Raw genomic sequence first — 57,671 nt, 5'->3', positions numbered from 1 at the left:
CAGCAAGAGGGTAAGACCGCGTAAGCCTGGTCGGACGACAGCCGATGCCAAAGTCCATCACGGGCTAAGGGAAGCAGAGCCCGGGCAGAAGAGAAAGACGTGAACCGCATCAGTAACCGGTTTACCGATCTGCTGCGCTCAGCAGGTCGCCAGGTTCTGCTTGTCAGTCGTGATGGCGCGAAGCGCGGCTAACAATCCTGGCAGGCACCGACTCATGACTCTGGATTCGCGATAATTTGCCTGCGGCATGGCATGAGGCTGCCGCAGGCGAAGAGCCCGGTTATGACACGTCTTCAGAGGCGTCGCGCATCATTTCACCGTGCGGCACGTCATCCAGAATCTGCTCAAAGCTGCGCAGACGTTTATAGATAGACATCAGCTCAACCAGCGTCGACCACGAGGTGATCAGGTACTGGAACGAGCTGCGGACCTGATCGAAAACGTTGGTTATCTGGTTAAGCAAACCCAGCGTTATCGTTCCGGCAACAATGGACGGGAACAACAGAAACAGTCCAAAGACGTTATCGACCTGAAGATAAAGAATGCGGCTGATGTTGAAGTAGAGATAGTGAAAATACAGACGGAAATAGTTAACCCGCACGTTGTTGAACAGCACTTTTACCGTGGGCGGTGTGGCGCGGTCGGCGTTGTCTTCGCCGTAAACCAGCTCTTTACGATAAGCAGCTTCAACCCGTTGATTACGAAATTCGAGACCGGGGAGCTTAATCCCGACCAGCGCCAGCAGACCGGTACCGAACAGCGACCAGAGAACCGCAGCAATCACCAGCGCGTAAGGAAGATTCCCCAGGATCGGAATGTTTTCGACATGGTGTGACAGGGCGATCAACACCGGCAGAAACGCCACCAGGGTCATGATGGCCTGGATAAAGTTCACGCCCCAGCTTTCCAACGTTGTGGCAAAACGCATGGTATCTTCCTGCACACGCTGAGCCGCGCCTTCAACGTGGCGTAAGCGCTGCCAGTGGTGCATGTAATAATTGTTCATTGCGGTACGCCAGCGGAATACCCAATGGCTAATGAAAAAAGCATTCATCACCCCAATGACGACCGCAATTAAGGCAATGCCCAAAAAGGCCATTACCTGAGCATAAAATTCGTTGATTTGAACCGAGCCGGCTTTCGTCAGCGCTTTTTGGATCAAATCATAAAAAGGGCCATACCAGGCGTTCACGGCAACACCAACCTGCACACCAAACCAGGTGACAAAAATAATCAGTGCCGAACCCCATACCGACCAGCGTTGCCACGGATGGTTGTCAGTTAGTCGCCAGGCTATCGCGAAGATGGCCACCATCAGCCAGTAATAGGCATAAAACCACACCTCACCCGGCGCAATAAACCGCATTACCGTCGTGGGCAAGGGCTGCTTGATGGCCGCCTGAAAAGCAGGCCAGAAATGGGCCGGTAAATCGCTGGCAAAGCCAAACCAGACAAAAATCGCCAGTAAACTCCAAAGGGCGGCCGAGCTGAAAAACAGTCCCGGTCGCGGGAAGAAAGACTTAAACATAGGTACTCCGCTGTTGTGTAATCGCTTTTATAACGTTTAAACGGCTATCTGTCTGTAGCCTGTTGTTTCTGAACATGACATCGACAAAATATATGTTAATGAAATTGTGCTTTTTTGTTTCCTTAAACTAAATGTTTATTGGTAATGGTGTTACACTTATAGTTACTGTTACCGGTAACAGTTCGTTGTACCCGAAATCCGCAGATAAAAACCACTACAACGCACTCACTTCTCTTTTTCGTACCGCAGTTGATGCGGTGATGAGGCAATGTCATGTCAGACCAGAAAAAGGGTCATTCACGCAGGGATTTTTTGCTGAAGACCATCACCCTGGCGCCCGCAGTGGCGGTAGGCAGTAGCGCACTTGGTGCATTTTCTGCGCCCGCTGAGGCGGCAGCGCCCGCCGCACCCCAGTCTGCCCGAGATTATCAGCCCACCTGGTTTACCGCCGAGGAATTTGCCTTTATCAAGGCGGCCGTTGCGCGCCTGATTCCTGCTGATGAACGCGGCCCCGGCGCGCTGGAAGCAGGCGTGCCTGAGTTTATCGATCGTCAGATGAATACGCCTTACGCCACCGGAGCGAACTGGTATATGCAGGGGCCTTTCCATCCCGACGTTCCTAAAGAAATGGGCTATCAGCTGCCGCTGGTGCCGCAGCAGATCTACCGTCTCGGTCTGGCTGATGCCGATCATTACAGTCAGCAGCAGCACGGTAAGGTGTTTGCCCAACTCGACGCCGGGCAGCAGGACGCATTATTACAGGCCATGGAGAGCGGCAAAGCCGGTTTCCGTCAGCTGCCCGCCAACGTGTTTTTCTCCTACTTACTGCAAAACACCCGCGAAGGCTTCTTTAGCGATCCCATCCACGGCGGCAATCAGGGCATGGTGGGCTGGAAGCTCATCAACTTCCCTGGCGCACGCGCCGACTTTATGGACTGGGTAGAGCGCGGTGAACGCTATCCGTTCCCGTCAGTGTCGATTCGTGGAGAGAGAAGCTGAGCATGGCAAATGAATTAAAGAAAGTGGATGCCGTGATTGTCGGCTTTGGCTGGGCGGGCGCCATTATGGCCAAAGAGCTGACCGAAGCAGGTCTGAACGTGCTGGCGCTGGAGCGCGGTCCACATCGTGATACCTATCCGGATGGTTCTTACCCGCAGTCGATTGATGAGCTGACCTACAACGTTCGCAAAAAGCTGTTCCAGGACCTGTCTAAGAGCACCGTCACCATTCGGCACGACGCCTCACAAACGGCCGTGCCTTACCGCCAGCTGGCGGCCTTCCTGCCCGGTACCGGTACCGGCGGCGCCGGGCTGCACTGGTCGGGTGTCCATTTCCGGGTTGATCCCGTAGAGCTGAAACTGCGTAGCCACTATGAGGCGCGCTACGGCAAAAACTTTATTCCTGAAGGCATGACCATTCAGGACTTTGGCGTGGACTACCAGGAGCTGGAGCCGTTTTTTGATAAAGCTGAAAAGGTGTTTGGCACCTCCGGTAGTGCCTGGAGTATTCAGGGCAAGGTCGTCGGCAAAGACAAAGGCGGTAACCCCTTTGCGCCCGATCGCTCTGACAACTTTCCACTGCCGGCGCAAAAGCGTACCTGGTCGGCTCAGCTGTTTGCCCAGGCCGCCGAGTCCGTAGGTTATCATCCTTACGATCTGCCGTCGGCGAACACCTCTGGCCCCTATACCAATACTTACGGCGCCCAGATGGGGCCGTGCAACTTCTGCGGCTACTGCAGCGGCTACGCCTGTTATATGTATTCCAAGGCATCGCCGAATGTGAATATTTTGCCTGCGCTGCGCCAGGAGCCAAAGTTTGAGCTGCGTAACAATTCTTACGTGCTGCGGGTCAACCTCACGGCTGATAAGCAGCGTGCGACCGGTGTCACCTATGTTGATGCGCAGGGCCGTGAGCAGGTGCAACCGGCGGATTTGGTCATTCTGTCTGCCTTTCAGTTCCATAACGTCCATTTGATGCTGTTGTCCGGCATCGGCAAACCTTACAACCCGATCACCAACGAAGGGACGGTAGGGCGCAACTTCGCCTATCAAAACCTGTCGACGTTGAAAGCGCTGTTCGATAAAAACACCACCACCAATCCTTTCATCGGTGCAGGCGGTGCAGGCGTCGCCGTGGATGATTTTAATGCCGACAATTTCGATCATGGTCCGCACGGCTTTGTTGGCGGGTCGCCGTTCTGGGTGAACCAGGCGGGCACCAAACCGATCTCGGGGCTCCCCACGCCGACCGGCACGCCAAACTGGGGCAGTCAGTGGAAAGCCGCCGTGGCGGACACCTACACGCATCATCTTTCCATGGATGCTCACGGTGCGCACCAGTCTTACCGCGCGAACTATCTGGACCTGGACCCGAACTACAAAGATGCCTACGGTCAGCCGTTGCTGCGCATGACGTTCGACTGGCAGGACAACGACATCAAGATGGCGCAGTTCATGGTGGGAAAAATGCATAAAATCGCCGAAGCCATGAATCCTAAAATGATCATTGGCGGGGCGAAGAAGCCCGGTACGCATTTTGACACGACCGTGTATCAGACGACCCACATCAGCGGCGGCGCGATTATGGGTGAAGATCCCAATACCAGTGCGGTGAACCGTTATCTGCAAAGCTGGGATGTGCCGAATGTCTTCGTTCCCGGCGCTTCAGCGTTTCCGCAGGGGCTGGGATATAACCCCACCGGCATGGTCGCCGCACTGACCTACTGGTCGGCGAAAGCGATTCGGGAACAGTACCTGAAGAACCCGGGTCCCCTGGTGCAGGCATAAGGAAGATGGTGATGAAAAACGGTATTTTAGCCCTGGTGTTGGGCAGTCTCGCCTTCGCTGCCCTGGCGGATGACAGCACGGCGGATCGGGTCAAACGCGGTGAATATCTGGCGCGCGCGGGCGACTGCGTAGCCTGCCACAGTAGTGAAGGCGGCAAGCCCTTTGCAGGGGGATTGCCGATGGCCACGCCGATTGGCACGATCTACTCCACCAATATCACGCCGGATAAATCGACCGGTATTGGTGACTACAGCTACGATGACTTTCAGAAAGCCGTGCGGCACGGTATTGCAAAAAACGGCGATACGCTCTATCCCGCTATGCCTTATCCGTCTTATGCCGTGGTCAACGATGAAGACATGCAGGCGCTGTATGCTTACTTCATGCACGGGGTTGCCCCGGTCAGTCAGGCCAACAAAGAGAGTGATATTCCCTGGCCTCTGTCAATGCGCTGGCCGCTGGCGATCTGGCGCAACCTGTTTGCACCGGATGTAAAGGCGTTTCAGCCTGCCGCGCAGGAGGATGCGACGCTGGCGCGTGGCCGTTACCTGGTAGAAGGTCTGGGCCACTGCGGTGCCTGCCATACGCCGCGTAGTTTTACCCTGCAGGAAAAGGCGTTAACCAATGCCGGGGGAACGGATTATCTGGCGGGCAGCAGTGCGCCGGTTGACGGCTGGACCGCAAGCAATCTGCGCGGAGATAACCGCGACGGACTGGGCCGCTGGAGTGAAGATGACCTGCGCCAGTTCCTGCGCTATGGGCGTAACGACCACACGGCGGCATTTGGCGGCATGGTGGACGTTGTCGACCACAGCCTGCAGCACCTGACGGATGAAGACATCACGGCCATCGCCCGCTATCTGAAGTCGCTGGGTGCCAAAGATCCGCATCAGGTGGCGTTTAGCGTGGATGACGCGACGGCCAAAGCCTTATGGAAGGGCGACGACAGTCAGACGGGCGCCGCGACCTATGTGGACAGCTGCGCAGCCTGCCATAAAACCGATGGCAGCGGCTATAAACGCTTCTATCCTGCGCTGCGGGGCAATCCTGTGGTGATGGCAGAGGATCCGACCTCGCTGATTCACATCGTGCTGGTTGGTGGCGAACTGCGTGGGGTAAAAGGCGCGCCTTCAACCATCACCATGCCGGCATTTGGCTGGCGTCTGAACGATCAGCAGGTCGCGGACGTGGTGAACTTTATTCGTCGCAGCTGGGGCAACAATGCGGCGGATAACGTGACGGCGAAGCAGGTAGCAGCCCTGCGTGAAGAGGTCAAAGCTCGTCAGGGCAATGCAGATATCAAGGTGTTAGAAGGGAAGTAGACCTCAGTGTTTCAGCCTTCCCCGCAGGGGGAAGGCTGAATGTTCAGATATGTTCCAGCCTGATACCGCGCGTCTTAGGCCCGAAAATGCCCACCGACAGCATCACCATCAGCATACTCAGCACGATAAACACGATAACGCCATGCGTACCGGCATACTGCAAAATCACACCGATCAAAAGACTGCTGAATGCGGTTGATAACCGGCTGAACGAGTAGCAGAAACCCACCGCCCGTGCGCGGATGTGCGTGGGGAAAATCTCGGTCTGATAGGCATGATAGCTGCAGGTCAGCCAGGCATTCGAGAAGGTGATCAGGAAACCGCAAATAATCAGCAATACCGGGTTGGTTTGCAGGGCAAACAGCGTACCGAATACCACCGTCATGAGCGAAGAGAGAACGATTTGCCATTTATTTTCGAGCTGGCTGGTAAAACTGCCACAAATCAGCGATCCAATCGGGTAGGCAAGCGTGATAAAGAACGCATACAGCAGGCTGTGGGTGATCGACGTGCCCTGACCGGACAGCAATGCCGGCAGCCAGTTACCAAAACCATAAAAACCAATCGCCTGAAAGAAGTTCATGACCACCAACATAAGCGTGCGCTTGCGATAGCGGGCTGACCAGATCTCCCGAAAGCGGCTCTTCTCTGGTTTCTTGTCTGAGACGGACGGCTTCGTCAACGGCAGGCCCGGGGCGATGCCGCACCGTTTTTCCATTTTCACCATCACCTGATGGGCCTCATCGACGCGCCCCTGCTGCACCAGCCAGCGAGCGGACTCTGGCAGGTTTTTGCGCACAAACCAGATCACCAGTGAACAGACCGCACCGGCAATCACCACCCAGCGCCAGCCTTCCAGCCCAAGGATATTTTGCGGCACCAGCCACCACGACATGAGCGCGACAGCAGGCACCGACAGGAACTGGATAAAAAACGAAAAGGCAAAAGCCCGGTTACGCAGGTGAGTGGGGACCCATTCACTCAAATACGTATCAATGGTGACCAACTCTACCCCCAGCCCAATCCCCACCAGAAAACGGCACAGGATCACCATCTCCGCGCTATGCTGAAAAGCCATGAGCAGTGAAAATACGCCGTACCAGGCCAGGGCACAGATAAAGGTCAGTCGACGACCAAAGCGGTCGGCAAGGGGCGTGAGCAGGCTGGCGCCAACAAACAGCCCCAGGAAGGTAGCGGAAGCAAACACAGCCTGATCGGTAATGCCCAGTATCCCGGCACTGCCCGTGTGAAAGATACCGGCCGCCAGCAAGCCAGTGCTGATATACCCGGTTTCAAACAGATCGTAAAGCTCAAAGAACCCGCCCAGCGCCAGCAGCGAGATAAAGCGCCATAAACCCACAGAAGAAGGTAGCGCATCAATGCGCTCAGCTAAGCTGGTGTTGGCCGACGCTGCCGCCGTCGGTGCTATCCCTGTGATAAAGGCTGGTGTCATGTAAGGTGAACCTCATGTCAGGATGATTGCCATTCCCGCTACAGGCCGTGAAGTGTTTTGAAAGCGTTGCCCATTCGCGAGCCGTGAAGCAGCAGAATAATCAATTACCTGATTCTTGCCGACAGGAATAGTGATGAATTTTCAGCAACGCATATTGCAGTATTGACTGGGACGGTTTTTAGGGCAGACCGGCAGGCGGCCGACGTAAAGGCACAAGAGCCGGTCAGGACACAAAGGCGCGGTCAGTCGTCACCATGACTGGCGGGCCGGTAAAGGCCGGGCAGTCACAGCCTGATGCCGCGACGCACAGCGTCTGTTTCCCGCTCTGGTCTCATCACCCGAGCGGGAATCCGTTTTAGACGCCAGACAGGCGGAAAGCAGAAACGGAATGGGTCAGGTGCTGAGCCTGCTCTTCCAGCGAAGCAGCCGCGGCGGCCGACTCCTGGACCAGTGCGGCGTTTTGCTGCGTCACACCATCCATCTCAGTGACCGCCTTTTCAATCTGGCTGATACCGTGATGCTGCTCATCGGACGCGGTAGAAATGTGGTCCATCAACTCGTTCACGCGGCTTACCGAGGTAATAATCGCATTCATCGCCTCGCCCGTGCGACTGACCTGATCAGAACCCACGCGAATCGTCGCGACCGATTCGGCAATCAGCCCTTCAATTTCTTTCGCCGCCACGGCGCTGCGTTGCGCAAGATTACGCACTTCACCGGCGACGACGGCAAAACCCCGGCCTTGCTCACCGGCGCGCGCCGCTTCGACGGCGGCGTTCAGCGCCAGAATATTGGTCTGAAAAGCAATGCTGTTAATCACGCTGGTAATATCCTCAATTTTCTTTGAACTTTCATTAATTTTGGCCATTGAAAGGATAACCTGCTGAGAAACCTTCTCGCCGGTTTCTGCGTTCTGTACCGCTTCGTTAGCCAGACGGCAGGCTTCAAACACATTGTCCGTGTTCTGTTTAACCGTTGCCCCCAATTGCTCCATACTGGCCGCCGTTTCGGTTAGCGCCGCAGCTTGCTGCTCGGTACGGGACGCCAGATCGGTATTACCGCTGGCAATGTCCTGTGAAGCACAGGACACCGCGTGGGTTGAGTGGCGCACCCGGATAATAATGTCCGTCAGAGACGTCCGCATTTGCTCCATCGAACTCATGAGTTGCTGAATTTCGCTCTTCGAGCCGATTTTGACCGGCACCGGGTGATCGAGCACGCCTGCCGCAATCTCGCTGCAGTGCGCTTTTGCGTTATTGAGCGGCGATAAGATATAGCGTCTGACAAAGATCAGTATCGCAATGGTGATGGCCAGGAATAACAAGCCAAACACGATGAGCAGCGTGATCCCGGATGAAAAGTTGCCCTGGGCGTCAGTATTCAGTTTCTTCGCATAAGCCTCGTGTTGGGCCAGCACCTGATCCAGGACGATTTCATACTGCCGGTCTAGCCGGACTACGTTGGCAATTTGATTTTTAAAGCGCTGCTGATCGCGGGCTTCGGCCGCTTCAATCAAGGGTTGAATTCCCTGATCGCGATAAGCCAGATAGGCCTGACGATAGCGGTCTGCATCGGCCTCTTCACCCGGAATGCGTGGCGCACTGAGATAAGCCTGAAAGGCAGCATCGGCTTTAGCGGCGACGCTTTTTACGCTGTCCAGAGAATAGCTGCCCTGCGGGCCGTCGTTCTCAATTTCTTTCATGTATTCCATCAGCCGTACGCGTAACGTTCGGCTATGGTTGATAGGATCGATAACTGATAACACGACGCGGATTTCTTTATTAACCGCATTTAACGACGCGTTGCTCCGGGCCAGTAACCAGATGCTGACCGATATGCTGATAAGAAAAAGAATTAACAGGAACGACAAAACCAGTAGTGAAGATTTTTTTAACGACATGACGCAGTCCTGAATAGGGGATTATGGACTGATGTATCGGCATCAGCAGGGTAAATATTTAGTGGGAACGTGCTGAAATTAATAAACAATAAGGTGGGTAAAAGATGAGCGAAATAATGAACCAGATGATTCAATGTTATTACCTGATGATCTTTTTTGCCGGTTCGGTTATTTCGCCCTTTACGTTAGATCCCCTGATTTTTAGGGCCAGACAGATTTAACAAAGCCCGATCGATCGGGGCGTGCACAGGATGACTGCTGGCGATTAACAGCACGGCGCAAGAGGTGATGTATCGTAACGCATTATAAACTTCCATTTTATTTCATCATTCAACGGTCATGCTTTGTTATTATTGCCATGACAACAATATCTGTCAGAAAATCACGCTTTATTGTTGTCAGGTCTGGTCCTGTTTTATTTGTAAAATCAACAGAAAAAAGGCTGACCTGTGTCAGGTAAATAATCTGAATGATGAATCTTTATCCGGTTATCGTCGTTAACCCTGACCTGTCGTCTACACTTATTACGTCGTTACAAGGAAATCTCTACTCACCGGTATCGAGGTAATAATGCAAGTATGTCCCTATTTGTTTCTCTATGGTCGCTGTGAAGAAGCGATAGAATTTTATTTGCAGGCAACGGGTGGAAAACTGCTGCAAAAAATGACGTTTGGCGATATGCCGGAGCAGGGTGAACAGGTGGGCGATCGGTCTGCTCCGCCGTTGCCCCCTGAGAAAATTATGCATGCGCACCTCCGTATTGGTCAGGGTGAGCTGATGATGAGTGATGGCAATCCCCATCAGCCTCCGGCCTCAGAACACGCGGGCTATGCCGTGAGTCTGGCAACTAACGATGCAGAGCAGGGTAAGGCATGGTTTGAAAAGCTGTCTACAGGCGGGAAAGTCACCACGCCGTGGCAGGAGACATTCTGGTCTGACGGCTTCGCCATGTTTATCGATAAATTCAATATTCCATGGCGCATCAACGTGGTAAAACCCGACGCGTAATACGCTGCAGTCTGTAAAGACGCGAGGCCTTCCTCATGGGAAGGCCTCAACGTTCGCCGCCACCTCTTTTTCGCGGTGCGACAGTAATCAGAAGTTATAGCCGGCGACCAGGTAGTAACCCCAGCCCGTAGACTTGATTTCAGACGCGCTTTCACCAAATCCTAACTCCTGACCCGCTCCCCACTGACCGCCGTTATGAAAATAACGGGCGACGGCCGAGAAGTGCCAGTGATCGTAGCCCAGCGACAGGATATGGCTGGAAGCGATAGAATTGCTGGTGCGAATCGGGCCACTCTTTTCGCGTAAGTCTGAACCCCAGTCGAAGTTGGTAAAGCCTACGTAGCCAAGGTTACCGCCCCACAGGGTGGTGATCGGCACAAAATATTTCACTTTGAAGCGATAGCCATCCCAGCTGTTTTCATTCGCTGCACCGTAGTTTTCCCACTGGTATTTGGCATAGACGTTAAGCGACAGGCCGATATCGCTGTGCGTATCGATGTCGGTGCCCAGGCCCATATACCAGGTATTCTGACGGTTGGCGCTGTTGCGGCCCATATCGTAGATATAGTTGTTCGCGAAGTACCACTCTTTAAACGGACCAAAGGCCAGGCTGGTGCCGGTCAGTTTATCAATGGAGAAACGCGGCTCAATTTCCATGAACAGCGGCGAACCGTGGTCGAAAATGCCGTTAGCATTGCTGTTGCCCACGCCAAAGAAGTTCGGCAGATCAACGTAGCCGTAAAAATCAAACCAGTCTTTTTTGGCAAACGCTTCGTATTCCAGATAGACGTCATTATTGAACTGCGGTCCGAAGCGAGTGTGGTAACTGCCCACCACGTTTACGCTCTGATGCCACCAGTCGGAAACATACTGGGGAGCATTGTCAGCAGCCTGCACTGCACCGTTTAAGGAACCTGCCAGCAGGACACCTGCCATTAACGTTTTAAATTTCATTATATTTTGACCACTGGTTTTTATGCGCAAGACAATCGTTTGCGCGCTGTTTGGAAATCAATCCCAAAGGTTGGGCAGTAATGTACTCAGGCCGCCTGTTTTAGTTAGCGTAGCGTGCCTGTAACAGAGAGATAGAAAATAGCTTTTGATCACATTTGTCAAAATGTGTTGCATAACAATTCATCAATATTGTGATTCTTGTCACAATATTGTTTCGGGCGAACGGAACCAGGCAACCGTTTACGTTGTCCGATTCCGAATCAAACAGCAGGGATCAGGGAAAAGTGACGCGGACCTGAAAACCACAACGCTCACCGTGCGGATTCAGGCAATTGGAGAGCGCAACGCGGATATGATGTTTGTGCGCCACGCTTCGTACAATAGACAAGCCTAACCCGCTCCCCTGGGCTTTAACATCCGGGGCGCGGGCAAAGCGATCAAACGCGCGTTCAATAAACGACTCCGGCATGCCCGGGCCGTTATCGACGATATCTACTACGGTTTGCCCGTCAACACGGTGCAGCAGGACATCCACCAGGCTGCCTTCAGGCGTATGAAGCATGGCATTGCCAATCAGGTTATCAAACAGGCTTCGCAGCTCAGACCGTCCGGCCTGCAGCTGGTAGTGCGTGGTGCCGCTAAAGCCAATGTCGATACCGCGTTTATCTGCCACCACCATGAGCTGCTCAATGCTCTCTTTCAGCACATCTTCCAGCGCGATAGTGTCGAGGCTGGCGACCACTGACTGATCTTCCCAGCGTGACATATTCAGCAATTGGGTCACCAGATGGCGGGTGCGGGTTACGCCCGATTCCAGTTGTGCAAACTGACGACTGGCCTCGCCAGGCTGAATATGCTGTCGCAGGTTCTCCAGCTGCAACGTAACCGCCGTGACCGGCGTCCGCAATTCGTGAGCGGCATCTTCCATAAACTGGCGCTGTGAAGACCAGGCCGCACGAAGTTTATCCAGCAGCGAATTATAGGCGGCGACCAGCGGCTGAATTTCATCAGGCAGGCTTTCCGGTGAAACGCTGTGTGGGTGATGGGCATCCTGCGCGGCAATTTCCCGGGAGGCAACGCGCAAATCCCGGGTGATTTTACGCACGACCAGCCAGATAACCAGTAGTGACAGCGGCATCATCAAAATCAGCGGAATAATCGCCGACAGCGCTCGCCTCACCATCATTTCTTTCATGTAGCTGAGATTGAGCATCACCTGAATGGTCTTTATCTCGCTGCCGGGCTGGCCGGAGCGGGTATAAATTCGCCATTCGCAGTCGTGGCAGCCGCCGATCTGCACATCTTTATAGCCGTTTTCCGCCTGTAACGGCGCGTGCAACTCAGGCCAGGAGCTGGAGCGTAGCCGACCTTCGGCATCCCACAGCTGAATGACGAAGGCGCTTTTTATCTTGTGTGCTGGCGCAATAAGCGGCATCAGCGGGGGGATCTCGCGATTCACTGACCAGGCATCGGCCAGCTTGGCGAGCTGCTCATCCTTGATGACGCCCACCATTTCACCGTAGCAGCTAAAGAAATACCAGGCCACGCCGCCAATCATCAGTAAATGAATGACCAGTAACGTACTGAGTAATTTATTCCGTAACGATCGCATAAAGATTTTCATATTGCCGGCACTCGCCAACCCAGTCCGCGCACGTTGCGGATCACATCATTATCCAGCTTGCGCCGCATGCCGTGGATTAATACGTCCACCGCATTGCTGCTGACTTCTTCGCCCCAGCCATAGATGCGGTTTTCTAACTGCTCGCGTGACAGGATGGCACCGGGCCGCTCCAGCAGCGCATAGAGCAGGGCATATTCCCGGGCGGTTAGCTGCTCACGTTGCCCTTTGTACAAGACTTCGCGCGTCAGCATATCCAGTTGAACATCCCCGCTGCCCAGCAGCGAATCGGCGGAACCGTGATGGCGCCGGGTAATCGCACGCATGCGGGCCATGACTTCCTGAAGATCAAAAGGCTTAAGCAGGTAGTCATCAGCACCATAATCCAGGCCCTGTACGCGCTGAGCGACCGTATCGCGGGCGGTAAGGATCAAGACCGGGGTGGCATCCCCGCGCCCGCGTGCCCGTCTCAGCACCTGCAAGCCGTCGTCCCGGGGTAAGCCAAGATCAAGCAGGACGCAGCTGTAGCCGCCTTCGCTCCAGGCGTTTTGCGCATATACGCCATCGCGTACCCAGTCAACTGACCAGCCCGCCGCTTCCAGCGCCTGCTGTAAATTCGCGCCGATCATTTCATCATCTTCGACCAACAAAACGCGCATGGATGATGCCCTCCCGAAAAATGGCAACAGTGTAGCGCTGGATTATTAGCGCAGAATTATTGGGGCGCTCAGCCTGCTAAAAGGCCGGGACGCGCCGGATACCTGTACCTAAAGAGACGATCTTACCGCTTTGCTAATTCTGCGCTAATTTTTCGCTAATTAAGGGATAAATTTAACGCGCTACAGTGTGTTCCCTGCACATCTGCTTTAACCAGGAGAACACCATGAATCAGCGCGAGTTTATTCGTAGTTTGCTGGAATGGATAGAAAGCAATTTAGGACACGATCTGCATCTGGACGAAGTTGCTCGCCGCGCAGGCTATTCCCGTTGGCACCTGCAACGTTTATTTCGCCAGCATACCGGCTTCTCACTGGCCGAGTATATCCGTCAGCGCCGTCTGACCGAGTCGGCCCTGACGCTGCTTAACAGCAACGAAGCGATTTTACAGGTGGCGATGAGCTATGGGTTTGATACCCAACAGGCCTACACCCGCACGTTTAAAAACTATTTTATGGTCACGCCGGGTCAACTGCGTCGTCAGCGCCGGGTAGAGCCAGATCGTTTATTATTCCCTTATGCCATGGCTAGTTAGTCTCTGTATGGACATTCCCATCCGCGAACTTGTGGGAATGTCCATGCATCGCCAGGGCTGCCTCGCGTCCTTTTTCCTGATCCACGCTGTCCGCTTTCCTTCCGTTGCTTTATTCTGACTGCCTGAGGCACGGCGTCGTGGCTGTGCAATAACCTTCAGCAGGCCGACTTGTCCCAGGAACCCGATGACTAACAGCGATAACCTGATCGCCATGATGTTGTTTGCGCGCGTGGTGGAACTCAAAAGCTTTACGGAAGCCGCACGCGTACTCGGCGTGTCAAAGTCCCATATCAGCCGGGAGATTGCCGGGCTGGAACAGCGGCTGGGCATTCGGCTGCTCCAGCGTACGACTCGCCGGATGACGCTGACGGAACTGGGCCAGGCTTACTATCCCTTTTGCGTGCGTATGCTGGACGAAATGCACCGGGCCGAAGATTTTGTGCAGCAGGCTCACCAAAATCCTGCCGGTAATGTCCGCTTACAGGCGCCCGTCACCTATGGCTGCCAGTGCATCGTGCCGCTGCTGAATCGGTTTCTACGCGGTCATCTGCACATCAATGTCGATCTCAGCCTAACGGATAACAATGATGAGACCCTTGGCGACGGGGTAGACATCGCGATAGTTATCCGTGCTCACGCGCCTCGCCAGGGCAACTTTCGTGTTTTGAGCGACATCCACTGGGGCCTGTACGCCGCGCCTGACTACCTGGCGCAGCATCCTGCCATTTCGCATCCGCGCCTGTTACCCCGCCATGATCTCTTGATGTTTCACGGTCCGGCGCATACTGCGGCACTGCCTTTTCGTCGCGATAAGCTGCGTCTGGCGGTAGACGTGCGTAGCCGCTTTCGGGCCAATAACAGTATGGCGCTGCTGAACGCTGCACTGGCGGGCAACGGCATCGCCTATCTGCCTTCCTATATGGTGCAGGAGGCGCTGACGCAGGGACAAATTGTCCAGGTGCTGCCGGAGTGGCAGATGGATCGCTCACAGAGCTACCTGCTCAGGCACCAGGACATCGCATCGGCCTCTCCCATCAGCCTGCTGTGCGATATGCTGATCGGTCAACTGGGCGCGCGCTGATTGTTGCAGTACAGCAACAAAAAAGGCCAGTCAGCAAATATCGCGCGCCGACTGTTGTTGTCTCGTCACCATTGTTAGCCTGAATCCCTAAACACGATGGGGATATCGCATGGAAATTACGTCTGAGGCACCTGTATTCCACCACTGGAAACGTAACTTATGGGTTTGCGTCTTTGGCTCGTTTACGACCCTGGTCGCCATGACCTTGCTGCTGCCTTTTTTACCCTTGTATGTGCAACAGCTGGGCGTACAGCATCCGGCGGCCATTGCGCGCTGGTCTGGCGTGGCCTATGGCGCAACCTTTCTCAGCGCCGCGTTAACCGCGCCGCTGTGGGGCAGGCTGGGCGATCGCTACGGCCGTAAGCTGATGCTGATCCGGGCGAGCCTGGGAATGGCCCTCGCCATGGCACTGATCGGCATGGCAACCGCTGTGTGGCAGCTGGTGGCGCTGCGTTTACTGGCGGGATTACTCGGGGGCTATTCTTCCGGCTCCACCATTCTGATTGCTGCGCAAACCCCTAAAGCGCATACCGGATGGGCGTTAGGGGTGCTGGCATCCGGCATGATGGCCGGTAATGTTGCAGGCCCCTTGCTGGGCGGTGTACTCCCGCCGCTGATCGGCATTCGGGCTACGTTCTGGCTGACGGGGGCGGTCATTTTTGTGGCATTCCTGGCGACCACCTTTTTGCTGAAGGAGCCGACCGTGGCGCGCAAGAAGGTGGAGAGCGTTTGTCCTCAGCCGGGAGAGGCTGCTCCTCCCTTTGACCGGGCGATAGTCAGGCTGATGTGGTTAACGGCCATGCTGCTGGTGTTTGCCAATATGTCGATCGAGCCTGTCATTACGCTGTATATCGGCCAGTTTTTACATCAGGAGCATGCCATTACCCTGATGTCCGGCCTGGTGATGGCCGCGGCCGCGCTGGGCAGTATTCTTTCAGCACCCTTTGTCGGCAAGCTGGCCGACCGCGTGGGGCACTGGCGGGTTCTGAGCGCGGGCCTGTTTGGCTGCGCGCTGTTACTGATCCCTCAGGCTTTTATTACCGATGCCTGGCAGCTGTTGCCGTTACGTTTCCTGATGGGCATGTCGCTGGGCGGTCTGATGCCCTGCATTACCGCCATTATCCGTCACCACGTTCCCGCCGTGCAGGTGGGGCGCATGCTCGGCTATTCGACGTCGGCGCAGTATATCGGGCAGGTCAGTGGTCCCCTTTTTGGTGGGGTGATTGGTGGTGCGTGGGGAATGCGGCCTGTATTTCTGGCTACATGCCTGGTCATGGGGCTGTGCGCCTGGTTAAGCTGGCGCTGCCCACGCGCAAATGCGAAGGGCAGATAGCAGGCATAAAAAAAGGCGGACCGGAGTCCGCCTCTGTTCAGGTGCTAATTACTTCTGGTCGGGCAGCGCATAGGCAATTACGTAATCGCCCAGCCTGGTGCCGAATGAACCATGGCCACCGGCAGCAATCACAACGTATTGCTTGCCGTTAACTTCATAGGTCATTGGCGTTGCCTGACCACCGGCTGGCAGGCGCGCCTGCCACAAGAGTTCACCGGTGTCGGTGCTGTAAGCACGCAGGTAGTTATCAGCCGTTGCGCCAATAAAGAACACTTTGCCTGCGGTGGCAACCGGTCCGCCCAGCATTGGCATACCCATTTTAAAGGGCAGCGGTACAGGTGAGCTGTCACGAACGGTACCAATACGTTGTTTCCACACCACTTCGTTGGTTTTCAGGTCAACAGCAGAAACATAACCCCATGCAGGTTGTTTACACGGCAGACCAAAAGGTGACAGGAACGGATTCAGTTCAACGCCATACGGCACGCCGTACTGCGGCTGAATACCGGTTTCAGTACCTGAACCGCCTGTTGCGCCTTTTGGTGGCTCTTCTGGATTACCCGGACCACGTGGGATCAGCTTAGACACGAATGGCAGCGCCATTGGGTTAGCAATCGCAATTTGACGATGCGGATCAACGGAAATGCCGCCCCATTCAAACATGCCCAGGTTGCCCGGGAAGACCAGGGTGCCCTGCTCAGACGGTGGCGTGAACGGACCTTCGTAGCGCAGACGTTTGAAAATCACGCGGCACACCAGCTGGTCATACATCGTTGCGCCCCACATGTCCTTATCCGTCAGGTTCTGTTTCGGACGGAAGGTCAGTTCAGAGTAAGGCTGTGTCGCTGAGACATGGTCGCCCTTAGCCGCGCCCTGCGGAACAGGGGTTTCCGGGGCCGGAACCACAGTTTTACCTGTGCGGCGATCCAGAACAAAGATGTTCCCGGTTTTGGCAGGGGCATAGATAACCGGCACGGTGTTACCGTCTTTATCGGTTATATCCGCCAGCGTCGGCTGCGAAGGCAGGTCCATATCCCACAGATCGTGATGCACAGTCTGATATGACCATACCAGCTTACCGGTCGTCGCGTTCAGCGCCAGCACGCTGCTGGCATAACGTTCCTGCTCAGGTGTGCGGTTGCCGCCCCAGATATCCGGCGTGGTCACTCCCATTGGCAGGTAAACGATATCCAGCTTCGGATCGTAAACCGCAGGTGCCCACGAGTTAGGGGAGTTCATGGTGAACGTGTGTTCATCCGCCGGAATTGCGTTAGGATCTTTCGCGCCCGGATCGAACACCCACAACAGCTTACCGGTGTTCACATCAAAGCCACGGATGGCGCCTGAAGGTTCACGGGTTGAAAAGTTATCGGTTACCGCGCCGGCCATCACAATGGTGGTATCAGTAATCACCGGTGGCGAGGTTGGCTCATACATGCCTGGCGTTGTGACCGGCTGTTTGTGCTGCAGATCCAGCTCACCGTTGTTACCAAAGGCCGGGCAGCGTTCACCGGTTTCTGCATCCAGCGCAAACAAACGCCCGTCATTGACTGGCAGGTAGATACGACGCGAGCACAGCGCAGGCTGGGTATTGGATGCATCCTTCGCTGCAGGGAATTCGTGGTATGACACACCACGACAGGTCACGTGCTGGAAGGTGGGGTTGGTTTTCAGGCCGGGATCAAACTTCCACTTTTGCTTGCCGGTGGCCGCATCCAGAGCAAATAAAATCTGATGTGGCGTGCAAAGATAAAGCGTGTCGCGAATCTTGATTGGCGTCACTTCATCGGTAATTTCGCCCGGATCGCTTGGGCGTTTCATATCACCGGTCTGGAATTGCCAGGCAACCTGCAGTTCTTTCACATTGTCGTGGTTGATCTGCTTGAGCGGCGAGAAGCGCGTCCCTTGCTGATCGCGCGCATAGGCCGGCCAGTCGCCATCAGCAATATTGCTCAACGGCTGTGCCTGAGGCGCATTATCCGCTGTTGCCGGTAATGCACCGTTAACCACTTGCGGATCATTAAAGACGGAATAGGTTAACACCGCTGCACTGGCAACCAGTGCCACGCCCATGGCACCCAAGGCGCCTTTACCCGGCTGGTAAAAGCCGCGATAGACAAAGGGCAACACCAGCCAGACGCCGAAGATCACCAGTACGTCGGTACGCGGTGCCAGTGCCCAGAAGTCGGTGCCGACTTCCCAAACGCCCCAGGCCAGCGTAGCCAGCAGCAAGAGCGCATAGACAACCAGGGCAGCGCTATTGCGTCGCAACAGCAGGAAAGCGGTAAGCAGCATGGCTGCACCGCCGATGATGTAGTACCAGGAACCCCCGATCGTGGCCAGCCAGATACCACCAATTAACATGAACGCACCCGTTAGCACGGCGAACAGCACCGTTAAAAAACGGACCACGCTAAAGGATGAGGAGTTTTTCCCCATAATGTTGACCTCATTTCGTTGCCAGAAAACTCAGGAAAACAATCAGATAGATTGTTGTCAGTCATAAAGTACAAAAGATGAAAGGCATTCTTATTTCGCTCTTCCCTGAAGCGTGATGATCCATATCTGTTAAATGTTATAGCAAAATTGGTATAAGTTTTGATTTTTTTGGCTAAAAGCTCTTAACAATGCATCTAAGGCAATACTTTAGACGGTGTTAATGGGGCTTTCCGATATGATTCAATAGTGCCAGGAGATAAGAAAGGTTAAAGCGTAAAGGGAATGAGATCGCCAGACGCGCGTTGTAATTGCCAGCCGCTAATGTTAAGTGCCGCGAGTTGCTCTGCTGATAACGTCGGTTCGTAACCGCGCACGATAATCTCGGCGCCTTTCCCTTTTAATGACTCAAGAAAAAAAGGAAATGTAAATTTCCGATAGTTGTCATTAAAGAATGAATAACTTAAGACAATGGCGGAAAAAGGAAAGGATTCGACGAAATGCCAGTCTGCGCCAGGCGGTGCGAAATCAAAAAGCCAGAAACGATAAGCGTTAATTAATTCCAGTAATTTTTCCTGATGGGCCCTGAGGTTGCGATAATTAATACCAATACGCACCCGCGCATCCTGGAGGTGTAAATAACGTTCGGGATGGTGAATCCATTCTTCTAACTGTGCATCACACAGGGGAATAATGATTAATGCTGCTTCAGTTGCAAGATGGTTGTGCAATGAAATAATGTTGTCATCGTTAAGTATCCTTTTCGTCGGTTGTGTGCAGTCCGAATTCGGGAGGTGGTAACAAATACCGGCCACCTGACTCGTGACGTGATGAATAGGCTCAGTAATATAAGGGTTATATCCGCTATTTTTCATTATCTCATCGAAACTATTTAACGTTTGCTGTGAATTATATTTTTTGCGTAACGAGAGGGAAGTCCGGCGATTAATATACGCGATTCTCCTGGCAACACACGTTTTTTATATATTAATCAGCACTTTTTTGTTATCCGTTATTTAAATTTATATGCACTCTAATGATAACGTTAAATGGTCTTTTCTGGCGTGACTACTCGTCGAAAGCGTTAATTCACCCTGCACGTTGTTTTGTAAAACGCGTAATAAACGTCATCTGATTATCAGCAGAAAGTGTCGTTCTGGTGTCATAACGGTCGCTTCGTTTACTGCTTTATCTTATCCTGAGTTAAGTTATCAGCAGAGCAGGCGGTTTTTTTTAATAATCATCCGCACGGGTCAATCCTCATGAAAAACGCAGGCGGAGACGCCCGATGCCGCGCGACGCCCGCCCGCAGGGCAGGAGGAATACAGGTGTAGTGGAATAAAAAAACCGGCCTGAGGCCGGTTTAAGTAGGGTACCAGTCGTCGAGCTATGTTTAACCTGACGGGCTCGGGGGAGTGAGCGATCAGGAGGGAACTAATGCGTTCCCGTTTTTCCCAGGTTGGCGTCAAAACGTGTCCAGCTTTCGGTCAGATCGATGACGCTGCGGGTTTTGCGTGCTTCATCAATCTTAATGGCCGTCAGGCCAGCTTCCAGTGCGTCAACAACAGAAACTTTTAACGGCGTTCCCTGCTTGATGTGCTTTACGATCTCTTCCGCCATTAAGGCATCGGCACCGTAATGACCGTCATAGGCGTTGCCGCTGTATGCGGTATCCACTTCTTTTTCGCCGGTGCGTGCGTTGTGCACGCGAAAATAGTTACGGACAAAATCGCCTTCAGCCATGCCGTCAGTGCCTATGACGCAGAACCGGCGAAATTCGTCCGGGACGTTGAGGTTAGCGTGAAAAGACAGCGTTGCGCCGCTGGCGTACTCAATCAGGGCGGTCTGGTAATCAACAATATCGGCATCACTGCTAAACACCGCGTCGGTACTCGACCAGCCGCTGGGCTTAGTGTGATAAATCTCAGACTGCTCGGTGATTGCGCCTTGTGGTGCATGCTGAGGCGTGAATGACTTGCGTCCGCCAAAGCTGGCCACCCGAAGGGGGCGCTCCTGAATTAATCCCTGGTAGAGATCGATGTCGTGACAGCATTTTTCCAGAATATAGGGACCGGCATATTTTTCGAGCCTGCGCCAGTCGCGCTGGAAGAATGCGCCATGATAAGGCTTGATATGTTCTGTCGCTTCAATAGACGTGATTTCACCCAGGCGACGATCGTCACGTGCTGCCAGCAGATCGTGATAGAGCGGCGAGTAACGCAGCACCAGCCCTACCAGAATACGGTCTTTACCATACTGCTGAACCAGTTTTGCCATCGCCATCGTTTGTTCTTCGTTAATCACGACAGGCTTTTCAGTAAACACAGTATAGCCTGCTGCCAGCGCCTGTGTGACATGCTCAAGGTGCATAAAGTTAGGCGAGCCCACCAGCAGCAAATCAAAACCACCCTGTTCCAGCAGCGCCTCAACGGAATCGAATGCCTTGCCGGGATCGATGCCGAAACTGTGCAGATTCGGCAAACCGGCCGGTGCTGGATCGTAATAACCTACCAGCGAAAATTCGGTATCAGCCTTGTGAAACTCTTTAACGACATGAGAAAGACGAAAGCCGAGACCAATAATGCCTACTTTCATGGTAAACCCCTGATCCTGAATTCTGACAACGGTGAGTACGCCGCTGACGGGACGCAACTATGGAAAGACTGGCTACCAACTTATTACGACAGAAAAACTAATGTCAATAACGCGTTGTGTGATTTGCATGCGTATTTTTAAGTATTTCATTGATTTTAATTAATAAATAGTTATTGTTTTTTGCCTATATTTATTTGTTATTGCGATTTAAGTTTTTTTCACCTATCGTTCGCAGATTACAGAATCGAGATGCGTTTACGGCGGGAGGAAGCGCGTGCAATCACACTATCTCCTTGGTATTGATGGCGGCGGTACGCAGTGTCGCGCGCGGTTGACCGACGCGAATGGCAACGTGCTGGCTCAGGCGGTGGGCGGCCCCGCCAACGTCTGGTCACAGTTTGATGCGGCGCTGAACTGCGTTGAGCAGCTCATGGCAGCTGTGCTGTCTCAGGCAGGGCTGACGCCACAGGCGCTGGCGCAGACCTCGCTGGTGGCAGGATTAGCCGGTGCGAATGTGGCCTCGGTTAAGGCGCGCCTGACGCAATGGCAGCCTGCCTGCGCGACCGTGCAGGTGGTCAGCGATGTTGAGATCGCCTGCGCCGGCGCCCATGCGGCGGCACCCGGTGCGGTTTTTATTATTGGCACCGGCAGCCAGGGCGCAGCCTGGGATGGCGAGCGGTTTACGCTGCTGGGCGGCTGGGGATTCGCGCTGTCCGATCACGGCTCCGGCGCTGAGCTGGGGCGACGCGCGCTGCGGCTGGCATTACTGGCCCATGAAGCCATCGTTGACAGCACAGACTTTACCCACGGCCTGATGGCACAGTTTAACCACAGCCCGGAAACCATGTTGATGTGGACGCGAGAAGCGATGCCCGCTGACTGGGCGCGCGTGGTGCCTGATGTTTTTGCCGCCGCGCACGCGGACGATCGTCATGCCGTGGCTCTCCTGCAGCAGACTGCAAGTGACATTGGCTTAATGGTCAGCCGTCTCTCAACCATCAGTCAGGGCTGCGTCGCCCTCATGGGCGGGCTGGCCACACCGATTCAGCCCTGGCTGAGCGCGGAGAGTCAGGCCCGGCTGGTCGCTGCGCAACACGATGCTCTGGACGGGGCATTAATGATGGCCCGGGCAAATCTGAGGACGCTATGATTGCTCCAAACGTTACCGCGCGCATTCTGAGACTGATTGTGGAACATGCGCCTGTCAGCCAGTCTGACCTCAAGGTCCGAAGCGGACTCAGCATGTCTACCGTCTCCCAGGCGACCAACCGACTGCTGGCGCAGGGCATCGTGCAGGAACTGGGGCTGCGCCGCGTATCAATGGGGCGGCCTAAAACCTTGCTGGGGCTGAATCCCGATCGCGCCAGCGTCATTGGCATTCAGCTTAACGCCGAACGTAACCTGATCGTCATGACCGACCTCAGCGGCAATCTGCTGGGGGAACAGCAGATGCCTTCCGGCGCCATCACGCCACGACAGCTGGGCGATGCGCTGGCTAAATTTCTACGCGGCGTGGAAGAAAAACAGGTGGGCGCGATTGGCCTGGCCTTATCCGGTTTAGTCGATGCCGAAAACGGCTACTGTATTCGTTCGAAAGTGCTCGACTGGGAGAATATCCCTATCGCGCAGATGCTGGAAACACGCTTTTCCCTGCCGGTATTTATCGAAAACGATGCCAATGCGATGGCGATGGCCACCCTGGTGTTTGGCCAGTTGGGCAATGCGCAGTCAGCGGTTATTGCGACTTACGGTAAAGGCATTGGCGCAGGCATTATTCTTAACCGCCGGCTGTATCGTGGACGACATGGTAAAGCCGGCGAGATCGGTAACGGCCTGGTAGGCGATGGCTCGCTGCGTCTGCTTGAGGACGTGGCCTCCTCCCGGGCAATTCTGCAACGTGTCCAGCAGTATGAAGCGGGCGATCCGCTAACATTGCAGGCGCTCGATCAGCGGCCCACGGCCGAGGTGCTGAGCGCACTGGAAGAGGCGGGACGTGAACTGGGGATTTCCCTGGCCAATCTGTCGGTGGCGTACGATCCTGACGTCGTGTTCCTGGCGATGGAACCGCACATGGCTTCACGTATTCTGCTGGACCACATTACCCAGAGCTTTCAGGCCTATCGTCTGAAGCTGACGCCACAGATGACACCGCTGCAGTTTCTGACAGAATCAAACCGCATGTGGGCGCTGGGCGCGGCAGGCTTTGCCGTAAATATGCTGCTCGATCTGCTCGCTGCCCAGGCGGATGAAGAACCCGTGACCTGACGGCGCCGCAGCGCCATCCTGTTTAACGCAGACGCTGCCCCTGCTCATCAAACAGCAGGCAGTGGTCTGCCGATAAACCCAGTCTGACCTCCACGCCTAAATCACGCCGTTGCGCCTCGCGCGCCTCAACAACCAGCATCTGTTCAATGCCTAAATCCAGGTAGAGATAATTGGTGTGGCCGAGCATTTCGGCAAAGGAGAGCGTGCCGCTGAACTGACGTTCGGCTGGCGTTTCCGCGGCTGGCTGCATGTGCTCGGGACGAATGCCCAGGGTGACGCGCTGGCCCTCGCGGCAGGGCGCCGCAATCTTTAGCACCAGCTGCGTTATCTTTAAATCCGGCACGCGTAACTGCACCTCACCCTGACCCGTGGCGGTGACTTCGGCATGGAGGAAATTCATCTTTGGCGAGCCGATAAAACCGGCCACAAACAGGTTGTCTGGATCGTTGTACAGCGCTAACGGCGCGCCAACCTGTTCAATCCGCCCTTTGCGCAGCACCACGATACGATCGGCAAGCGTCATCGCCTCTGACTGATCGTGAGTCACATAAATCATGGTGTTGCCCAGCGAGGCGTGCAGGCGGGCAATCTCGATGCGCATTTGCAGACGCAGCTCGGCATCCAGGTTGGAGAGCGGCTCATCAAACAGGAAGATGCGCGGATGGCGAATAATGGCGCGGCCAATGGCCACACGCTGACGCTGTCCCCCGGAAAGCGCCCGTGGCAGGCGATCCAGCAGTTCGGTCAGGTGCAGGCGCGCGGCGGTTTGTTCAATCGCCTGGGCTATCTCGGCTTTCGGCTTTTTCATCACCTCAAGCGGATAGGCCAGATTACCGCGCACCGTCATGTTGGGATAAAGCGCGTAAGACTGAAACACCATGGCGATGCCGCGTTCGGTTGCGGGCTGACGGGTCATGTCTTTATCGTCAATCAGCAATGTTCCGTCAGTAATGTCTTCCAGCCCGGCGATCATCCGTAGCAGGGTAGATTTACCGCAGCCGGATGGCCCAACGAACACCACAAATTCGCCGCTGTTTACCCTGAGATCGACGCCATGAATCACATCGATATGGTCATAGGACTTCTTAACGTTCTGTAAGCGCAGGCTGGTCATAAACTCTCTCACTTAAAGTAACTGGCCCATATATATGGCGTTGCTGCGCAGGATGTGGCTGAATCCCATGCGTTGATAGAACGCGCACACCTGTTCATTCTGCAGGCTGACGCCAAGGTGAACGCCTTTCACGCCGGCCTGGCGCAGCGCAGCCAGTTCCTGTGCAATCATCCTGCGGCCCCAGCCGCCTTGCTGCACCGGGGGCAGCAGATTGATATGTAAATGCGCGGGCCACTGTGTCACCAGCTGCGCATCGGCGCGCTCAGGCTGACGGATGCTGTCGAGAATTTTACTGTCATAGGGGGCGCTGGCGGTGCGGTCACGGTATTTTTCCTGAAGCTGAGGCCACCAGTGCTGCGCAAGCTGCGCTTCAAAGTCGCGGGTGTCGGGCGTCGCGACAACATAGCCCATCACTTCGCCTTCCACGTCCAGCACAAAGGCAAAATCCGATGCAAAGCGGGCGTAGGGCACCGCAAAGCGCTGTCCGGGATAGTCGGGATCGGAATAGTGGTTACGGGCATCCTTACCGGCATTGGCGGTCTCCAGACAGATGCGGTAAAGCGCTGAATAGTCCGACTCGGTGGCCGGACGAATGACACCTTGATTCGCCATCGTCATCTCTCACAGGTCAGTAGTTGAACAACCTCACGGTAATGAAAGCTGACTTAGTTTTCAAGATGGAATAATTGCCCCGCTATTCTGAAGTCGCCTCCGCTCGGATCTTATCAGCTGACCAGGCCAGTCCCTGTGGGCTTCTGTCGCAGGCGGTGAACCGGCTGGCGGCAATCGTCAGAGGAAATAAAAAGTTAAAAATGTGAGCGTCATATGATTTTCATATTATTTATCAGCAAGTTATTACGCCATTTTGAGGCTGGTTTATCGTGCTGTCCGGCGGCGAACGGACACCGATAACGCGCCAGATTTATGCGGATTTCTCTCCGCTTATGCTGAGCGCTGCCCTGCCAGTGTGTTTTTTTGCGCAGGCTCACAACCTGGCAATTCCCACGGTGGGATGTTTGACTTTATTTTTTTATTAAAGTAACTATGAGTGAGAAGGTGATTTATGCGGCGACAGTCTGCGGGATTGCAGACCCTGTGAAGAAAGGATGCCCATCCTGTATTGGAGAAAGTGAGCATGATGTCTGATTCCTCAGTTCGTTCGTTCCGTTTTCGCACTTCGGTTCGTAGCCTGTTGGCGGCGGGCTTGCTGATGGGCAGCGTTGCTCATGCCGACAGCACCGTTACCCTGAATGAATGGGATATCTACAGTTATCCTCAGCAAACGGCGGCCGTCGATGAAGGTATTAAAGACTTTTCCCGGCAAAACCCCGGTATCGTTATCAACCGGTCCGTGCACTCCTTTGAAGACACGCGCATTCCTCTTAAGTTGGCCCTGACCGCAGGTGAAGGTCCGCAGATTGCCCAGGTGAATCAGGGCGGCGGCGATATGGGATCGCTGGTCAAAGACAAACTGCTGCTGCCGCTGGATAGCTATGCGGCCGAATACGGCTGGACCCAAAAATTTCCGGACTCCATTCTCAAGCGTAACCGCTGGTCTGACAGCGGCCAGTTTGGCAGCGGCAAGCTTTACGGCGTGGCCAGCCTCGGTGAAATGGTTGGCCTCTATTATAACAAGGCGCTGCTGGATAAAGCCGGTATTGCGGTACCGAAAACCCTGAGCGAGCTTGACGCCGCAATGGCAAAACTCAAGGAGCAAGGCACGCCGCCAATGATGCTGGGTTTATTAGACGGCAACATGGGGCAGCAGTTGCTCAGTACGCTGTGGGAAGCGCAAATTGAAAGCAGCGACCGCAAAAAACTGGATGATTTGATTTACGACGTGGGCGGCACGTTCAAAGATGACAAGCTGAAAAAAGCGGCCACCATGATGAAAGGCTGGGCTGATAAAGGCTATCTGTTCCCGGGCTATCAGGGCATTGGTCATGATGATGCTGCCACGTTATTCCAGAACGGTCAGTCAGCGTTCCTGGTGAGCGGAACCTGGTATCTGGGCCAGTTTAAAGACAACAAAGATATTCACTTCACCGGGATGCCAGCCGGTGACGGCGTTAAGCAGCCGTTGATGGTCGGCGGAACCGATTTGGCCTTCTCGATGACCAGCATGGCGAAAACCAAAGCCCAGCAGGATGCTGCCGCCAAATTTATTAACTATATGGTGTCGGACAGCATGGCAAACCGCTGGCTGAACGTTGGCTTCCTGCCGGCCAGTACGAATAAAGACGCAAAAATCCCGGCGGATAATCCGCTGTTGGGCGAAGCCTGGCAGGTGTGGCTGAACCTGAATGCCTACGACGGTCTGGGCCATTATGTCGACTGGGCAACCCCGACCATGAACGCCGAACTGAATCAAAACGTTCAACTGCTGCTGGCGGGCCGACAGACGGCTGAGCAGATGGTGATTAACTTCGATAACAACTATCAGCGTTACATGAAAACCCTGAAACACTAAGCCGGTTGCCCGGCAGCGAAACTGCCGGGCCTGAATGTCGCTCTGACTACGACGAGTACGGTTATGTTGAATCAAAGCAGTTGGCGTAATTTTCTCTATCTTCTTCCCGCAGTCCTGGTTTATGGCCTGTTTCTACTGTTACCGCTGCTCGCGTCGTTGGGAATCAGCTTTACCGAGTGGGATGGCACCTCCCGGCCAGTTTTCGCGGGCATCAGTAACTACCTGCGTATGTTCAGCGATCCGGTCTTCTGGATTGCCCTTGGCAATAACGCCATTCTGATGCTGTTTTATACTCTCCTGCCGATTGGCGTGGGGCTGCTGCTGTGCAGCTTTCTGTATGAAACCCGAAACAATACCGAGCGCAGCGTGCTGCGTATCCTGTTCTTCCTGCCTTATATCATGCCGATGGCGGTTCTCGGCGTCGTCTGGCGCTGGCTGTACAATCCGGCCTTTGGGCCCATCGATCAGGTCCTGCGCGCCATCGGATTGCCGCAGTTGGCGCTGTCCTGGCTCGGGGATTTTACCTGGGCACTGCCGGCCGTCGGCATGGTCGCCACCTGGTACTTTTTTGGTTTCTGTCTGGTGCTGTTCATGGCGGGACTGCAGCGAATGAATCCGTCCCTGCTTGAAGCTGCGGACCTGGATGGCTCCTCGCGCCGCCAGAAGTTTATGCGCATTACGCTGCCGGGACTGCGTCCGGAGCTGCGCATCGCGCTGTTGCTGACGGTCATTGCCAGTCTGAAGGCGTTCGATCTGGTGTACGTAATGACGCAGGGCGGCCCTGGCACCTCCACCATGGTGACCAATATCTTTATGTACAAGCAGGGCTTTGATCTGCATTACTTCGGCTATGCCTCATCAGTTGCCGTATTCAGTATGGTCATTGTGTTAGGGCTTAACTACCTGATCCATCTGGCATTGAAGGAACGTTACTGATGAAAAGCACGCCGATTATTTCTCGTGCGCTGATCTGGATTGTGGCGCTGATGACCATCATGCCGTTTTTAATGGCGTTGATGACCTCGTTTAAAACGCAGATGGAGCTGTTCCAGGGCGTGTTTCATTTGCCCGCCTCACTGAATGTCAAAAACTACATCACCGCCTGGCAGCAGGGGCACTTTAACGTTTACTTTATGAACTCGGTGCTGGTGGTGTTTCCGGTGGTGCTGAGCAGTATTTTGCTGGGTATTCTGGCCGGATTTGGCTTTGCCTTACTGAAAATTCCGGGCAAGAAAGTGGTGGCGGCCATGCTGGCGCTGGGCATGGTGCTGCCGAGTGAAGCCTTTATTATTCCGCTCTATCATGAACTGCACTGGATGGGGCTGACCAACACCTATCTGGCCCTGATTCTGCCGCAGGTTGCGCTGTCGCTGCCGTTTACCACCCTGATGATTGCCAGCGCTTTCCAGCAAGTGCCTAAGGAGTTAGTCGAGGCGGCGGTGATGGATGGCGCGCCTCGCATTAAAATCCTGTGGGGGATTTTAGTTCCGGCCATCTGGCCCACGATCTCCACGCTGGCCCTGCTGTTGTTTATCTGGACGTGGAACGAATTCCTTATTCCGTTGATTTTGGTCAACAAAGATGAGCTGCGAACCTTGCCCATTGGCATGATGTTTTTCCAGAATAAGAACACCATTGATATCCCGGTGCTGATGGCTGGCGCGATGATCGTTATCATGCCGCTTATCGTGGTTTTCCTGTTTTTCCAGCGCAAGTTTATCAGCGGCGTAACGGAAGGTGCGGTGAAGTAAGCGCACCGGGTCATCTCTCACTCACTAAGGCCGGACGATGCATCTTTCCCTTGGCGATTTTCATCCCGTCGCAGACGGCGAAACCCCTGATACACGCCTTCTGCAACAGGCGATTGACCAGATTGCGGCGGCGGGCGGTGGGCGACTTACGCTGCCGCCGGGGCGTTATCGCAGCGGCTGCCTGAACCTTCCTTCCGATTTTGAGCTGCACCTTGAAGCCGGCGCAGTGCTGGTTGCCAGCCGACATCTGGCGGACTACCAACAGTGGAAAGCGCTGAGCTGTGCCGAGAAATCGCACAACGTCCTGCTGTATGCGCTGGGGCAGCGTAACCTGACAATTACGGGGCAGGGCCATATTGAAGGAGACGCCGAAGCGTGGTTTGCGGCGGAGCCTGACGACCAGGGCTACCGGGTTCCAAAAGCAGACAGGCCACGCATGATCGTGTTTGAGGATTGCGAGCAGGTCAGATTGCAGGGCATCAGCCTGATCCACGCACCGATGTGGACGGTGCACCTTGTCAGCTGCCGCCATGTGCATATCGAACGTCTGACCATTGATAACGCCATGACGCTGCCCAACACCGACGCACTGGACATTGACAGCTGCGAGGCGGTATTTATCAGCAACAGCTATTTCAGCGCGGCAGATGATGCGATTTGCATCAAAACCACCTTCAAGCCCGCTGGCCTGCGTCGTCCGGCGCGACGCATCGCGGTGAGCAACTGCCTGCTGCGCAGCGACAGCTGCGCCTTGAAGATCGGCACTGAAACCTGGGACGATATTGAAGACATTACCGTTTCAGGCTGCACCCTGTTTGATTCCAACCGCGGCATCGGCATTGTGTCACGAGATGGTGGGGCGATACGGCGCGTCCTCTTCAGTACGATCGCCTTTAGCTGCCATCATGTCGCCGCCTGCCACTGGGGCAAAGCCGATCCCATTTTTATCTCCGTGCGGACCCGCGATCCGGCGGTGCTGCCGGGTATCGTGGAGCAAGTCCAGTTCAGTCAGCTCAGCGGCGTGGCAGAGGGCGCGATCAACCTGCATGCTGCCCAGCCAGGCTGGATCCGTGATATCTCACTCAATCAACTCCATCTGCGGCAAACTGTCGCGCAGGGCGTGCAGGGGCAGTACGATGTGCGGCCGCCCTGTAATCCCGACTCTCCCACCGGGATGGGGCTGGATAATGCTTACCGGCTGGACAAAACCACTGGCGAGGCTTACGGCGTTGAGCGCTATCCCGGCGGGCTGCCGGGACTGTTTGCGCGCGGCGTAGAGAACCTGCAATTGAACAACCTGACGATTCAGCGGCCTGAGCCGCTGCCGTCAGGCTGGCATCCGGACAGCATCGTGTTGCTGGCAGACTAAGTTACAGCGCCGCCGCGATAGCGGCACCCAACTGCTGCGTATCTGCGCTGCCGCCCAGGTCGCGGGTTAAATGCTCACCGGCGGCCAGGGTACGCTCAATGGCGTTCAGCACGGCATCACCGGCTTCCTTATAGCCGAGATGCTCCAGCATCATGGCACCACACCAAATCTGGCCGATCGGGTTGGCGATATTTTTACCGGCGATATCGGGCGCCGAGCCGTGTACCGGTTCAAACAGGCTGGGGAATTTGCCTTCCGGATTGATATTGGCAGACGGCGCGATGCCAATGGTGCCGGTGCAGGCAGGGCCGAGATCCGACAGGATATCGCCAAACAAATTGCTGGCAACCACCACATCAAACCAGTCGGGATGCAACACAAAATTGGCGGTAAGAATATCAATATGATATTTATCCACCTTGATCTCGGGATAGTGCTCACCCATCGCCTGAACGCGGTTATCCCAGTAGGGCATGGTAATCGCGATACCGTTCGATTTGGTGGCAGAGGTCAGGTGTTTTTTGGGCCGACGCTGGGCCAGTTCGAAGGCAAACTTCAGAATGCGATCGACGCCCACGCGGGTCATGACCGTTTCCTGAATGACCACTTCCCGCTCGGTGCCGGGGAACATGGTGCCGCCCACGCTGGAATACTCGCCTTCGGTGTTTTCCCGCACCACGTAGAAATCGATATCGCCCGGCTTACGGTTGGCTAACGGTGCTTTCACGCCGGGCATCAGGCGTACCGGACGCAGGTTCACGTACTGATCAAACTCACGGCGGAACTGTAACAGCGATCCCCAGAGCGAAACATGATCCGGCACCACGTCAGGCCAGCCAACCGCGCCAAAATAAATCGCATCGAACGTTTTCAGCTCAGCAAACCAGTCGTCCGGCAGCATTTTGCCATGCTGTTGCCAGTATTCTGCGCTGGCATAATCGAACCACTCCCAGCGCAGTGGGATGTTGAACTTCTCTGCCGCCACGTTCATCACGCGCACGCCTTCTGGCATCACTTCTTTGCCAATGCCGTCGCCGGGAATCACGGCAATACGATGGATCTTCTCTGTCACTGGGCACCTCTGAGGTGGGTAGGGTGAGTCGGTCAGGTTTCCGCATGCTGTCTTGATGCAGCTTGATTTATGACCGGGCGTTAGCGCAGTATAACTCTCCACCTGTGGTAAACAATTGGCCTTAAAGTTAATCCCATGTTGAATCAAAGTAGAGAATCAAGGACCTCAAGTGACGATCTGGCGTTTTTCCTGCGCGTGGCGTCACTGGGCAGCCTGACGGCGGCTGCGCGGACGCTGGGGCTTTCTCTGGCGGCCGTGAGCAAACGCCTGAGCCTGCTTGAACAGCGGCTGGGGGTGCAGTTGCTACGCCGCAGCACGCGCAAGCTGGAACTGACGCCCGAAGGCCGTCGATATCTGGAAGGGGCTCGCCCGTTGCTGGAGCAGTTGGTGGCGCTGGAAGACGCGGTGAGCGGGGAAACGGCCGAGCTGCGCGGCACGCTGAATATTAATGCCTCGTTTGGTTTTGGCCGCCGCCATGTCGCGCCCTGCGTGTCTGCCTTTGCTGCTCTGCATCCTCATCTGGCGCTTTCCCTGCAGCTCAGCAGTCAGCCGCTGAATTTTCTGGATGCCCATGTGGACATCGACATTCGCGTCGGCGAACCGCCAGACTCACGGCTGGTTGCCCGGAAACTGGTGCAGAACCCGCGTGTACTTTGCTGCTCGCCCGCCTACGCCGCTAAACACGGGTTGCCGGACAGCATCCGGGCGCTGGCGCAGCATAACTGCATTTTGCTGAGGCAGCATGACAGCGATTTCGCCCTGTGGCGTTTTGTCAGCGATGCGGAGAGCCTGAGTCAGAAAGTCCGCGGCAACCTGATCACGAACGATGGTGAGGTGGCGATGCGCATGGCGCTGGATGGTCATGGCATCCTGCTGCGCTCCTGGTGGGATGCAAAACACAGCATTGCAGCCGGGGAGCTGTGGCATGTGTTGCCTGAATGGCGGTCACCGGACGGCGATATCTTCGCTGTGTGGCAGGCGCAGCGACAGCAGCCCTCGCGCCTCATGGCGTTTGTGGCCTTTCTGCAGGAAAGGCTTCAAAGCGATAGCGCGTTAACTCATCTGTGATATCCCACGCAACTTTTCTGTAAATCATAATCACTATTAAAGTATTTTCAGGCAGCGTCGATACCGATCTTATGTGTCTGCGCCCGTTGCGTAGGCCGAATGTGGGCACGCCTCTGGTCTGAGGCGCGGTTTAACCTCTGGTGGATGCCTGGCGATGAATACAGATTTAACCCGCTCCGGGGATGGCGTTTCCCCTCAACGTATTGCAAAACAGGCAGACAGACTGATTGTCATGCTGTGTTGGATCATGGTGGTGATTTCAGCCATCGTCGGAAGCCTGTACCAGTCAACCTGGCTGGCGATAACGGTCGGCACCGGGCTGGCACTGGTCGCCACGCTGGTGGGATGGCTGGCAAACGGCACGCTATTTTCACGCTTATGGCTGGCCTTCACGCTCATCGGCTTTGCGGGGTTGCTGATTCAACTGGGCCAGGGCGAAACCGAATTCCACTTTTCGGTGTTTGTCTTGCTGTCGGTATTGCTGGTCTATCGCGACAGCCGCCCCTTGATGATGGCCGCCGCGACAGGCGCCGTTCATCATCTCCTGTTTAACTATCTGCAGGAACACGATCTGTTTGGCATCGTGGTCTTTCACCATCCCGGTCTGGATATGGTGCTTTTCCACGCGCTGTTTGTGGTGGTACAGACCGCGATGCTGGTGCTTATCGCCCGGCAGATGGCCGCCGATCTACGCACCTCAAGTGAGGTTGCGCAACTGGCTGCCCGCATCAACCGTGAACCGGGTTGCCTGACGCTGTCGGTGGAAAATCAACAGAGTGAAACGCCATTTGCCAAAACCTTTAGCCAGACCCTGAGCACGATGCGCGGTACGTTGAACCAGGTCAGCCACGGCGTCGCGGAACTGCTGCAGGAGGCCGACAGCATGCTGTCGCGTAACGCCGCCCTGTCGCAGCGCACCGATGAACAGGCACAGGCGCTGGAGGTGGCGACCACCGCGATGTCACAAATCAGCGTTGCCGCCAGTCAGGCGAAGGATAAGGCGCAAACGGCCTGCGATCTGGCTCATGAAACCCGCCAGGTAGCGAATAAAGGTCAACAGAATATTCAGCGGGCGATGGCCTCCATGGCGCAGATTAACGTGGAGTCAGGCCGGGTTAAAACCATTCTTGAGCTGATTGACGGCATTGCGTTCCAGACGACGATTTTGTCCCTGAATGCCTCTGTAGAAGCCGCTCGCGCGGGTCAGGAAGGCCGGGGTTTTGCCGTGGTGGCCAACGAAGTGCGCAGCCTGGCATTGCGGTGTGAAAATGCCGCTCGTGAGATTCGCCAGCTCATGGATGTGTCCAGTTCCAGCGCCGAGCAGGGTACCGCGCAGGTTGATCAGGCCGCCCAGACCATGCAGGCCATTCACGTCAGCATCGACAGCCTGTCACAGCTGGTGAACGAGCTGTCGGAGATGAGCGTGCAGCAAAATCAGAGTATCGAACAGATTCAACACAGCATTAACAGTATTGATGACAGCGTGCATCATAACGTCAAACACGTGACCGAAACGCTACAGGTGGCGCAGCACCAGCGTCAGCAGGCGAGCACGTTACAACAGGCCATCTCACTGTTTCGTTTTAGCTAGACGAGGCAGGCAGAAGCCGTCATGAGGCGGTTCTGGCGGAGAAAACACGGACGTCATTGCCCAGGTCGGAAGCATGCCGTATCAGCCGCGTCGATGAGCGCGAGTGCCCCTGCAGGCCAGATGGACCGGCCTGCGGGGCAACGGCGGGCAAGGCCGCAAAGTGATTAATCGACGCCTTTCACCAACAGTACGCGATAAGTCGCGCCCTTCAGGCGGTGCTGTTTCGCCTCCTGATATTCCGGGCTGTCATACCAGGCATGGGCGGCGTCGGTGCTCGGAAATTCAATAATCACCACACCTTCCGCCTCGGGGCCTTCCAGGGTTTCCAGATCGCCGTAAAAAGCCAAAGGCTTGATGGGATGGTTGCCATGGGCTTTGCCGGCTTTATCGGCGTAAGTCACCATTTCATCCTGATCCAGGGTGTTGTCACGAATAAATACGACGTAAGCGCTCAACGTTTTTCTCCTCAGGCTTGCTTGTCTTGGGTTTGCGTATCAAAGTCCGATGCGTCATGGCGCTCGCGCAGCTGATCGGCGGGTTCGCCCATCACTCGGTTCACCTTGCGGCCGCGCATAACGGCCGGACGCAGGGCGATCTCTTCGGCCCAGCGCACCACGTTTTTATAGGACTGAAGATCGAGGAATTCTGCCGCATTGTACTGGTTGTACAGCACCATGCTGCCGTACCAAGGCCAGGTGGCGATATCGGCGATGGTGTAATCGTCACCCGCCAGATAACGGTTATCGGCAAGCTGACGGTCCAGCACGTCAAACTGACGTTTGGCTTCCAGTGAGAAGCGGTTGATGGCGTATTCAATCTTTTCTGGCGCGTAATGATAGAAGTGACCAAAGCCGCCGCCAAGATAGGGCGCGGAGCCTTGCAGCCAGAACAGCCAGTTCAGCGTTTCGGTGCGTTTGGCCGGATCTTTCGGCAGGAAATAACCGTATTTTTCCGCCAGGTACAGCAGGATGTTACCGGATTCAAATACGCGAATCGGTGGAGTGGCGGAATGATCGCACAGTGCCGGGATTTTGGAGTTGGGGTTGATCTCCACAAAACCGCTGGTGAACTGATCGCCTTCACCAATATTGATCAACCAGGCATCGTACTCAGCATCGTTGACGTTCAGCGCCAGCAGCTCTTCCAGCAGAATCGTCACTTTCTGGCCGTTAGGCGTGCCCAGAGAATAGAGCTGCAGCGGATGCTTACCAACCGGCAGGGCTTTTTCATGGGTTGGGCCAGCGGTAGGGCGGTTAGTTTTGGCACCATTACCTTTCGCTTCCGGGTCCCACTTCCAGACTTTAGCGGGCTGATAGTGTTGTTCAGACATGATGAGGTTCGCCTTTTTGTGTTTGGAGTTTTCACGAGTGTAGCAGTTGCCAGCGCGCGGGTTTAACCCTGGTGGCGGTGACTTTGTATCGCTTTACTACAGCGCACAAGACAGCTTTACCGCCAGTACGAAGAGATTTTCCCCGCACAAATCACAGTCATGACGCCTGAGCAATGCTAAGCTAAAACGGTTTAGTAAAATTTAGCTTTATCTGCGTAGGAGAGAGGTATGTCAGCACGAGTGTGGTGTCTGGGTGATGCCGTGGTGGACCTGCTTCCGGACGGGCCGGGGCATTTAATACAGTGTGCAGGCGGAGCGCCCGCCAATGTGGCGGTGGGCATTGCCCGCTTACAGGGCCGCAGCGGGTTTATTGGCCGGGTAGGGGACGATCCTTTTGGTCACTTTATGCAGCACACGCTGGCGACTGAACAGGTTGATACCCGCTATATGACGCTGGACAGCGCCCAGCGCACCTCAACGGTGGTAGTGGCGCTGGATCAGGAAGGTGAGCGGACTTTTACCTTTATGGTGCGCCCCAGCGCAGATCTGTTTCTGGAACAGGGCGATCTTCCCAGGTTTGAGCAAGGTGAATGGCTTCACTGCTGCTCAATTGCCCTGGCGGCAGAACCTTCGCGCTCCACCACCTTTTCTGCCATGCAGCAGATCAGCGATGCCGGCGGCTTTGTGAGCTTTGATCCTAATATTCGTCACGATCTGTGGCACGACGATACCCAACTGCGTGACTGTGTGAACCGGGCGTTGCAGCTGGCTGATGTGGTTAAGCTGTCTGAGGACGAGCTGGCTTTTCTGACTCCGGCGGCGCAACACGCTGACAGCATGCAGGCGCTGGCGGAACGCTTTGCAATTAGCCTGCTGATGGTCACCCAGGGCAAGGCCGGCGTGAAAGTCTGGCATCAGGGTAAACATTATCATTATCCCACGCTGCCTGTGGTGAGCGTGGATACTACCGGCGCAGGGGATGCGTTTGTCGCCGGGCTGCTATGGGGGCTGGCGGAGAAGGGGATGCCCGCGAATGAGGCCGGGCTGGCGGCACGACTCAGCAGCGCACAGCAGTGTGGGGCGCTGGCGACGACGGCAAAAGGGGCGATGACCGCGTTGCCTTACCGTCACCAAATTGAAGGATGATATCCCGATAACGCCACGATGCACTGACCGGCAACCCTCGCCCGTGTCCGGTCAGTCAGCGGGTGCAGCGCCGAACGGGTTCAGCCGCTCATCCAGCGGGCCTGTCATCACTCAAGGTTACAGCGCCCGTTACCTCAGGCCGGGCAGAGCGATCGGCACCTGTCCACGCTGATGACCTGGCCGCTCAGGGTGAACTGACGGCTGGCATAAAGCGTGGTCGGGCTTTGTCTGTCACCGCCACTCAGGCTTTACTGTTGCCCAAACATGCCGAGCCTTTTCGCGCATTGATCAGTTCCCGCGGCCATCCGCCCGTTGTCAGCGCTCCCCGTTCGCGCATCCTGAGCGGGGCCGGCAAGACAGCGACCTCGATCATAAATGTCACTGCCGATCCTGCTTTGCTGTGAGGCAGTTCACTCATTCGCCCTTCGTTGCTTTACATGCCCATTCCTGCCTCGTAATGTCATCTTAATGTGAGCGGATAACAATTTTACGCAGGAGACTGCCATGACCCTGGACAGAGATTCATTAGCGGCCGTACTCGCCCGGCGCGACTGGGAAAACCCCGGCGTCAGCGAACATAACCGGCTGGAAGCCCATCCACCGTTTTACAGCTGGCGCAGCGCTGAGGCGGCCCATAACAACACGCCATCGGCGCAGCGTAAAAGCCTGAGCGGCGAATGGTCGTTTGCCTTTTTCCCTGCGCCCGAGGCGGTGCCGGATAGCTGGCGCACCCAGGATTTGCAGGCGGCAGCGACGATTACCGTGCCGTCAGTCTGGCAAATGCAGGGCTATGATGTTCCGATTTACACCAATGTTACCTATCCCATTCCGATTGATCCCCCGCGCGTTCCGGCTGAAAACCCTACAGGATGTTATTCGCTCACATTTAATGTGGAGGCAGACTGGCTGCAACATGGACAAACCCGAATTATTTTTGACGGCGTGAATTCAGCCTTCTATCTGTGGTGCAACGGACGCTGGGTGGGCTACGGGCAGGACAGCCGCTTGCCGTCTGAATTTGATCTGAGCGAATTTCTGCGCGAAGGTGAAAATCGCCTGGCGGTGATGGTGTTGCGCTGGAGCGATGGCAGCTATCTGGAAGATCAGGATATGTGGCGCATGAGTGGTATTTTCCGCGATGTTTCCCTGCTGCATAAGCCTGCCAGCCATCTTCGCGATCTGCACATTCGTACGCATTTCAATGACGATTTCAGTCGTGCGCGGCTGGAAGCTGAGGTGCGGGTCGCCGGAGCACTGGATGACGATTTACGGGTCAGCGTGCAGCTCTTCACGGGTGACACGCTAACCGGAGAAGCGACGTCGCCCTTGGGCAGCGCGATTATTGACGAGCGCGGCGCGTGGCGCGATCGGACAACGTTGTGCATCAACGTTGCCAACCCTGCGCTGTGGAGTGCGGAAACGCCGCATCTCTACCGGGCGGTTGTGCAGTTACACCGGACGGACGGTACGCTGATTGAGGCGGAGGCCTGCGACGTGGGATTCCGTCACGTCAGCATCGAAAATGGCCTGCTGCTGCTCAACGGTCAGCCACTGCTCATCCGCGGCACTAATCGCCACGAGCATCATCCTGAACGCGGTCAGGTGATGGATCGTGACACTATGGTGCAGGATATTTTGCTGATGAAGCAGAATAACTTCAACGCGGTGCGCTGCTCCCATTACCCTAACGATCCCCTGTGGTATAGCCTGTGTGACCACTACGGCTTGTATGTCGTCGATGAAGCCAACATCGAAACGCACGGCATGGTGCCGATGAATCGCCTGAGCGACGATCCCGTCTGGCTTCCCGCCATGAGCCAGCGCGTCACGCGCATGGTGCAGCGCGATCGAAATCACCCCTGTATTATTATCTGGTCACTGGGTAACGAATCGGGCCACGGTGCTAACCATGATGCGCTCTACCGCTGGCTGAAAAGTGAAGATCCTTCCCGCCCGGTTCAGTACGAAGGTGGTGGGGCCAATACCGCAGCGACCGATATTATCTGTCCGATGTATGCCCGGGTCGATGAGGATCAACCTTTTCCGGCCGTGCCAAAATGGTCCATAAAAAAATGGCTGTCTATGCCAGGCGAGCAGCGTCCGCTTATTCTCTGTGAATATGCTCATGCCATGGGAAACAGCCTTGGTGGCTACGCGAAATACTGGCAGGCATTTCGTCAGTATCCGCGCCTGCAGGGCGGTTTTGTCTGGGACTGGGTCGATCAGTCGCTCATAAAATATGACGATAACGGCGAACCCTGGGCTGCCTACGGTGGCGACTTTGGTGATACGCCTAATGATCGCCAGTTCTGCATGAACGGGCTGGTCTTTGCCGACCGGACGCCCCATCCCTCGCTCTATGAAGCCCGCCATGCGCAGCAGTTTTTCCAGTTCAGGCTGCTACCGGGCAGCGAGCGCACGCTGGAAGTGACCAGCGAATACCTGTTCCGCCACAGTGATAATGAAATCCTGCACTGGTCGGTGGCTCAGGATGGCAACCTGCTGGCCGCCGGTGACGTCACGCTGGATATCGCGCCACAGGGCCGCCAGCAGATCGCACTGCCGGAGGTGCCGCTGCCGCAATCTGCAGGCCAGCTCTGGCTGACGGTGCGGGTGGAACAGCCTCAGCCGACGGCCTGGTCAGAAGCCGGTCATATCAGCGCCTGGCAGCAGTGGCCACTGGAGGCGATCCTGAATGTGGCCCTGCCGCCTCAGGCGGCGAGTGCGCCACAGCTCAGCTGCGGCGAAGACACCTTCAGCGTGGCGGTGAACAACCAGCGCTGGGCATTCAGCCGTCAGCAGGGCGTGCTCACGCAGTACTGGATCGACGATCAGCCGCAGCTCCTGTCGCCGCTGCGCGATCAGTTTACCCGTGCGCCGCTGGATAACGATATCGGCGTCAGCGAAGTCACGCGCATCGACCCTAATGCCTGGGTAGAGCGCTGGAAAGCGGCGGGGCATTATCAGTCTGAGGTCACCACCCTGCAGTGCACCGCCGAAGCGCTCTCCGACGCCGTCCTGATCAACACCGTCCATGCCTGGCAGTTCCAGGGCAAAACGCTGTTTATCAGCCGTAAAGCCTACCGTATTGATGGATTTGGCGAGATGGCGGTGACGGTCAACGTGGAGATCGCGAGCGGCACGCCTTATCCGGCACGCATCGGTATGAGCTGTCAGCTCACCCAGATCGTCGAGCGAGTGAACTGGTTAGGCCTGGGGCCGCATGAAAATTACCCGGATCGCCTGACCTCGGCCTGTTTCGACCGCTGGGACTTACCGCTGAGTGAAATGTACACCCCGTACGTCTTCCCCACCGAAAACGGCCTGCGCTGCGGCACGCGTGAACTCAACTATGGTGCGCACCAGTGGCGTGGCGATTTCCAGTTCAACATCAGTCGCTACAGCCAGACACAGCTGATGGAAACCTGCCATCGCCACCTGTTACGGCCTGAGGCGGGCACGTGGCTCAATATTGATGGCTTCCACATGGGCGTCGGCGGAGACGATTCCTGGAGCCCGTCGGTATCACCGGAATTCCTGCTCAGTGCAGGACGTTACAGCTACCAGTTTATCTGGGGGCAACAAAAATAATGAGCAGGCAGGCTCGCGCCTGCCTGACTCTCGCGTAAGGACGTCCAATATGTACTATTTAAAAAACACGAATTTTTGGCTGTTTGGTTTTTTCTTCTTCTTTTACTTTTTCATCATGGGTGCCTATTTCCCGTTCTTCCCCATCTGGTTGCATGATATTAACCATATCAGTAAAGGGGATACCGGCATTATTTTTGCCAGTATTTCGTTGTTTTCTCTGCTGTTTCAGCCGCTGTTTGGCCTGTTGTCCGATAAGCTCGGCCTGCGCAAACACCTGCTGTGGGTTATCACCGGTATGCTGGTGATGTTCGCACCTTTCTTTATTTACGTTTTTGGGCCGCTATTACAGATGAATATTCTGGCGGGCTCGATTGTTGGCGGTATCTACCTGGGTTTTATCTACAACGCCGGGGCGCCCGCGATTGAAGCGTACATTGAGAAAGTCAGCCGCCGCAGCAATTTTGAATTTGGCCGGGCGCGCATGTTTGGCTGTGTGGGATGGGCCTTGTGCGCCTCCATCGTCGGGATCATGTTCACCATCAATAACCAGTTTGTGTTCTGGCTGGGGTCGGGCTGTGCCGTGATTCTGGCGCTGCTGCTGTTCTTCTCCCGTACCAGCACATCGTCATCCGCGACGGTTGCGCAGGCGGTGGGAGCGAATCACTCGGCGTTCAGCCTGAAGCTGGCGCTGGAGTTGTTCAGGCAGCCAAAACTGTGGTTTTTATCCCTGTATGTTGTCGGCGTGTCCTGTACCTATGACGTGTTCGACCAGCAGTTCGCTAATTTCTTTACCTCATTCTTTGCCACAGGCGAACAGGGTACGCGGGTGTTTGGCTATGTGACCACCCTGGGTGAATTACTGAACGCGTCCATCATGTTTTTTGCGCCGCTGATCGTTAACCGCATTGGCGGCAAAAACGCCCTGCTGCTGGCAGGCATGATCATGTCCGTGCGTATTATCGGTTCCTCCTTTGCCACCACGGCTGTGGAAGTGGTGATTCTTAAAACGCTGCACATGTTTGAAATCCCTTTCCTGATTGTCGGCTGCTTTAAATACATCACCAGCCAGTTTGAAGTGCGCTTCTCCGCCACCATTTATCTGGTGTGCTTCTGCTTCTTCAAACAGTTAGCGATGATATTCATGTCGGTTCTGGCGGGTAACATGTATGAAAGTATTGGCTTCCATGGCGCCTATCTGGTGCTGGGCTCTATTGCAATGGCCTTTACGTTGATCTCCGTTTTCACCCTGAGCGGGCCGGGACCGCTGACGCTGTTACGTCGTCAGGCTGCCTGATTCCTTCCTCAAGACAACCGGACTGGCGTCATGACGCATCCGGTTGTCTGCTGGCCAACCGCGTTTTTTTCATCACGTCATTCCCCCTTTTCGCCTCGTCGCCGCTTGGTTTTGCGAACTGTCTCACATTCATAAAATCGGTTTAGCAAATTATTTTGCCTGAAAATACATCGATGAATATCATCCGAAAACTAAACCGGTTTAGCAAAAGACAGCATCACTACCGTTACTTTTTCTGGGATGTAAAACGATGAATAAAAAGGCACTTGCCATAACCGTTGGGCTGCTGATGAGCGCGGGGCCGGTTCTGGCAGCAGAACCGAGCATGAGCAGTATTGAAGCCCGGCTGGCGGCACTGGAGCAGCGGTTACAGGCCGCTGAGCAGCGGGCGAAGGCGGCAGAGAATCGCGCGGAAGCCGCAGAAAAACAGGCGCAGCAGCTTGCCCGCGCACAGCAGAAAAGTCAGGCCACCGCGACGCAGGTTGAACAGCGTACGGCGAAGCTGGAGCAGAAAGCGAGCAGTGAAGACGGCTTCGAATTTCACGGCTATGCCCGTTCCGGGCTACTGATGAACAGCTCGGCGACCAAAACTCAGGGCGGCCCGACCGTGACGCCTGCCGGGGAAACCGGCGGGCACGTCGGGCGCTTAGGTAACGAACCTGATACCTATGTTGAGCTGAATCTGGAACATAAACAAACGCTGGAAAACGGCGCAACAACCCGCTTCAAGGCGATGCTGGCCGACGGTCAGCGCACCTATAACGACTGGACGGCATCCAGCAGCGACCTCAATCTGCGTCAGGCTTTTGTCGAGCTGGGCCAGCTCCCGACCTTCACCGGCGCGTTCAAAGACACGACCGTCTGGGCGGGTAAACGCTTTGACCGGGATAATTTCGATATCCACTGGATCGACTCCGATGTGGTGTTTCTCGCCGGTACCGGAGCAGGTATTTACGACATGAAGTGGAGCGATCAGGCCCATAGCAACCTGTCGCTTTACGGACGAACCTTTGGCGATATCGAGAACAACGACAACACCGCACAGAACTCTATTCTGACGGCTAACAACTTCTACGGTCCATTCCAGCTGATGCTGAGCGGCATGCGGGCGAAAGATAACGACGACCGGCTGGATGTGAACGGCCTGAAGGTGAAGGGGGATGCCGCGAACACCGGGTTACATGCGCTGGTGGGACTGCATAACGACAGCTTCTATGGCCTGCGCGAAGGCTCAGCGAAGACAGCCGTGCTGTACGGTCACGGCTTAGGTGCAGAGGTAAAAGCCATCGGTTCAGACGGGGCACTGTTACCGGATGCCGATACCTGGCGGCTGGCCAGCTATGGGATTACCCCGCTGGGCGGCGGCTGGCATATCGCCCCGGCGGTGCTGGCGCAAAGCAGTAAGGATCGTTACGTCAAAGGCGACAGCTATCAGTGGGCCACCGCCAACATGCGCCTGATTCAGGGGCTGACCGAGAACTTTGAAATGCAGTACGAAGCCACCTATCAGTATATGGATCTGCGGCCAGAGGGCTTTAATCAGCGCAGTGCGGTCAATGGTAATTTCTACAAACTGACCGTTGCGCCTACGCTGAAGGCCAGCAACGTGGGTGAATTCCTCAAACGTCCGGAAATTCGCCTTTTTGCCACCTGGATGGACTGGGACCACCGACTGGATAACTACGCGCGCGGTGATGCCTTTGGCAGCAGCGGCTTTGAAGCGGGCGGTGAGTGGAACTTCGGCGTACAAATGGAAACCTGGTTCTGATCAGTCGGCCCTGCGGGGCCGTTTCAGCCGGGCCGACACTATCACACGATAAAACAGAGGTTTTTTATGGATTTCGTACAAATCTCCCGTGCATTGCTGCCGTTGCTGGGGGGCAAAGAGAATATTGCCAGCGCGGCGCACTGCGCGACCCGGCTCCGGCTGGTGCTGGTCAATGACGCCAAAGCGGATACCAGCGCGATCGGTAAAATCGACGGGGTAAAAGGCTGTTTCCGTAATGCCGGACAGCTGCAGGTGATTTTTGGCACCGGGGTGGTCAACAAAGTCTACGCCGCCTTTGTCGCCGAAGCCGGGATCAGTGAATCAAGTAAATCTGAAGCCGCCGATATCGCGGCCCGCAAGCTCAATCCTTTCCAGCGCATCGCCCGTTTGCTCTCGAATATTTTCGTGCCGATTATTCCGGCCATTGTCGCGTCCGGCCTGCTCATGGGCCTGCTGGGCATGGTCAAAACCTATGGCTGGGTGAACCCGGAAAATGCCCTGTATATCATGCTGGATATGTGCAGTTCGGCGGCGTTTATTATTCTGCCGATCCTGATCGGCTTTACGGCAGCACGTGAGTTTGGCGGTAACCCGTTTTTGGGGGCGACGCTGGGCGGCATCCTGACCCATCCGGCGCTGACCAATGCCTGGGGCGTGGCGTCCGGGTTCCACACCATGAACTTTTTTGGGATAGAAATCGCGATGATCGGCTACCAGGGCACGGTGTTTCCGGTGTTGCTGGCCGTGTGGTTTATGAGCCTGCTGGAAAAACAGTTACGGCGCATCATCCCTGACGCGCTCGACCTGATTCTGACGCCGTTCCTCACCGTGATTATTTCTGGCTTTGTGGCGCTGCTGATTATTGGTCCGGCGGGGCGTGCCTTGGGTGACGGCATCTCCTTTGTGCTTAGCACGTTGATTGCTCATGCAGGCTGGCTGGCCGGATTACTGTTTGGCGGGTTGTACTCGGTTATTGTGATTACTGGCGTCCACCACAGTTTCCACGCGATTGAAGCAGGCTTGCTGGGTAATCCTTCAATCGGCGTCAATTTCCTGTTGCCGATTTGGGCGATGGCCAATGTGGCGCAGGGCGGTGCCTGTCTGGCGGTGTGGTTTAAAACCAAGGATCCTAAAATCAAAGCCATTACTTTACCTTCAGCCTTTTCGGCCCTGCTGGGCATTACCGAAGCCGCCATCTTTGGTATCAACCTGCGCTTTATGAAGCCGTTTATTGCCGGACTGGTCGGGGGTGCCATCGGCGGCGCCTGGGTGGTTTCCGTTAAGGTCTATATGACCGCAGTGGGGCTGACTGGCTTACCCGGCATGGCCATTGTTCAGGCCAGCTCGCTGCTGAATTATATTATTGGTATGGTGATTGCCTTTAGTGTCGCCTTTGTCATCGCTTTCCTGCTCAAGTACAAAACGGATTCTGAATAATGGCCCTGAAAAACCTGCTGCCCGCCATGCTTAAGGCGGTAATGAAAGGCCAGCCCAGGGCGCAGGAGGACAGCCACTATCCGGGCTGGCACCTGGCGCCGGTTACCGGGCTGCTTAACGATCCCAATGGCTTTATCCATTTCAACGGACAGTACCACCTGTTCTATCAGTGGAATGCCCTGGCCTGCGAGCACAAGCACAAATGCTGGGGCCACTGGCGTTCAGCCGATTTACTGCACTGGGAACACGAGCCGGTCGCGCTGTTGCCCGATGAAGAGTATGACCGCAGCGGATGCTATTCCGGCAGTGCGGTGGACAACAAGGGCGAGCTTACCCTGTGTTACACGGGGAATGTAAAATTTGAGGACGGCTCACGTACCGCCTGGCAGTGCCTGGCCGTGCAGAACAGTGAGGGCGGATTCGACAAGCTGGGGCCGGTTATCCCGCTGCCTGAAGGCTACACCGGTCATGTCCGTGACCCTAAAGTCTGGCGGCATGGCGGGTACTGGTACATGGTGCTGGGCGCGCAGGACACGCAGTTACAGGGCAAAGTCCTGTTACTGCGCGGAAGCGATCTGCACCACTGGGAGAATCTGGGCGAAATAGCGGGAAGTGGCCTGGGCGGATTAGGCGCGGCGGGCTATATGTGGGAATGCCCTGACATGTTCACTCTGGGAGCCTCGACGTTTCTGATCTGCTGCCCGCAGGGCATTCCTCGCGAAGCGAAGCGCTTTCTTAACAGCCATCCCAGCGCCTACCTGAGCGGCACACTGGATTATGGAAACGTCCATTATGCACACGGTGCCTTTCATGAGTTGGATGCAGGCTTTGAATTCTATGCGCCCCAGACCACGTTGACCGAAGACGGGCGCAGGCTGCTGGTGGGCTGGATGGGCGTGCCGGACGGCGAAGAAATGCGCCAGCCCACCGTAGCGTTTGGCTGGATTCATCAGATGACCTGTATACGTGAGCTGACCGAGCGGGACGGGCGGCTTTATCAGCAGCCGGTGGCCGAGCTGCAGGCGCTGCGGCTGGACGAGCAACGCTATCGCGGGCCTGCGGATGGCGCACCGGAGATGGCGGCCCGACGTCTTGAGCTGGTGCTGACGTCCGACGGCGATATCACGCTGGACTTTGCCGATACGCTCCGGCTGAGCTGGCATCAGGAGACGCTGTGTCTGGCACGCCGCAGTCTGGAAAACGGCGAATGGCTTTATCGTCACTGGTGCGGCAGCGCGCGCAAACTGCATATTCTGTGCGATCACTCCAGCGTCGAGATTTTTATCAATGACGGCGAAGGCGTGATGAGTAGCCGCTACTTCCCGCAGCATCCGGCCCGTTTACGCCTGAGCGGCAGCGCAGAAGTCACTGCCTGCTACTGGTCGTTACGATCCTGCATGGTAGAATAAGCCCTTGTTTCCTTAAACGAAGCACCGACGTGAAAAAAACAAAGCGCGTGACCATCAGTGATATCGCTGCGCTGGCCGGGGTGTCAAAAGCCACGGCCAGCCTGGTGCTCAACGGGCGCGGTAAAGAGCTGCGCGTGGCAGAAGAGACGCGCGAACGCGTGATGTCTCTTGCGCAACAGCATCATTATCTGCCCAGTATCCATGCCCGTCTGCTGCGCGAAAACCGTAGCCATACGTTGGGGCTGGTGGTGCCGGAGATCACTAACTACGGTTTCGCCGTTTTCTCTCACGCGCTAGAGAACCTTTGCCGTGAAGCCGGGCTGCAGCTGCTGATCTCCTGTACCGATGAAAATGCCAGCCAGGAAACGCTGGTGGTTAACAACCTGGTCTCGCGTCAGGTTGATGGGCTGATCGTCGCCTCAAGTCAGCAGAGCGACAGCGACTATCTGAAGCTGAGCGAACAGCTGCCGGTCGTGCTGTTTGACCGCCACGTGAATAACAGCAGTTTGCCGCTGGTGATCACCGATTCGATTACGCCGACCGCCGAGCTGGTAGAGCGCCTGGCGCGAGCTCATCCCGATGAGGTCTATTTCCTGGGCGGGCAGCCACGACTGTCGCCGACCAAAGATCGCCTGGCCGGCTTTATGCAGGGGCTGGCGCGGGCGGGGGTAAGTCCCCGGCCGGAATGGATTATTCAGGGTAACTACCATCCCAGCAGCGGCTATGAAATGTTTGCGGCCCTGTGCGCCCGTCTTGGCAGGCCACCTAAGGCGCTGTTTACCGCCGCCTGCGGTTTGCTGGAAGGGGTGCTGCGCTATATGAGCCAGCACCATCTGCTGGAGAGTGATATTCACATAGCCAGTTTCGACGATCACTACCTGTATGATTCGCTGTCACTGCATATCGATACCGTAGAACAGGACGTACCGCGCCTGGCGCAGGAGTGCTTTTCCGTGATTAGCCAAATGATCCAGGGGCAGGAACCGGCGGACAAACAGATTATCTTGCCCGCCAGGCTGCGCTACCGTTCATCTCTGGCGCGTTAACGCCGCTTACCGGCAGGCGGCTAAATCGGCCATCTGCTGTTTATCAGGCAGGCCAACAATCTGTTGCAGCTTTTGTTCATGATTCAGGTAGTAGATAGCGGGCGTGCCGTTGGCCCCTAACGCCTGCATCTGCGCCTGGTTATGCTGAATCTGATCAAACAGCGCGCGCGGCGTGCTGTCCGGGAAGGCCGGCTTATTTTTACCCTGCGAGCGTTCAAAATCCTGCCAGGCTTTAGCAGGATCGGCCGCCGCGAGAATGGCTGACGCGTAGCGTCCGCTCTCGGGCTTAAGAATGCCCACAAGCTGGGTTTTGATGCTGAGCGCGTTATTTTGTACCAGCGGTTGCACCTGCTGCCAGAAGGTCCGGCAGTATGGGCAGAACGGATCGGCAAAGACCACGACCTGACAGCGGGCTTCAGCGCTTCCCTCCTTGATGCCCGGCATGGCCTGCAGTTGCTTCCACATGGCACGTCCGGCGGGCAAATAAATTTCATCATTGATGATTTTTTCGCTGAGGTTATTGCCCTGCGCGTCATACATATAGCCCGAAATCGCATGCTGACCATCTGGCGTCAGGTAAAGGGTGACGCCGGTTCCCTGATATTGCCCCAGCCAGCCCTGAACCCCGCCGGGTGCCTTAAAAGGTTTGATGATTTCCACGCCCTGCTTTTCAATTTGCTGGATGGGAGCGGGCAGCGTAGCCGCCTAGGTCGTGCTGCTCAACAGCAGTGCGGAAAGCAGTATCCTGAACGTTTTCATTAATCCCTGTCTCTTAACGTCGTGATGAAAGTGAGGCGGTGCGGCTGTCGAGCCACTCAAAGAGCAGCATGCCTGCCAGCATGGCGATCAGGAACACGGCGCCCTTAAGCACGCCGCCGCCGAGCAGCACCAGCGCCGGACCGGGGCAGATGCCTGCCAGCCCCCAGCCGATCCCGAACAGCATAGCCCCTGCGATCAGTTTTTTATCCAGCGCGCGCTGGCCGGGCAGATGAAAGGCTTCGTCAAAGACCGGACGCTCACGTCGGGAGGCCAGCCAGAAGGCCGCCAGCCCGACGGTAATCGCGCCGCCCATCACCAGCGCCAGAGAGGGATCCCAGGCGCGGGTAATGTCCAGAAACCCCAGAACCTTGGCCGGGTTCGCCATGCCGCTGACGATTAAGCCCGTGCCAAATAACAGCCCACTAAGCAGCGAAAATAAAACGGCCATTGTTCCTCCTGATATTCACCCGTGGCCCATCACGCCAACGGTCAGCATGGCGGTTAACATAAAGACCAGCGTCGCCACCAGTGAGCGCAGTGACAGCCGCGATAATCCACATACGCCGTGACCGCTGGTGCAGCCCGAGCCCAGGCGAACACCCCATCCCACCAGTACGCCGGCGAGTACCAGACGTCCCCATGACGCTTCCGTTTCAATGGCGGGCAGGGCGCTGAACAGCTGGAACACCAGCGGCGACAGGACCAGGCCCGCAATAAAGGCCAGCCGCCAGGGCTTGTCTGATGAGCAGCGTTTAAGCAGACCGCCCAGAATGCCGCTGATACCGGCTATGCGGCCACAAAACAGCACCAGCATGCCCGCCGCCGCGCCAATCAGCAGCCCACCTGCCAGGCTTTGCAGCGGTGTAAAATGAATCAGGTCAATATGCATTATCCACCCTTCTCAGTGCAGTGCTTACGTCTTGCGTTAAAAGCGGTTTAGCGGGATTTTCAGATAGCGCTCGCCGTCGCTCTCGGGTTCAGGTAATCGCCCGCCGTGAATATTCACCTGCAGAGCCATTAGCATGAGTTCTGGCAGCGGAAGCGTGGCATCACGCTGCTGCCGCCGGGCAATAAAACTCTGTTGGTGTTGATCAACCACCCACGGGTTGTTTTCCCGCTGCTCACGTACCGTGCTTTCAAACTGCACGTCGCGCCCGTCAGGGCGATAATCATGACCGGTAAATAAACGTGTGTCGTCTGGTAACTGCAGAATGCGTTGCAGGCTGTCCCATAATACGGCAGCGCTGCCGCCGGGGAAATCAGCCCGCGCTGTGCCGCTGTCGGGCATAAAAAACGTGTCGTGGATAAAGGCACAGTCGGCGATGTGATAGGTCACCGATGCCAGCGTGTGGCCGGGAGATAAAATGACTTCACCCCGCAGATTGCCGATGTAAAACACCTCGCCGTCCCTGAATAAGGTGTCCCAGATTTTCTCAGCGGGCGTCAGGCCGGGCAGGTTATAGAGAGTTTGCCACAGCCTTTGCACCTCAGTGACCTTTTCACCGATGCCGGTAGGCGCACCGGTTTTCCCGGCCAGCCAGGCGGCGGCAGAGAAGTGGTCGGCGTGAGGATGGGTATCCAGAACCCACGCAACCTGCCAGTTTTTTTGCTGAACAAAATCCAGAATGCGTTGGGCCTGCTGACTGGATACCGCTCCCGAGCGGCGATCAAAGTCCAGCACCGGATCGATGATGGCGCAGCGCCGGGTTTGTCCGTCAGCAATCACATATTGCAGGCTCCCGCTCTCCGGTTCATAGAAATGGTACACCTCTGCCTGAGGCGGATGGCGCAGCCTGTTTGCATACCAGGCCAGGGGCTTATCGGCGTCGGCACCAAACTGTTGGCAGGTAGCCCGAAATTCGGCCTCATTTATCCGGCCTTCGCGCAACTCATGCAGTAAAAACAGGCTAAGCGATCGCGCACCACTCCGACAGTGTGCAAAGATTTTTGCACCGCGTTTAATCCGACGATGAAAAGCCTCAACCGCTTCCCAGCTCAGCGTGTCAAAGGTGAAGGGCATATAGACATAGTCCATGCCCAGTTGCTCAGCCAGCGCCTTTTCCTGCTGATGAGGCAGAAAGGGGCCTTCTTCCTCATCAGGCCGATTATTAATCACAACCTCAAAGCCCCACTGGTGCAACTGGCTGAAATCCTCTGCACGTGGTGCATCGGAAAACGCGATTTGCGCATTAAAATGGCGGATATTCATAACCTGTTCCCGTTTATTCAGAGATTTTTAAGCAACATGTAGCTGGCCATTACGATCAACATGGCTGAAAAGACGGCATTGATCGCGCGCGCATTGTTTTTCAGCCGGCTGGCCACCGCGACACCGACTAAGCCGCCCAGCAGGCCGCCAGCAATGAGGTAGCTCGTCATCACCACAGAAACTTTGCCCGCCAGGGCATAGCTTGCGCTGGTCGAAATCCCCATGGCGAACACCACCATCAGCGAGGTTGCTATTGCCTCCACCACAGGAAAGCGGAACAACCAGACAAGCGCGGGCACCACCAAAAATCCCCCTCCAATGCCCATAAAGCCGGCCAGTGTGCCCAGCAGCAGTACGCTTCCCCAGACGATAGCGGGGGCAAAGTACCTGTCTGGCGCGGAAGCCCCGGGCACAGGGGACTGTTTTCTCAGCATCATCAGCGCCACGGTGAACATCAAAAGGGAAAACGGCAGTAGCAGGTATTGTCCACTGACGATTTTTCCCAGTTCGGCTCCGAGCAGTGCGCCGCAGACCGCCACAAGAGAAATTCTCGCACCCGTTGCCCATCTGACATTGCCTTTACGACTATGGGCAAACAGATTGATCAGGGCGCTGAACGCCACCGCAATGGCGCTGGTGCCGATGACCCAATGCGTGTCGGGCACCTTTACCAGATACAGCAGCAACGGCACGCACATAACCGATCCGCCGCCGCCGGTCAGCGCCAGAAAAAAACCTACGGCGATGCCTGTAATAATTAACAGGCTCACCGTGAGGGCTGAAAAATGGGTGAATTCCTGAATGATCATTTTCATTCCTGGCGCTATTTTTACGCTATTAAAGAGATCGTAAAAATGACTGTCAACTCATTATTTCTTTTTGCTATATCATATAGCTAAATATTATAAGGGGTTTTTTTTATAACTTTAAAGTCTATTGATTTGCTTTATCTCTGCCGTGCTATCCACTAGTTTTAAATGAAAGGGAGGCCTGCATGAATGATAAAAATAATCTCCATCACCCGCATCTTGTTGTTATTGGTGGTGGTTCAGCTGGAATTGGCGTCATCGCAAGTATTAAGAAACGCATTAAAAACATCAAAATAACGCTAATTGAGCCAAAGAAAGAACATGATTATCAACCGGCCTGGACCCTGGTGGGGGCCGGATTATATTCCGCTGAAAAAACCCGAAAACGCATGAGTGACGTTATTCCGTCAGGCGTGAACTGGATTCACGATGCCGTGACGCATGTTTCACCGCATCTGAAATATATTGAAACAGCAACAGCCCAAAAAATAGGTTATGACTATCTTATTATCGCCAGCGGTCTGATGCTGCGTTGGGATAAAATCAGGGGCCTGAGTGAAACCCTGGGCCGCAACGGCGTCACGTCAAACTACCGATACGATTTGGCGCGCTATACATGGGAACTGGTGCAAAACCTGAAGCAGGGAAAAGCCATTTTTACCCAGCCAGGGATGCCGATAAAGTGCGCGGGTGCGCCGCAGAAGGCGCTCTATCTTTCCGCCGATTACTGGCTGCGACGGGACCGTCTGGCACAAATCAACATTCAGTTCTGCCTGGCAGGTCAGGTCGTTTTCGGCGTGCCCGAATTTGTTCCGCCGCTGAAGGCCTGTCTGGAGAAATACCAGGCGCAGGTCAATTTTGGACATACGCTGACCGCCGTCGATGGAATCAATAAGCAGGCGACGTTTGCTCTCACCGATCCCGACGGCAGCACGCGTGACGTTACCCTGCCGTTCGATATGCTCCATGTTGTCCCGCCTCAGGCTGCGCCAGACTTTATTGCCGAAAGCGGTCTGGCAGATGCTGCTGGCTGGTGCGATGTCGACAAAGAAACGCTGCAGCACAGCCGCTGGCCCGATATTTTTGCTTTAGGCGATTGCTGTTCAACGCCGAACGCCAAGACGGCCGCAGCGGCGCGTAAACAGATCGTGGTCGTGGCCGAAAACCTGAGGCAGGTCGTTAACGGGGCAATCCCGCAAACGCGTTACGATGGCTACGGTTCGTGTCCGCTCACCGTGGAGAAAGGCAAAGTCGTGCTGGCTGAGTTTGGTTATGGCAACCGCCTGCTGCCGACTTTTCCGTTCCATTCGGCCCGTCCCAGCCGCGCAGCATGGTGGCTAAAGGCCTGGTTTTTACCGCGCTTCTACTGGGCTGGTATGCTGCGCGGTATTGAGTGGTTGGCCAAAAGTAAACCCCTGGAGTGAAGGCCGTTCAGGGGCGAACGTATAAAGCGCCCCGCGACTGTTGTTCAATAATGTAGGTTATGGCGGCTGGAACGACGCGAAAGTGGGATGGCAGCATGCTGACGTCAATATGTTGTGCCCGTAGGGCGTTATTGCAGAGTAACAGCGTAACGCCCGGCGCATTCTTAAGGGCATCTGAAATCGTCCTGCCAGTTACATCACCTGCCGCGTCGCCATTAAAAACGATGGCGATATCCCCGTCAAAATCCTCTTCTTTAAGCAGATTGCCAGCATTAGCCAGGGCGTGAGCAATGCGGTTTTTATCAGGAACATGCAAAATGATTTTCATTCTGGGCCTCAGGTTGTTATCGCGACGGGAGAAAAGCGAATGGCTCAGAATAAAACAGTGTGAGGGTCGGATAAATATGATGAGTGAAAGAAAATATGTCGCCGACGGTTTTTTAAAAAAAGAAAAATAGCGGATCAATAAATTCGAATTTGCTGTGTGGGTCTTTTTTTTAAAAAAAAGGGGGAGTCCCCCTTTAATCGCTAATTATTTTTTCAAATTTTCAGGAAAATTAGCAGGTAATTCACTCGCCGCGCAGGCAATCACGTCATCGTTATTTTTTCCCGCATCGTGAACAAAAGTGATAGTCGCGAACTCATCAATAACCTCTATTGGATAAGTCGGTCCGGCATCGCGGTATTGCGCCATTTCGTCCAGATGATCGTTCTGGAAGCAGACGGTGCGTTCAGGATGATTCATGACCCAGCGCGGGAAGAAGATGGTGCCATGAAACAGCTTGTCGCCCAGGTTGGCAATCAGGCTGACACTGGTGCCGGTCGGTTCAGTCCAGGACACTTTATAGATGTCTTCACCGACGCAGACGATATAGACATGCTGGTCTTTCACCCAGCGGTTGCCCACCATGCCGCTGTGAATACGGTAATCGATGGTGTTTTCGTTTTTAATATACAGCTCGTAATTCCAGCCATTGTCATAGGTATAAACCAGATGTTTACCGATGAAACCGTCAAGATTGTGTTTGTCGAATTTGCTCATTATTTGTTCTCCTCTGTGATTGGAACCAGCTTACCCATTCACTTTGTGAATTAAAAACGCTAATTTATGATGAAATTGATTCAAAAATTGGATGGGTTATGCATAAAACCACACTGGAGCAGTGGAGCCTGTTAGACAAGGTGGTGCGAGAGGGCAGTTTTGCCAGAGCGGCGAGTCTGACCAACCGCAGTCAGTCATCCGTCAGCTATAACCTTGCGATATTGCAGCAGCGCATAGGGATTACGCTGTTGCATGCAGAGGGGCGCAAGGCGGTGCTGACGCCCGCAGGCGAGTTGCTGCTGGCGCAGGTGCGCCCGCTACTGAAAGCTTTTCATTCACTGGAGGCGTTTGCGGGATCAATACGCAGCGGCGTCAGAACAAAGCTGGATCTGGTGGTTGACAGCATCTTTCCGCGTCGCCGACTGTTTTCCGTCCTTAAGACGTTTCAGAAATGCCATCCTCATACTCAGATCAACCTGACCGAGGTGCTGGAAACCAACACCGATTACGCTGAGGCCGACGTGATGGTGGTGACCCAGCGCCAGGATATGGCCGGGCGGGGAGAGTGGTTGATGAATGTGGATTTCGTCGCCGTGGCGCACTGCGACCATCCCTTGCATCAGCATGGCGGCATCCTGGATGAAGAACGGTTGGCACAGTATCCACTGATTCGCATTGCCGACCGGGAACATTTCACCGTGCAGGATGAGAGCAGCAATGGCGATTACTGGTCGTTTTCGACGATTGAGGCGGCGGTAGAGGCGGTGGTGCACCAGGTGGGTTATGGCTGGATCCCCTTCGAGCGCATCGAACATGAACTGGCGCAGGGAACACTGAAAATATTGCCCTTACAGCACGGCGTTCGTCGTGCCACCCCGCTGCACTTACTGATTAAGAAAGACATCCTGACGCTGGATCCACAAATTGTCACTTTGCTCGATCTGCTGAAAAACGCCACCCGTTCGTGACAGAAGGATCGCGATGAGGAACGCGTCTTCAGGGGCTATTTGTCACCGTTCAACGCAAGGAGCAGGGCATCCAGCGAATCTGGCGCGTGCGGATATCCGTTTTTTACCTCCTGAATGTCCCAGGACATCGCATCCTCAAGGCAGTAATCGCCTGCACACTGCAACGCAAGGTCTTCATCTAACAGCCCAATCGGTAGCCAGATCAGGGGGCGGCCGCGCAACAGGTTCGGCACCGTTGAGCCACAGTGCCTGCAGAAGTCATTACGGTATCCCTGCGGGCGACGCCAACTGCTAATATCGGCTTCACCGGCCAGCCAGCTAAACTGATCGGCATGAACCAGCGTGGCCAGGTTATGGCCGGTACCGGTCTGACGGCGGCACAGCGAACAGTGACAGCGGTAAAAATGGCTGGGTTGTTGAGCCAGCTTAAAAACGACCGTTTCGCATAAACAACGTCCAGAAATCATCCCTGTTTCCCTGAATGCGCCAACCCAAAGGCGGTGTTTAGTGTGCCCGCTTTTTGGCCCAGTAAGCCATAAAGTTAATCGCGTCGCGATCGACGCCGCGCTCCCCTATCAGGTGGCGACGTAATCGCTTCACCACGGTCGATTCGGCCGCGACCCAACCGTAAAATTCCGTGTTGCGGCCCTGAGCACGGTCCCACAGCAGTTCGCCTTCTGCCTCTTCCTGTACGTCCTGCTGGCGGCCGCCATCGGGAACGTTAACCCGGGATTTTATTGCCTCAACCAGGCATTCCCCGTGTGAAGCAAATGCAGGTTTTCGCGGCAACCAGACGATGTCGGCAAAGGTATAGGCGTGCAGATCGACGCAGTCTTCCGCATCCGGGACTTCAAAAAAGGCCTGAACCCGAGGCGGATTTTCCTGACGAGACAGTCTTTCCAGAATGCCTTTCGCCGCGGGTAATGCGGTTTCATCGGCAATCAGTAACGCATTACGCAGCGCATCCGGCGGCGTCCATTCATATCCGCCGCTGTCAGATTCACAGGCCGCATTGGGCGCAACGATCACCAGGCTGTCACCCGGTTCAGCATTGATGGCCCAGGCCGATGCCGGGCCTTCCGTACCATGGCTGACAAACTCAATCGTCAACTCCTGGCGCTCAGGATCGAGATGACGCAGCGTATAGGTGCGCAACAGCGGGCGCTTCTCTTTTGGTAGCGACAGAATGGTCTGGTACCACTCGCCATCATTGGGAAGCGCAGGCATGCTGCCATCTTCTGCCGGCAGCAAAATTTTGATCCGCTGATCGGGCGCGTCAGACTTCATCTGCGCCACGTCAGGCCCGTTGAACACCAGACTCAGCATTGAGGGAGAAAGATGACGCTTGCGTGCCAGTTTTACGTCAAACAGGCGGTAGCTATGGGCTTCAGCCATCGTCGTTCCTTTTGGTTAATGAGCCGATAAGGTTGAGCGGCGACGTGCACGCCAGATCACACCTGACATCGCCACGAACAGCAGGGCAGCGCTGAATGCGGCACCGATCAGCGCTGTTTCGCCCTGTGACTGCGACACCAGGGGAACCAGCAGCGCGCACAATCCGTAGCCTAAGGTATGGCTGGTGGCTATCCAGCCCGCACCGGCACCGTCTGCCAGCCTGTCATTTAGCAGCAGCTGATACGCAGGCGTACCCAGTGCAGCACCAAACGAAAGCAGGGCACAGCCGGTGTAAAACAGCCAGAGCGGTGTGCTCAGCATCATCGCCAGACCCAGAGACATCAACAGCCCTGCACTCAGCAACAGCGCAAGCGGCGTCAGTAACTGTGGTCGCAACACCGTGAACTGGGCAGCCAGTGAGGCAACCGCCGCCACGCTCAGCAGCCAGGCAACCTGGTGGCTTATCGCGGCGGTATCACCCCCAAACGGCCTTGCCAGCGCTGGGGAAAGACCCAGCTGCATCAGGCTGACCGTGGCCGCCAGCAGCAGAGCGCACAGCAGGTAGGGCAGACAATCGATGCGCAGGCGGGCATTCCTGCGCGCCACCGCAGGCTGTGGCTCGGTACCGCGCAACGGCAACAACATAGCCAGCGCCAGCAACGGCGCAACGACCAGTAACACCAGCGGTGCCAAGGGATGGATCACCAACATCCCGGCCGCGCACAGCGGGCCAAGCAGCCTGCCACAGCTCAGCCCGGAGCTGATGGTCGCCAGCGCCGTCATGCGCTTGCCTTCACCGGCACGGTTTAGCGCCCAGACCTGGCACGCCGGGACCATCGCCGACACCATCAGGCCGTAGATCACCCGGGCAATAATTAGTATGCCTAATCCAATCGGCGCACTAACCGCCCGCGTAGACAGAAGCGTGCAGCCCATGCCGAGTAGCAAAAAACTTGCGCCATAACCGGCCAGTGACCACAGCACGACCGGTTTGCTGCCGAGACGCGCAATCTGTTTTCCCCACCACGGCGATGAGGGCAAAAACAGCATAGAGCCGAGCGTTAACAATCCCGCCCAGACCGAAAGACTTAAACTGGTCTGCGCAACCAGCATCGGGATAGCGACCAGCAAACCATTCTGTCCGACGCCCAGCAGTCCGGCGCTTATCGCTAAGGGCCAGTTAGATAAGGCTTTTTGCGGCGTGGCGGTCAGTTCAAGAGATGTCACGATGTTACTAACCCGTATCTTTGTTGTATGTATTTGTAAAATTTATTCCGCCGATTCTAACAATTTTCGTTGATAATGAGAACTATTATCGGCAGAATTCGCATTATCATAACGCCTGGAAATTGTTTGATAATGATTCAATCGACGCACAATGGATCCTGGGATGTGGCCGCACAGTGCTTCCTGAATTCTCTGATCCGTGAAACCAAGGACTGGCGACTCAGCCAGGGTGAACCCGCCGAGTTAGTGATTCCGTTGGCGGAAGAAAAGGCCCTACACTTTAGGGTGGCTTACTTTTCTCCTACCCAGCATCACCGGTTTGCTTTCCCGGCCCGGCTGGTCACTCACCTTGGCAGCCAGACGGTGACGTTCGCCACCGTTGCCAGACTGATTGTCGATAAGCTGCAACATCAGCTACAGCTCCCCGCTCCCGGCTGTGAGGCGTTTTACCAGCGCGTGATGGAAAGCCATGCGCATACCGCTGAGGCAACGGCTGCCCGCCACGACTGGCGCGGCCTGCGTGAGAAAGCCCTGAACTTTGCCGAAGCAGAGCAGGCCTTGCTGGTCGGGCACGCCTTCCATCCGGCACCCAAATCACATGAACCTTTTACGCAGCAGCAGGCCGAGCGTTACCTGCCTGATTTTGCGCCACATTTCCCGTTACGCTGGTTTGCGGTGGATAAAGACCAGCTGGCGGGGGACAGCCTGCAGCTGACGTTGCAGCAGCGCCTGACGCGCTTTGTGGCAGAAAACGCGCCGCAGTTACTGCATGCGCTCACCGATCGGCAATGGCTGTTCCCGCTCCATCCCTGGCAGGCGGACGCTCTGCTCCAGCAGACCTGGTGTCA

The 57,671-nt window shown here is 55.6% G+C and carries 48 protein-coding genes and 1 pseudogene (1 of these 49 cut by a window edge); 25 read left to right on the top strand and 24 right to left on the bottom strand.

The genetic code is table 11. From position 1 onward, the window contains the following. Positions 1-280 precede the first annotated feature (280 nt). Positions 281-1,528, bottom strand: coding sequence for a peptide antibiotic transporter SbmA (sbmA, locus tag GKC68_RS20965; protein WP_028722977.1), 1,248 nt, complete (start codon positions 1,526-1,528; stop codon positions 281-283). Positions 1,529-1,801: 273 nt separating this feature from the next. On the opposite strand from sbmA, the gene GKC68_RS20960 reads away from it, so the two are divergent. The 3 genes from GKC68_RS20960 to GKC68_RS20950 are packed head-to-tail and all read left to right on the top strand — an operon-like array spanning position 1,802 to position 5,636. Beyond that, positions 1,802-2,527 (top strand): gluconate 2-dehydrogenase subunit 3 family protein, encoded by a 726-nt coding sequence (locus tag GKC68_RS20960; protein ID WP_028722976.1) that lies wholly within the window; start codon positions 1,802-1,804, stop codon positions 2,525-2,527. A gap of 2 nt (positions 2,528-2,529) precedes the next feature. Then, positions 2,530-4,314 carry a GMC family oxidoreductase gene (locus GKC68_RS20955; RefSeq protein WP_028722975.1) on the top strand — a complete coding sequence of 595 codons (1,785 nt, stop codon included), beginning with the start codon at positions 2,530-2,532 and terminating at the stop codon, positions 4,312-4,314. Positions 4,315-4,325: 11 nt separating this feature from the next. Beyond that, positions 4,326-5,636 (top strand): cytochrome c, encoded by a 1,311-nt coding sequence (locus GKC68_RS20950; protein ID WP_089528301.1) that lies wholly within the window; start codon positions 4,326-4,328, stop codon positions 5,634-5,636. 43 nt (positions 5,637-5,679) lie between these two features. Here the strand turns inward: GKC68_RS20950 and GKC68_RS20945 are convergent, their stop codons facing one another. Together GKC68_RS20945 and GKC68_RS20940 are read right to left on the bottom strand one after the other, a co-directional pair. Further along, a complete protein-coding gene (locus GKC68_RS20945; protein WP_028722973.1) occupies positions 5,680-7,089 on the bottom strand; it encodes an MFS transporter in 1,410 nt (469 codons plus the stop codon). 355 nt (positions 7,090-7,444) lie between these two features. After that, positions 7,445-8,989 (bottom strand): methyl-accepting chemotaxis protein, encoded by a 1,545-nt coding sequence (locus GKC68_RS20940; RefSeq protein WP_047715284.1) that lies wholly within the window; start codon positions 8,987-8,989, stop codon positions 7,445-7,447. 570 nt (positions 8,990-9,559) lie between these two features. Here GKC68_RS20940 and yjdN point away from each other — a divergent pair. After that, positions 9,560-9,997: a VOC family metalloprotein YjdN gene (gene yjdN / locus GKC68_RS20935; protein ID WP_047715285.1), complete on the top strand. Its 438-nt coding sequence runs from the start codon at positions 9,560-9,562 to the stop codon at positions 9,995-9,997. A gap of 87 nt (positions 9,998-10,084) precedes the next feature. Here the strand turns inward: yjdN and GKC68_RS20930 are convergent, their stop codons facing one another. The 3 genes from GKC68_RS20930 to GKC68_RS20920 all read right to left on the bottom strand — a co-directional run bounded on the left by GKC68_RS20930 (position 10,085) and on the right by GKC68_RS20920 (position 13,231). Beyond that, positions 10,085-10,951, bottom strand: coding sequence for a nucleoside-specific channel-forming protein Tsx (locus tag GKC68_RS20930; protein WP_028722971.1), 867 nt, complete (start codon positions 10,949-10,951; stop codon positions 10,085-10,087). A gap of 274 nt (positions 10,952-11,225) precedes the next feature. Next, the gene (locus GKC68_RS20925; RefSeq protein WP_089528299.1) at positions 11,226-12,575 is read right to left on the bottom strand and encodes an ATP-binding protein; all 1,350 of its coding nucleotides are present in this window, start codon (positions 12,573-12,575) and stop codon (positions 11,226-11,228) included. Next, the gene (locus GKC68_RS20920) at positions 12,572-13,231 is read right to left on the bottom strand and encodes a response regulator (RefSeq protein WP_028722969.1); all 660 of its coding nucleotides are present in this window, start codon (positions 13,229-13,231) and stop codon (positions 12,572-12,574) included. The genes GKC68_RS20925 and GKC68_RS20920 overlap by 4 nt, the downstream gene beginning before the upstream one ends. Positions 13,232-13,455: 224 nt before the next feature. On the opposite strand from GKC68_RS20920, the gene GKC68_RS20915 reads away from it, so the two are divergent. The 3 genes from GKC68_RS20915 to GKC68_RS20905 all read left to right on the top strand — a co-directional run bounded on the left by GKC68_RS20915 (position 13,456) and on the right by GKC68_RS20905 (position 16,238). Beyond that, entirely contained in the window at positions 13,456-13,824 is a 369-nt protein-coding gene (locus GKC68_RS20915; RefSeq protein WP_014606915.1) for a helix-turn-helix domain-containing protein, read from the top strand. A 184-nt stretch (positions 13,825-14,008) separates the two neighbouring features. After that, entirely contained in the window at positions 14,009-14,905 is an 897-nt protein-coding gene (locus GKC68_RS20910; RefSeq protein WP_089528298.1) for a LysR family transcriptional regulator, read from the top strand. Positions 14,906-15,014: 109 nt separating this feature from the next. Further along, entirely contained in the window at positions 15,015-16,238 is a 1,224-nt protein-coding gene (locus GKC68_RS20905) for an MFS transporter (protein ID WP_047715288.1), read from the top strand. Positions 16,239-16,286: 48 nt separating this feature from the next. On the opposite strand, the gene GKC68_RS20900 is transcribed toward GKC68_RS20905, so the two are convergent. The 3 genes from GKC68_RS20900 to GKC68_RS20890 all read right to left on the bottom strand — a co-directional run bounded on the left by GKC68_RS20900 (position 16,287) and on the right by GKC68_RS20890 (position 21,269). Continuing rightward, positions 16,287-18,677 (bottom strand): glucose/quinate/shikimate family membrane-bound PQQ-dependent dehydrogenase, encoded by a 2,391-nt coding sequence (locus tag GKC68_RS20900; RefSeq protein ID WP_028722966.1) that lies wholly within the window; start codon positions 18,675-18,677, stop codon positions 16,287-16,289. A 266-nt stretch (positions 18,678-18,943) separates the two neighbouring features. Further along, positions 18,944-19,549, bottom strand: coding sequence for a hypothetical protein (locus tag GKC68_RS20895; RefSeq protein ID WP_028722965.1), 606 nt, complete (start codon positions 19,547-19,549; stop codon positions 18,944-18,946). 559 nt (positions 19,550-20,108) lie between these two features. Next, the gene (locus tag GKC68_RS20890; protein WP_342656474.1) at positions 20,109-21,269 is read right to left on the bottom strand and encodes a Gfo/Idh/MocA family oxidoreductase; all 1,161 of its coding nucleotides are present in this window, start codon (positions 21,267-21,269) and stop codon (positions 20,109-20,111) included. 274 nt (positions 21,270-21,543) lie between these two features. Between GKC68_RS20890 and GKC68_RS20885 the strand changes: the two genes are divergently transcribed. Next, complete coding sequence (locus GKC68_RS20885; protein WP_064366266.1) at positions 21,544-22,419, top strand: BadF/BadG/BcrA/BcrD ATPase family protein; 876 nt, start codon at positions 21,544-21,546, stop codon at positions 22,417-22,419. Further along, positions 22,416-23,534 (top strand): ROK family transcriptional regulator, encoded by a 1,119-nt coding sequence (locus GKC68_RS20880; RefSeq protein WP_110983095.1) that lies wholly within the window; start codon positions 22,416-22,418, stop codon positions 23,532-23,534. Before GKC68_RS20885 ends, GKC68_RS20880 begins: the two co-directional genes overlap by 4 nt. Positions 23,535-23,556: 22 nt before the next feature. Here GKC68_RS20880 and ugpC read toward each other — a convergent pair whose 3' ends face one another. Further along, entirely contained in the window at positions 23,557-24,648 is a 1,092-nt protein-coding gene (gene ugpC / locus GKC68_RS20875) for a sn-glycerol-3-phosphate ABC transporter ATP-binding protein UgpC (RefSeq protein WP_047715291.1), read from the bottom strand. Positions 24,649-24,660: 12 nt separating this feature from the next. After that, positions 24,661-25,260, bottom strand: a complete 600-nt coding sequence (locus GKC68_RS20870) for a GNAT family N-acetyltransferase (RefSeq protein WP_110983093.1) — start codon at positions 25,258-25,260, stop codon at positions 24,661-24,663. 526 nt (positions 25,261-25,786) lie between these two features. Between GKC68_RS20870 and GKC68_RS20865 the strand changes: the two genes are divergently transcribed. The 4 genes from GKC68_RS20865 to GKC68_RS20850 all read left to right on the top strand — a co-directional run bounded on the left by GKC68_RS20865 (position 25,787) and on the right by GKC68_RS20850 (position 30,238). Further along, a complete protein-coding gene (locus GKC68_RS20865) occupies positions 25,787-27,118 on the top strand; it encodes an extracellular solute-binding protein (protein ID WP_033778001.1) in 1,332 nt (443 codons plus the stop codon). A gap of 63 nt (positions 27,119-27,181) precedes the next feature. Beyond that, positions 27,182-28,054, top strand: coding sequence for a sugar ABC transporter permease (locus GKC68_RS20860; protein WP_342656473.1), 873 nt, complete (start codon positions 27,182-27,184; stop codon positions 28,052-28,054). Next, positions 28,054-28,869 carry a carbohydrate ABC transporter permease gene (locus GKC68_RS20855; protein WP_014595099.1) on the top strand — a complete coding sequence of 272 codons (816 nt, stop codon included), beginning with the start codon at positions 28,054-28,056 and terminating at the stop codon, positions 28,867-28,869. The genes GKC68_RS20860 and GKC68_RS20855 overlap by 1 nt, the downstream gene beginning before the upstream one ends. Positions 28,870-28,906: 37 nt before the next feature. Continuing rightward, positions 28,907-30,238: a glycosyl hydrolase family 28 protein gene (locus GKC68_RS20850; RefSeq protein WP_342656472.1), complete on the top strand. Its 1,332-nt coding sequence runs from the start codon at positions 28,907-28,909 to the stop codon at positions 30,236-30,238. A 1-nt stretch (position 30,239) separates the two neighbouring features. Here the strand turns inward: GKC68_RS20850 and GKC68_RS20845 are convergent, their stop codons facing one another. After that, positions 30,240-31,310, bottom strand: coding sequence for a tartrate dehydrogenase (locus GKC68_RS20845; protein WP_014606905.1), 1,071 nt, complete (start codon positions 31,308-31,310; stop codon positions 30,240-30,242). Between the two features lie 135 nt (positions 31,311-31,445). On the opposite strand from GKC68_RS20845, the gene GKC68_RS20840 reads away from it, so the two are divergent. After that, a complete protein-coding gene (locus tag GKC68_RS20840; protein ID WP_252293927.1) occupies positions 31,446-32,378 on the top strand; it encodes a LysR family transcriptional regulator in 933 nt (310 codons plus the stop codon). Between the two features lie 154 nt (positions 32,379-32,532). Continuing rightward, the gene (locus GKC68_RS20835; RefSeq protein WP_047715295.1) at positions 32,533-33,969 is read left to right on the top strand and encodes a methyl-accepting chemotaxis protein; all 1,437 of its coding nucleotides are present in this window, start codon (positions 32,533-32,535) and stop codon (positions 33,967-33,969) included. 164 nt (positions 33,970-34,133) lie between these two features. Here GKC68_RS20835 and GKC68_RS20830 read toward each other — a convergent pair whose 3' ends face one another. Next, positions 34,134-34,424: a DUF1330 domain-containing protein gene (locus GKC68_RS20830; protein WP_013024228.1), complete on the bottom strand. Its 291-nt coding sequence runs from the start codon at positions 34,422-34,424 to the stop codon at positions 34,134-34,136. 11 nt (positions 34,425-34,435) lie between these two features. After that, complete coding sequence (gene yghU / locus GKC68_RS20825) at positions 34,436-35,299, bottom strand: glutathione-dependent disulfide-bond oxidoreductase (RefSeq protein WP_042676616.1); 864 nt, start codon at positions 35,297-35,299, stop codon at positions 34,436-34,438. Between the two features lie 228 nt (positions 35,300-35,527). Here yghU and GKC68_RS20820 point away from each other — a divergent pair, with 228 nt between their 5' ends. The 7 genes from GKC68_RS20820 to GKC68_RS20790 all read left to right on the top strand — a co-directional run bounded on the left by GKC68_RS20820 (position 35,528) and on the right by GKC68_RS20790 (position 46,990). Beyond that, positions 35,528-36,445: an aminoimidazole riboside kinase gene (locus GKC68_RS20820; RefSeq protein ID WP_342656471.1), complete on the top strand. Its 918-nt coding sequence runs from the start codon at positions 35,528-35,530 to the stop codon at positions 36,443-36,445. 504 nt (positions 36,446-36,949) lie between these two features. Beyond that, positions 36,950-40,036 (top strand): beta-galactosidase, encoded by a 3,087-nt coding sequence (locus tag GKC68_RS20815; RefSeq protein WP_342656470.1) that lies wholly within the window; start codon positions 36,950-36,952, stop codon positions 40,034-40,036. A 49-nt stretch (positions 40,037-40,085) separates the two neighbouring features. Further along, positions 40,086-41,330, top strand: a complete 1,245-nt coding sequence (locus tag GKC68_RS20810; RefSeq protein ID WP_089528290.1) for an MFS transporter — start codon at positions 40,086-40,088, stop codon at positions 41,328-41,330. A gap of 250 nt (positions 41,331-41,580) precedes the next feature. Beyond that, entirely contained in the window at positions 41,581-43,098 is a 1,518-nt protein-coding gene (locus GKC68_RS20805) for a carbohydrate porin (RefSeq protein WP_247101204.1), read from the top strand. Between the two features lie 66 nt (positions 43,099-43,164). Continuing rightward, positions 43,165-44,535, top strand: coding sequence for a sucrose-specific PTS transporter subunit IIBC (locus tag GKC68_RS20800; RefSeq protein WP_342656469.1), 1,371 nt, complete (start codon positions 43,165-43,167; stop codon positions 44,533-44,535). Further along, entirely contained in the window at positions 44,535-45,944 is a 1,410-nt protein-coding gene (locus GKC68_RS20795) for a sucrose-6-phosphate hydrolase (RefSeq protein WP_342656468.1), read from the top strand. Before GKC68_RS20800 ends, GKC68_RS20795 begins: the two co-directional genes overlap by 1 nt. Before the next feature lie 29 nt (positions 45,945-45,973). After that, entirely contained in the window at positions 45,974-46,990 is a 1,017-nt protein-coding gene (locus tag GKC68_RS20790; RefSeq protein ID WP_028723089.1) for a substrate-binding domain-containing protein, read from the top strand. 6 nt (positions 46,991-46,996) lie between these two features. Here GKC68_RS20790 and dsbG read toward each other — a convergent pair. The 5 genes and pseudogenes from dsbG to GKC68_RS20765 form a co-directional block, all read right to left on the bottom strand. Next, positions 46,997-47,749, bottom strand: a pseudogene (dsbG, locus tag GKC68_RS20785) (thiol:disulfide interchange protein DsbG). 13 nt (positions 47,750-47,762) lie between these two features. Next, positions 47,763-48,197, bottom strand: coding sequence for a DUF6691 family protein (locus tag GKC68_RS20780; protein WP_028723091.1), 435 nt, complete (start codon positions 48,195-48,197; stop codon positions 47,763-47,765). 15 nt (positions 48,198-48,212) lie between these two features. Next, positions 48,213-48,638 (bottom strand): YeeE/YedE family protein, encoded by a 426-nt coding sequence (locus GKC68_RS20775; RefSeq protein ID WP_342656467.1) that lies wholly within the window; start codon positions 48,636-48,638, stop codon positions 48,213-48,215. A gap of 36 nt (positions 48,639-48,674) precedes the next feature. Further along, complete coding sequence (gene blh, locus GKC68_RS20770) at positions 48,675-49,958, bottom strand: bifunctional sulfur transferase/dioxygenase Blh (protein ID WP_028723093.1); 1,284 nt, start codon at positions 49,956-49,958, stop codon at positions 48,675-48,677. A 17-nt stretch (positions 49,959-49,975) separates the two neighbouring features. Beyond that, complete coding sequence (locus GKC68_RS20765) at positions 49,976-50,767, bottom strand: sulfite exporter TauE/SafE family protein (protein WP_342656466.1); 792 nt, start codon at positions 50,765-50,767, stop codon at positions 49,976-49,978. Positions 50,768-50,952: 185 nt separating this feature from the next. Between GKC68_RS20765 and GKC68_RS20760 the strand changes: the two genes are divergently transcribed. Continuing rightward, a complete protein-coding gene (locus GKC68_RS20760) occupies positions 50,953-52,191 on the top strand; it encodes an FAD/NAD(P)-binding oxidoreductase (protein WP_110983228.1) in 1,239 nt (412 codons plus the stop codon). 7 nt (positions 52,192-52,198) lie between these two features. Here the strand turns inward: GKC68_RS20760 and GKC68_RS20755 are convergent, their stop codons facing one another. Next, positions 52,199-52,519 carry a hypothetical protein gene (locus tag GKC68_RS20755; protein ID WP_028723096.1) on the bottom strand — a complete coding sequence of 107 codons (321 nt, stop codon included), beginning with the start codon at positions 52,517-52,519 and terminating at the stop codon, positions 52,199-52,201. A gap of 204 nt (positions 52,520-52,723) precedes the next feature. After that, positions 52,724-53,233, bottom strand: a complete 510-nt coding sequence (locus GKC68_RS20750; protein WP_028723097.1) for a phenolic acid decarboxylase — start codon at positions 53,231-53,233, stop codon at positions 52,724-52,726. 98 nt (positions 53,234-53,331) lie between these two features. Here GKC68_RS20750 and GKC68_RS20745 point away from each other — a divergent pair, with 98 nt between their 5' ends. Next, on the top strand, positions 53,332-54,201 hold the full coding sequence (locus tag GKC68_RS20745; RefSeq protein ID WP_047715305.1) for a LysR family transcriptional regulator: 870 nt from the start codon (positions 53,332-53,334) through the stop codon (positions 54,199-54,201). A gap of 35 nt (positions 54,202-54,236) precedes the next feature. Here the strand turns inward: GKC68_RS20745 and GKC68_RS20740 are convergent, their stop codons facing one another. The 3 genes from GKC68_RS20740 to GKC68_RS20730 are packed head-to-tail and all read right to left on the bottom strand — an operon-like array spanning position 54,237 to position 56,823. Further along, positions 54,237-54,668, bottom strand: a complete 432-nt coding sequence (locus GKC68_RS20740) for a GFA family protein (RefSeq protein ID WP_028723099.1) — start codon at positions 54,666-54,668, stop codon at positions 54,237-54,239. Positions 54,669-54,705: 37 nt separating this feature from the next. Beyond that, a complete protein-coding gene (locus tag GKC68_RS20735) occupies positions 54,706-55,596 on the bottom strand; it encodes a siderophore-interacting protein (RefSeq protein ID WP_028723100.1) in 891 nt (296 codons plus the stop codon). Between the two features lie 15 nt (positions 55,597-55,611). Continuing rightward, on the bottom strand, positions 55,612-56,823 hold the full coding sequence (locus GKC68_RS20730) for an MFS transporter (protein ID WP_342656465.1): 1,212 nt from the start codon (positions 56,821-56,823) through the stop codon (positions 55,612-55,614). Between the two features lie 132 nt (positions 56,824-56,955). Between GKC68_RS20730 and iucA the strand changes: the two genes are divergently transcribed. Further along, positions 56,956-57,671 carry the start of an aerobactin synthase IucA gene (gene iucA / locus GKC68_RS20725; RefSeq protein ID WP_342656464.1) on the top strand. The gene runs 1,009 nt beyond the window's last position, so only the first 716 of its 1,725 coding nucleotides appear in the window; the start codon lies at positions 56,956-56,958; its stop codon lies beyond the right edge, outside the window.

Source organism: Pantoea sp. RSPAM1 (assembly GCF_038816185.1).
Taxonomy (GTDB): Bacteria; Pseudomonadota; Gammaproteobacteria; order Enterobacterales; family Enterobacteriaceae; genus Pantoea; species Pantoea ananatis.
This window is presented reverse-complemented; position numbering and strand designations above follow the sequence as displayed.

Coding starts and splice junctions, on each gene's coding strand:
- GKC68_RS20780 (WP_028723091.1), bottom strand. CDS start 48,197: ATGGCCGTTTTATTTTCGCTGCTTAGTGGGCTGTTATTTGGCACGGGC.
- blh (WP_028723093.1), bottom strand. CDS start 49,958: ATGAATATCCGCCATTTTAATGCGCAAATCGCGTTTTCCGATGCACCA.
- GKC68_RS20765 (WP_342656466.1), bottom strand. CDS start 50,767: ATGATCATTCAGGAATTCACCCATTTTTCAGCCCTCACGGTGAGCCTG.
- GKC68_RS20800 (WP_342656469.1), top strand. CDS start 43,165: ATGGATTTCGTACAAATCTCCCGTGCATTGCTGCCGTTGCTGGGGGGC.
- GKC68_RS20915 (WP_014606915.1), top strand. CDS start 13,456: ATGAATCAGCGCGAGTTTATTCGTAGTTTGCTGGAATGGATAGAAAGC.
- GKC68_RS20840 (WP_252293927.1), top strand. CDS start 31,446: ATGTTGAATCAAAGTAGAGAATCAAGGACCTCAAGTGACGATCTGGCG.
- GKC68_RS20795 (WP_342656468.1), top strand. CDS start 44,535: ATGGCCCTGAAAAACCTGCTGCCCGCCATGCTTAAGGCGGTAATGAAA.
- GKC68_RS20920 (WP_028722969.1), bottom strand. CDS start 13,231: ATGCGCGTTTTGTTGGTCGAAGATGATGAAATGATCGGCGCGAATTTA.
- GKC68_RS20855 (WP_014595099.1), top strand. CDS start 28,054: ATGAAAAGCACGCCGATTATTTCTCGTGCGCTGATCTGGATTGTGGCG.
- GKC68_RS20820 (WP_342656471.1), top strand. CDS start 35,528: ATGTCAGCACGAGTGTGGTGTCTGGGTGATGCCGTGGTGGACCTGCTT.
- GKC68_RS20850 (WP_342656472.1), top strand. CDS start 28,907: ATGCATCTTTCCCTTGGCGATTTTCATCCCGTCGCAGACGGCGAAACC.
- GKC68_RS20945 (WP_028722973.1), bottom strand. CDS start 7,089: ATGACACCAGCCTTTATCACAGGGATAGCACCGACGGCGGCAGCGTCG.
- GKC68_RS20960 (WP_028722976.1), top strand. CDS start 1,802: ATGTCAGACCAGAAAAAGGGTCATTCACGCAGGGATTTTTTGCTGAAG.
- GKC68_RS20865 (WP_033778001.1), top strand. CDS start 25,787: ATGTCTGATTCCTCAGTTCGTTCGTTCCGTTTTCGCACTTCGGTTCGT.
- GKC68_RS20900 (WP_028722966.1), bottom strand. CDS start 18,677: ATGGGGAAAAACTCCTCATCCTTTAGCGTGGTCCGTTTTTTAACGGTG.
- GKC68_RS20805 (WP_247101204.1), top strand. CDS start 41,581: ATGAATAAAAAGGCACTTGCCATAACCGTTGGGCTGCTGATGAGCGCG.
- yjdN (WP_047715285.1), top strand. CDS start 9,560: ATGCAAGTATGTCCCTATTTGTTTCTCTATGGTCGCTGTGAAGAAGCG.
- ugpC (WP_047715291.1), bottom strand. CDS start 24,648: ATGACCAGCCTGCGCTTACAGAACGTTAAGAAGTCCTATGACCATATC.
- GKC68_RS20895 (WP_028722965.1), bottom strand. CDS start 19,549: ATGAAAAATAGCGGATATAACCCTTATATTACTGAGCCTATTCATCAC.
- GKC68_RS20930 (WP_028722971.1), bottom strand. CDS start 10,951: ATGAAATTTAAAACGTTAATGGCAGGTGTCCTGCTGGCAGGTTCCTTA.
- GKC68_RS20835 (WP_047715295.1), top strand. CDS start 32,533: ATGAATACAGATTTAACCCGCTCCGGGGATGGCGTTTCCCCTCAACGT.
- GKC68_RS20740 (WP_028723099.1), bottom strand. CDS start 54,668: ATGATTTCTGGACGTTGTTTATGCGAAACGGTCGTTTTTAAGCTGGCT.
- GKC68_RS20815 (WP_342656470.1), top strand. CDS start 36,950: ATGACCCTGGACAGAGATTCATTAGCGGCCGTACTCGCCCGGCGCGAC.
- GKC68_RS20950 (WP_089528301.1), top strand. CDS start 4,326: ATGAAAAACGGTATTTTAGCCCTGGTGTTGGGCAGTCTCGCCTTCGCT.
- yghU (WP_042676616.1), bottom strand. CDS start 35,299: ATGTCTGAACAACACTATCAGCCCGCTAAAGTCTGGAAGTGGGACCCG.
- GKC68_RS20890 (WP_342656474.1), bottom strand. CDS start 21,269: ATGAAAGTAGGCATTATTGGTCTCGGCTTTCGTCTTTCTCATGTCGTT.
- GKC68_RS20755 (WP_028723096.1), bottom strand. CDS start 52,519: ATGAAAATCATTTTGCATGTTCCTGATAAAAACCGCATTGCTCACGCC.
- GKC68_RS20880 (WP_110983095.1), top strand. CDS start 22,416: ATGATTGCTCCAAACGTTACCGCGCGCATTCTGAGACTGATTGTGGAA.
- GKC68_RS20955 (WP_028722975.1), top strand. CDS start 2,530: ATGGCAAATGAATTAAAGAAAGTGGATGCCGTGATTGTCGGCTTTGGC.
- sbmA (WP_028722977.1), bottom strand. CDS start 1,528: ATGTTTAAGTCTTTCTTCCCGCGACCGGGACTGTTTTTCAGCTCGGCC.
- GKC68_RS20735 (WP_028723100.1), bottom strand. CDS start 55,596: ATGGCTGAAGCCCATAGCTACCGCCTGTTTGACGTAAAACTGGCACGC.
- GKC68_RS20750 (WP_028723097.1), bottom strand. CDS start 53,233: ATGAGCAAATTCGACAAACACAATCTTGACGGTTTCATCGGTAAACAT.
- GKC68_RS20860 (WP_342656473.1), top strand. CDS start 27,182: ATGTTGAATCAAAGCAGTTGGCGTAATTTTCTCTATCTTCTTCCCGCA.
- GKC68_RS20810 (WP_089528290.1), top strand. CDS start 40,086: ATGTACTATTTAAAAAACACGAATTTTTGGCTGTTTGGTTTTTTCTTC.
- GKC68_RS20775 (WP_342656467.1), bottom strand. CDS start 48,638: ATGCATATTGACCTGATTCATTTTACACCGCTGCAAAGCCTGGCAGGT.
- GKC68_RS20760 (WP_110983228.1), top strand. CDS start 50,953: ATGAATGATAAAAATAATCTCCATCACCCGCATCTTGTTGTTATTGGT.
- GKC68_RS20905 (WP_047715288.1), top strand. CDS start 15,015: ATGGAAATTACGTCTGAGGCACCTGTATTCCACCACTGGAAACGTAAC.
- GKC68_RS20745 (WP_047715305.1), top strand. CDS start 53,332: ATGCATAAAACCACACTGGAGCAGTGGAGCCTGTTAGACAAGGTGGTG.
- GKC68_RS20925 (WP_089528299.1), bottom strand. CDS start 12,575: ATGAAAATCTTTATGCGATCGTTACGGAATAAATTACTCAGTACGTTA.
- GKC68_RS20940 (WP_047715284.1), bottom strand. CDS start 8,989: ATGTCGTTAAAAAAATCTTCACTACTGGTTTTGTCGTTCCTGTTAATT.
- GKC68_RS20870 (WP_110983093.1), bottom strand. CDS start 25,260: ATGGCGAATCAAGGTGTCATTCGTCCGGCCACCGAGTCGGACTATTCA.
- GKC68_RS20910 (WP_089528298.1), top strand. CDS start 14,009: ATGACTAACAGCGATAACCTGATCGCCATGATGTTGTTTGCGCGCGTG.